Consider the following 56259-nt stretch of genomic DNA (forward strand, 5'->3'; position numbering starts at 1 on the left):
TGAGTGATCTGGTCAGATCAGATCACTCAGAAAGCAACGCACCCGATGCCGAAGCCGGCGGCGATCCGGGCCAGGGTGTCGTGCTCGCGCGGGTACACCAGACCGACAAGCGCCCGTTGGTGCGGCCGGAGCTTGCAGCGGCGGCCACCCTCGCGAGTGACGATGAGCATGGTGACCCACTCGACCAGCGCATGAGGCAGATCGAGCGCGACAGGACAGGGAACCAACGAGGCGTCTGCGCTGATGAGTTGAGACTTCGAACATCTCCCTCGACGGCACGGGTGCCTCGTGCGTTGCGCCCTCGCCGCCGTCACCCCATCGGTGGCCATTCTGAAAATGCTCAGTGAGACGTTGTTGGGTTGCAGCGTGAGAAATCCGTTACTGGGTAATGCCGCTGGGTGTTGTCTGGCGGCGCTCGAACGAGATTCCTTTCCTCCTCGTACTGAAAGGTAGGATTTCGTTCGAGCGCCATGGCAGACATGTTTATTCCGGTGCGTTGCCGGCAGCCGCTACTCGACCACAGTCAGCGGCCCAGTTGTTTCGATTCCTGCCGTCCTTACCGCCGCGCGGCAGAATTCCTCGGGTGGGCAGTACCGGTGCTCGGTGATGTAGTGGATGATCAGATTCGGTGAGGCGTAGAGGGTGCCGTCCTCACCTTCTACCCTGATCTCTGCCGAGCCCAGCCATACCCGGGCTTCCCCGCCCGGACCGTCGGGGATCCAGATCCGGTCGGCATCACAGAATTCGCAGTAGTGGAAGCCGCGCATCTGGTTCTCGTAGGCACCGCTGAGAACCTTCAACGCATCTATTACGCGGTCGTCCACGATGCCTGTGCGGTAGGCATAATCGGGTGCCAACCAGCCGACATTAAGCATCGCTTGGTCCGATGTGTCGTACACGTAGGTGGTCATGTCGGGATAGTGAGGCATAACCACTCCTCAGCGCGGATTGCAGTGTTCTCGACAGAAGGCCATGTGCACGGGTCCCATGTTGGGCTTAAGGATATCGCTGAGCAGCGTGGGTTTGCTGACCGTGATCGACCCCGACATCATCCTTAGATCGGTGCCCGGGAACACGGTGTAGTTCGGTATCTCCTTGCCGGGGCCGAAGATCTCCGTGGGCTTCACTTTCTTACCCTGCTCGACGGCGAGTCCGACAGGCTGCCCGAGCACCTTTCCATCCTCGACGTAGAGGTAGCCCCAGGTGCCACTGGGCATCCGTGTGTCCCCCGTGCCTCGGATGTACGCCCCGTGGCCCGCGATGACGGCTTGGCCGTCTGGCCGTCCGCCAGGGATTCGGACGCGGGCTGGGCCGACGCCCTTACCATGGGTGGGAATGTTGTGTCCGCGCAACTCGGGCGCCACGGCTGCGCGTCGCCACCCTGTCAGTCCCCCGAGCCCGGTGACGGCTATCTGTTGGGTGAGTTCGTCGGCTGCTTCGGCGTAGAGGTCGGCGAGTGCGTCGCAGCCTTGCTGGCGGAGCATGTACTCGGCGCGGTAGAGGCGGTAGGCGGGGCGGACGGGGAGGTACTTGTCGAGGAAGGCGCCGGCGCCGCCGTTCTCGCCGGTGAACGCGTCGTGCGCGTCCCCGAGGACAGTGCCGACTTGGTGAGGTTGCCTGCCGCGTCCGAGGTGTACGTGGTCGTGGCACCGTCGGCCGTCATCGTGGCGGTGCGGCCGTCGTTGTCGTAGGTGTAGCCGATGGTGTTGCCGTCGGAGTACTTGCGGGTGAGCATCTGCCCGGCGGCGTCGTAGGTGTAGGCGAAGCCGCGGGTCTTGGTGAGGTTGCCGACCGCGTTGTAGACGAAGTCCTCGGAGATGTTCGCGTTGGCGCGGGTGGTCATGTGTCCGGCGTCGTCGTATCCGAGGGTGACGTCGGGGGTGGCATCGGAGTAGTCGATCTTGGTGAGCAGGCCGCGGGCGTCGTACGTCTGGGTGGTGGTGCCGCGGGGCGTCGTCGCCTTGACCGGGTTGCTGTCGGCGTCGTAGGCGTAGGTCGTCGCCCGGTTCAGCGGGTCGGTGACTGACGTCAGGCGGTGCGCCGCGTCATAGCCGTAGGTGGTGACGTGGCCGTTGGCATCGGTGCGATGGGTGACGTTGCCGACCGAGTCGTGGCCGTAAGTGGTGGCCGCGCCGCCGGGGGCGGTGACGGTGGTCAGCTGGTCGAGCTTGTCGTAGCCGTAGGTGGTGGCGCGCTGGTCGGCGTCGGTGCTCCGGGTGACGTTGCCGATGGCGTCGTATTCGGTGCGGGTCACGTTGCCGAGCGGGTCGGTGACGGTGGTCGGGTTGCCCGACGGGTCGTAGCCGTAGGTGGTGGTGTACTGGGCGGGGGAGGCGCCGGTGGTGTTGCCGCGGGGGTCGACGGCAGTGGTCTGGCGGCCGTCGTCGTCGTAGGTCCAGGTTTCCTTGTTGCCCAGGGCCGAGGTGCTGCTGAGCAGGTGTCCGTCGGCGTCGTAGGTGTACGTTGTGGTCTTGCTCAGCTGGTTGGTGCTGCTGGTCAGCTGATTGTTCTTGTCGTAGACGGAGAGGGCCGTCTTGCCCGCAGCGTCGGTGACTTTGGTGACGTTGTCGTTGGCGTCGTACGTGTAGGCGGTGGTGTGGCCCAGCGGGTCGGTGTTCACCAGCCGCCGGTTGATCGCATCGTAGGTCGTGGTGGTGAACGCGCCGGTGGGGCCTGTGACCTTGGTGCGGTTGCCGGCGGCGTCGTAGGCGTAGCTCGTGGTGTAGGCGGCCGGGTCAGCACCGGTGACATTGCCGCGCGGTGACACGCTGGTGAGCAGACGGCCCACCTTGTCATAGGTGTACGTGGTCTTGCGGCCGGCGGCGTCCGTCTCGGAGGCGAGGTGTCCGGCGGCGCTGTAGGTGCGGGTGACGAACTTGCCCGCCGCGTCCGTCGTCCGGATCAGATGCCCGGCATCGTCGTAGGAGTAGGCGGTGGTGTCACCCTCGGGGTTCTTCGCAGAGACGAGCTGCTCCGCGCCGTTGTACGTGTAGGCCGTGGTGCGGCCCAACGGGTCGGTGGCCGAGCTGAGCAGCCCTCGCCCGTCGTAGGCGTACGTCGTCGTGTAGGAGGCGGGGTCGGCGCCGCTGACGTTGCCACGCGGGTCCGTCTTGGTCAGGATCCGCCCGGCCTTGTCGTACGTGAACGTCGCCTTCTCACCCAGCGGCGTGGTCACCGACGTTCGGTTCCCGGCCGTGTCGTAGCCATAGGTGGTGACCTTGCCTCGTGGCGTCTTCACCGTCTGGATGGCGCCCAGCGCCGTGTACGTGTAGACGGTGGTGCCGCCGAGGGGGTCGGTGGTCGTCGGCAGCTGGTTCGACGTGTTGTACGCATAGGTCGTCTTGTTGCCGCGGCCGTCGGTGTGGCCGGTGATGTTGCCCGACGTGTCGTACGTCCAGATCTCCGTGTAGCCGAGGCCCGACGGGGAACTGCGGGTGAGCATCCGGCCGGCACTGTCGTACGTCATCGACGTGGTGTTGCCGCGCTGGTCGGTGCGGTGTCCCCTGGTCACGGGCTCTAGCGGCCGCCCACCTGGGGCGGGATTGGCGTGAACACGCCGTCTTGCCCTGGATGCGGTATGTGAACACTCGGGGAGCGGCCGGATAAGACTGGGACGTCACTCGGTGACTGGCGCGGTTGTGGCGAGTGGTAGGGGAGTAGGTGGTGCCCCGATTGCCGACCTCACTCGCTATCCACGTGCGGGAATGGAACGCCGGGCCGACGCTGACCTGTGCTTGTCGGCAGCGGCCTGATGCCGAGTCGGTGCCATGGTCGGCTGTCGGTGCGTTCGTCGTCCCTGCTGCCTGGGAAGGTGACCGCACACAGCGGATCTCCCGAAGCTGACCCGTCGCAGATGTGACGCTCATTTGACGCTCCGGGTACCTCACAGCCCGCCCGTCGGGCCGAGAAACCGTGTCTGACGTGCAAGTTCTCCGACCTCCGTCGATCGTGACGTGATTTCGATGATGCATCATGTGGAGTGTGTTGCGATCCTTGAACCTGTCGCAAAGGGTTCCTGGCCTGGGCTTTTGCTCGCGCGCGTTATGTGCGGTGTGGGCGTTACGGGCGATATCTTGACACTGAAATGACGCTCATTTGACGCTCCTTCTGATGGGGTGTCAGGCGGCTTGTCGGGCAGGTCAGGCTCTGTCGCGGTGGCGAGTGTCGATGGCGTGCTGAGAGTAGGCGACTCTCTGCGGGGAGTGTCGGCAGTGTGCCTATCGGCACTGACGACTCGGGTCCGCTGATGCGCAGCACGGAGGGCGGGTTGGCGTGGCACGCTCGCAGGGGCGTACTCCCGCGCGGGGAGCGCTATTCGGTCAAACCTTGTATGACGCAGGCTGGTTGGGGGCATTGTCACGTTTGTGATCTGGTGGTTCTGCACGTTCACCGTAAAGATGCCCGCCGTACCAATGAACGGGGGCGGGCATGGGGTTCGGTCGGGGGCTGCGCGTTCGGGAGCGCGCCGCTGGGGAGATGGTCGATGGGCCGGCAGTGCCGATTCACACCGGGACGGATCTCTCCGGGTTCGGCCGCTACAGCGAGGTGCAAGCCACTTCGTCCGAGGTGACAAGGCTGCTGTGTCAAGCCGTCTACGTGCGGCCTGACCGGGTCAAAGCCATCAAGGCGTGGTGGCGCAAGATCAGAGGCAAGGACAAGAAGCCGAACAAGCCCCGACGCAGTACGCGCAGACGTATGTACCTGGAAGGCAGTGACGACTGCCCGCCCCTTGGCGAGCCGATGGCGCAGTGGGTCGTGGACCACGTCCTGCACGGGCCGCCACTGCCCGTCCCGTCGTACGGCTTCGATCTCGTACCCGTGACGGCGCACAGTCTGCGCGCCAGACGACGGCGTTGGCTGCGGCGAGTGATGATTCTGCTCCTGGTCGGCGCGGCAGCCTACGTGGTTCCCCGAGCGGCCGTTGTGTGGGGCGCGATGGTCCTGCTCGCTCTCTTGATGCGATGGGCTGCGCTCCGAGCCGTGCGCAAGAACAAGAAGTCACGGCTTGCACCCTCACCCCGTATGGCATACCTCGTGTTGTGTGTGCCGTGGCTGCTTGCGGTGGTGCCGTACGAACCCGTGCGCGGTGAAGTGGTCAACCTGCGGCTCGGACTGCTGCTACTGCCGTTCGCGCTGTTGGTCGGAGCCACATTCGTCTGCCTCGGCGACCGGCTCGCCTCGCGGGCGGCGTTGTCCCGGATCCTCCGAGACGGTGTCGCGGCCGACGGGCTGCCGTGGGTGGCGGCGAGAGGCGGGGGCCGGATGGCGCTCATCGGTGACGAACAGACGCGGCAAGAGTTGCCCTACGGCCATCCGGAGCGTTTTGTCGGGGCCGGGCGGGACGTCTGGGGTGTGGTCGACATCGGGATTCCGCTCAAGCCCAAGGACCTGGAGGAGTCGGTAAAGCACTTCGGAGAGGCGGAACTGCTGCGACGGATGGGCGACGCTCTCCGGGAACTGGGGCGCGGCGCGCGAGAGATCACCGATCCATTGCCCGGCTTCTCCGTCACGGAAGTTCTCGGACTGCCATCCGAGATGTGGCTGCGGCGCACGCGCGCGGCCAAGCTGGAACTGCCGGACCTTCGGGGCAGAGGCCGCCGATCGCCGTCCAATGTGCCGGACCGGCTGTACTTGCGCGCGCAGTGTGTCAGCTGGGACGGCCAGGTCGTCGTCACCGTGTTCGTCCATGCTGCGCTGGAGGCCGGCGAACTGCGGCTCACCGTGCGCCCGCACGTGATGACGCCCCTCTACAACGAAATGAGGGTGGCCGATGGGCCCGTCGCCAAGCGAGGGATCCGCTTGCTCGGCTGGGCGTCGGTGCAGTCGCTGCTGGATGCTGTCGAAGGGCCGCTCGCGCTCTGGCGGTTCGTGACTCGGCTCGGGCTCGGTGGGCAGACGGACGATGGCCGTGCCGAGGAAAAGGATCCGGTCAGCCTGCGCGATCGCTACTCCACCGAGGAAATCCTCGACATGCACCAGAGCGATGACGCCAAGCGGCACGTCGTTCTGATGCAGACCTGCATCTTCCGGACGGTCTCCGAATACCTCGAAGAACTGGGGGTCGACACTGCCCCGTACGAGCGTCAGGTGGCCGCTGTCATCACCAATATCCAGGTCTACGGCGACAACAATGCGCCCATCCAGAACGTCTCTGGCAGCGGCATCAGCAATGTCGGCCAGGACAACAAGGCTCAAGGAGGAAGAAGTTGATGGTCGTGGGACGACGCCGAGGTGAACCGGAACAGGGGCACGGCTCGGGCATCAGCATCGGCGGCAACAACAACGCCCCGAATCAGAACGTCGTGGGGCAGAACATCTCCCATGTGTACCAGTCCGCGTCGGTCCAGGGTGCAGTCGACGTCGAGACCGTACGAGACCTCGTCGCTTCGTTCCGAGCCGACGTGCAGCGCAACGAGGCCGGTCTGGCCAATGCGTCGGTGCTGCGTGCCATGGCGGACTCCGTCGACACCTCGCTGGCTGCCCCCGACGGGCAGGTCGGCGCACTGCGGGGGATTGCTCAGGCACTTCCGGCCCTGGTGGCGGGAACCGTGGTCCAGCAGGGTGGTGATGCGCTCGCTAACGCCCTTGCAGGTTGGCTGAGTTGAGCTGGCGAACCCCGGGCAAGGGTACGGCGGATGCGGGATGAACCGTTCCGGCTGTCGTCCGGCGCTGGGTGGATACAGTGCTGCAACCAGTGGGGGAGACGACACGCGTGGACGAAATGACCTTCGCCGTGACGACAGTGGTCGCGGCTCTGCTTGGTGAGGCATCACAGGACGCCTACGCGAGTGCTCGGGACTGATCCGGCGTCTGTTGCGCCGGGATGACCGATCGGATGCCATAGCCGTCTTGTAGCGCCTCGACCAGGACCGGGCGCTGGTGGCACAGCGTTCCGTGGCGGACCGCGGTGAGGCGGCGCGCAGTGGACCGTCCCCGTGTTGCGCTGTCCGGCCTCGGCCGCGATCTCTCGGAGGGGGACCCCCGCCCAGGGGTCGGCGGGGTGTCCAGCCCTTGTCGGGCGGCTGCGTACCGGGTCGGCCGGGCATGACCGCAGGCACTATCGCGGTGCCGCGGTGTCGATCTCGGCCAGGCGGTTCGCGATCGCGTGGAGCCGGTCAGCGGGGAGCAGGCCGGAGACGAGGGTGGCTATCTGGAGGAGAGAGAGATTGACGGCGCGCTGGCCGAGGGGGCCGTCGAGCAGGGCGGCGAAGTGGGTGCGCAGGACGGCTTCGGCTTCCGGGTGGGTGAGGAGGTCGCGCAGTGGGACGTGCACGCTGAAGGGGCCGGTCGGGAAGTCCTCGGGGCGGGGCGGCGGCTGGAGGGCGGCGTCGGCCTGCGGCTTCTGCGCGCGGGCCAGGAGGTGTACGGGCGTGACGGGGTCCGTTGCCGGCAGGCCGAGTCGCTCGTACTGCTCCAAGGGCGCGTCGGCGGCCCGGAGCTGTTCGGTGAGCAGGGTGGCCATGCGCAGTTCGAGGTCGTCGTCGAGGAGTGGGTGCTCCTGTCCGGGGTCGGTGTGCAGGTCGAAGAGGAGGGTGCCGAAGGTGTGCGGGTTGGTCAGGGCGTGGCCCGGCACCTTCAGCAGGGGGACGTCCTTGGTGAACGAGAAGGGCGGTACGAGTTCGGCGTCCTTGAGCTCGGCCGGGGTGAACCTGCCGCGCATGTGGGTGGGCATGAGGGTGTGTTCGTACAGCGGCTGGTTGTGCGGGTTCGCGCAGGCCCGCATGTACACGTAGCGGCCGTCGGTGACGCTGACGTGTCCGCCGAATCCGCCGAACAGCGCGGCCTCGCGTATCGGGGTGTCGTCGGCCACGGTTCGACGCAGGGGTTCGCCCTGCATGTCGGGGGTGCGGTCGACGCCGAAGTACTCCAGGAGGGTGGGGCCGATGTCGATGGTCTGGACGAGGGCCTGGCGCCGCTCGCCCTGGATACGGCTGCGGGGGTCCCAGACGAACAGCGGGGTGTGGATGGTCTCGTCGTACCAGGGCGGGACGCCCTTGCCCCACCAGTCGTGCTCGCCGAGCAGTAGGCCGTGGTCGGTGTTCACGATGAGCAGCGTGTCGTCCCACAGGGCAAGTTCGTCCATGGCGTCGAGCACGCGGCCCAGGGACTGGTCGCACATGGTCAGCAGGGCCGCGTACTCCAGGCGCGCGTGTTCGGTCTGCTCCTTGGTCTCCTGGACGCGCTTGTAGTCGGGCCAGTCGAAGTGGGGGCCGTCGTAGCCGTGCGGGTAGTGCCGCTTGTGGCGGTCGTAGCTGAAGAAGGGCTCGTGCGGGTCGAAGGTCTCGATCTGGAGGAACCAGTCGTCCGCGGTGTGGTTGGTGCGCAGGAACTCCAGGCCCGCGTCGAAGGTCCGAGTCTGCGGGTGGTCGGCCTCGTCGGTGAGGTGCTGCCGGTTGACCCAGTCCTGGCGCCAGGCGCCGTCGCGACGGCCCCGGATCGCGTCCGGGATCTCGGGGTCGGCGACCTGGCCCTTCCAGGGGTCGCCCTCCTGGCCGCGGAAGAACTCGAAGGAGCGGAAGCGGCCGTGGTAGGTGGCGCCGCCGTCCTCCCAGTAGTGGGGATGGTCGGTGGCCAGGTGGGTGTAGATCCCGTGCTCGCCGAGCAGTTCGGGGACGGAGTCGTCGAACGGCTCCAGGGGGCCCCAGCTGCGGTGCAGGAAGTTGTAGCGCCCGGTGTGCAGCTCTCGACGGGCCGGCATGCAGGGCATGGACCCGGCATAGCAGGTGTCGAAGGTCGCCGTCCGCTCGGCGAGGCGCCGGAAGTTGGGCGCGTGGATCCAGTCGGCCCCGTAGGGCGGCAGGAAGCGGCGGTTGAGCGTGTCGAACATGACCATGATGGCCTTCACGGGGGATGTCCCTTCCCTGGGCCTGCCGGTAATAGCTATGTACGTTAGAACATAGCTATCGGGAGCGGAAGAGCCGATTCCCGGAAGGAGTGGACCGTCATGCGTGAGTACACGCCGTCCCCTGCCCGCTGCTGCGCCCCGTCGGCCGGCCGACCGACGGGGCCGGTCTCCGGGCCGCCTGCAGAGGGAGCCGCTTCCACGGAGGGCATGGTGCTGCTTCCCGGGGGCGAGTTCCTGATGGGGGCCGAGGACACCGAGGGATTTCCCTCCGACGGCGAGGGTCCGGTGCGAGCGGTGCGGCTGAAGCCGTTCCGCATGGACGTCCACGCGGTCACCAACGAACGATTCGCCGTTTTCGCCGAGGCCACCGGACATGTCACCGATGCCGAGCGCTACGGCTGGTCGTACGTGTTCGCCGGCTTCCTTCCCGCCGCCCTGCGCCGCGGAGCCCCGCGCCCGGAGCGAACGCCCTGGTGGTGTGGCGTGGAAGGGGCCACCTGGCGCCTTCCCGAAGGTCCCGGCAGCGACCTCGCCGACCGTGCCGACCACCCCGTGGTCCACGTGTCGTGGAACGACGCCGCGGCCTACGCCGCCTGGGCCGGCAAGCGGCTGCCCACCGAGGCCGAGTGGGAGTACGCGGCCCGCGGTGGCCTGGAGCAGCGGCGCTACCCGTGGGGCGACGAGCTGGACCCCGACGGCGTCCACCGCTGCAACATCTGGCGAGGCACCTTCCCGTCCAAGAACACTGCCACCGACGGCTACCGGGGCACCGCCCCCGTGGACGCCTTCGAACCGAACGGCTACGGCCTGTACAACATGGCGGGCAACGTGTGGGAGTGGTGCGCCGACTGGTGGACCACCGACCACCCCGCCACGCGCCCGCTCGTGGACCCGAGGGGGCCGGCGGCGGGCGCGGAGAGGGTCATCCGCGGTGGCTCGCACATGTGCCACCGCTCCTACTGCAACCGCTACCGTGTCGCCGCGCGCAGCGCGAACTCGCCCGACAGTTCCAGCGGCCACGCGGGTTTCCGCTGCGTTTCCTCCGTGTGACAGGTCTTGACACGCTGCCGAACGGAGGTGAATCTGAGGCCCATAAGTACCTGCGAACATAGGCGGCGTCGGCGATGCTACTCGATTACGTGATCCTCGGGGTGCTCGCGCTGCGCCGCCTTTCGGGATACGACCTGCGCCGCTGGATGGACGGACCCGGCCGCTACATCGGCTACGACGTACAGCTGCCGCAGATCTATCGTCGGCTCGCCAAACTGGTCGAGCGCGGCTGGGTCGCCTTCGAGGTCGATCCGCGTGAAGGACGGCCCGACGCCAAGGTGTACCACCTCACCGACGAGGGCCGCGAAGCCCTCCTGGAGTGGGCCCGCTCACCCTTCGAGCCCTCCTCCCGCCCGAAGGACCCCGACTTCACCCTGCGCTTCATCTTCGCCGGGCAGCTCGACCCCGAGATCGCCCTCGACGTCGTCCGCACGGAGCTGGCCTACCGGCTCGAACACCGACCGGCCGTCCCCGCTCCACCGTTCCCCGACCCGTACGACCCGCAGATCCCCGAGCTCGACGCCGACTGGGCCGGCGAGGTCCACACCCTGGCCCACGAACACGGCTACGCGTACGGCGCCTCGTACATCGCCTGGCTCGAACTCACCAAGGCCCGCCTGGAAGCGCGCCTCGGTCGCCGCTGAGCCCTCCCCCACGCACTTCCCGCTCCGATCCACCTTCCGTGGCGACCGGTCGCCCGGCGTTCTCGCCGAGCCGGACCGGTGATACCCCCTGCCCGAAACCCCCGGAGTCACCATGCGCATCATCTACGTCGACGTGGACACCCTCCGCGCCGACCACACCACCCCCTACGGCTACCACCGCCCCACCACCCCGAACTTGCAGAAACTGGCGGACAAATCCGTCACCTTCGACCGCTACTACTGCTCGGACTCGCCTTGCCTGCCCTCGCGCACCGCCCTGACCAGCGGTCAGTTCGGCATCACCAACGGGGTGATCGGGCACTTCGGACCCGCGGCGCAGTTCCGGCTCGACGCGGGGCACGGACCGGAGCCCGACCGCCCCCTGCTCGGCCAGCGCCTCGGCTGGGGCGGCTACTACACCGCCGCCGTCTCAGTGTTCGCCGAGCGCCACCGCGCCTACTTCTTCCACGCCAACTTCCGCGAGTCCATCCGCGCCACCGACCGTTTCGGCGACGAGGAGGCCCAGGACGTCAACAGCGCGGCCGTCGACTGGATCCGGCGGCACGCGGACGACGACAACTGGTACCTGCACCTCACCTACTGGGACCCGCACACCAACTACACCCAGCCCGTCGAGTGGACCGAGAAGATGGCGGCCTCCGGCCCCGTCCAGGAATGGCCCGACGAGGAGACCATCGCCACCCACGCCGAGATCTACGGACCACGCAGCGCCCTCGACCTGCACTACTCCCTGACCGGCAGCGGACGCTCCCCGGTTCCGCACAACATGCCCGACACCATCCGCTCGCGCGCCGACTTCGAGCATCTCATCAACGGCTACGACGGGGCGGTCCACTACTGGGACCACCACTTCGGCCGACTCATGGCCACCCTGGAGGAACTCGGCATCGCGGAGGAGACCGCGATCATCGTCAGCGCCGACCACGGCGAGTCCTTCGGCGAACAAGGCTCGTACGCGGAACACGGCCTGGCCAACGAGCCCACCCACCGACTGCCGCTCGTCGTGTACTGGCCCGGCGTCACCGACCGCCTCCCCGACCACGCCCGCCACAACGACGCCCTGCTGTACAACATCGACCTCGCCCCCACCCTGTGCGACCTGCTCGGCATGCAGATCCCCGCCGGCTGGCAGGGCGAGTCCTTCGCCCCCGCCGTGCGCGGCGAGACCATCGAGTCCCGCCCCTACCTGGTCCTCGGCCACGGAGCGCACACCTACCAGCGCGCCGTCCGCACCCGGGACCACCTCTACATCCGCACCTACCACCCCGGCTCCTTCCGCGCCGAGTGGGAACAGCTCTTCCACGTCACCGACGACCCGTACCTCACCCGCGACCTGCTCGACGACGAACCGGACCTCGCGGCCACCATGCGCTCCCACCTCGCCGAATGGCTGCACGCGTACGCGGGAAGGCCGGGCTGCCTGCCCGACCCGATGCAGACGACCCTGCAGACCGGGCCGACGTACTACAGCGATCCCGTGCGCTACGCCCGGCACCTTCGGGACACCGGCCGCGCCCACCTGGCCGAGGACCTCGAAGCGCGACTCGCCGTCCTGAACGTGCCGGTGTCCTGGCACGCACCCGACCGCCCGCGCACCGTCGAACTCGCCGCGCGCTGGGTCGCCCTGCTCCAGAGCCGTGACCAGCGGCCGGTCCAGCCGAGCTGACCCCGCCGAGCCCTCAAGGAGTCCTGATGCACTCCGCGCCACCAGCCCCCTCGGAAGGGGCCGCCGCCCCGCCCTCGTCCGGCACCGGAGCCAAGCCCGGCCGCCGACGCCAACTCGGCCTGCTCAGCGCGGCCGTCGGCGCCGACAACGGTGAGCAGAACGTGCTCGTCGTGATGTTCCCCGCCATGCGGGCCGCTCTCGGCCTGCCCTTGTCGGCGCTCGGCACCCTGGGCGCCACGGCCAAGCTCGCCGGGGTGTTCTTCGGACCGCTCTGGGTGAGCATCGCCCAACGCGTTCCGCGGACATACGTCCTTGCCGTCTGCTCCGGCCTGTGGGGCGTGTGGACCATCGCGACCGGGTTCGCGCAGAACTACACGCAGCTCGTGGTGATGACCACCGTCGTCGCCGCGGGCGCCGCCGGCTGCGGCCCCCTGGTCGCCGGGATCGTCGGCGACCTCTTCGACGACACGTCACGTGGGCGGGCCACCGGATTCCTCTTCGCCGGCGTCGCGCTGTACTCCGGAGTCCTCGGTCCGCTGCTCGGACAGCTGTCCTCGTTCTCGGACGGATGGCGGTACGGGTTCTTCGCCGTCGGCGCCCTCCAGATCCTGACCGGACTCGCCCTGCTGCGCTTCCTCAGGGACCCGGGCATCGGCGCGGCCGAACCCCAGCTCGCCGCACTTGATCCCACGGACCGAGCCCAGCGCGACCGCGCGTTCGACCGCGAGAGCGTACGACGCCTGATGAGTATCCGCACCTTCCCGCTGCTCTGCGTCCATCGCCTGCTCGGGTCGCAGTTCGTGCTGCTGGCGTTCGGCGTCGTGTTCCTGGTCGAAGTCCGCGGGTTCAGCAACGCCGCGGCCTCACTGGTGACCCTGCCCACCGCCGTGTCGTACCTCGTCGGCACCCTGGCGGGCGGTGTGCTGGCGGACCGCATGCAACGGCGCTTCCCGCGCGCCGGACGTATCGCCCTGTTGCAGACGACCTACTTCCTGTACGCGGCCCTCGCCTTCGTCACCACCCAGATCGCCTGGTCGTCGCTGCCCGTGTACGCCGCCCTCTTCTCCGTCCTCGGCGCCCTCCAGGGCGTCCAGCCGAGCGTGAACCGGCCGCTGCTGATGTCCGTGGTCCCGCCCGAACTGCGCAGCTCCGCCTTCGCGTTGTTCCTCGCTGTCGAGAGCCTCGGCTGGGCCGCTGTCACCTTCCTCGTCGGGCAGCTCGGCGACAGCATCGGTCTGGAGGGTGCGCTGCTGTGGAGCCTCGTCGTCATCATCCTCGTCGGCGCACTGTTCGCGAGCCTGCTCTACCGCCCCTACACCCGTGACGCCGTCGCCCTCCAGCACGAACTGGACCGCCGCGCGAACCACGCTCAGAAGTCCCCGCAAGCAGCACCACAAGAAGGGTGATCCATGTCCTCCCGGCCCAACTTCGTGATCTTCATGCCGGACCAGCTGCGCGCCGACGCGATCGGTGCCTTCGGCAACCCGCACGTCAGCACCCCGCACATCGACGCCCTCGCGGCCCGTGGCACCCGCTTCACCAACGCGTACGTCCAGCACCCCGTGTGCTCGCCCAGCCGCGCGTCCATTCTGACCGGCTGGTACCCGCACACCGCCGGCCACCGCACTCTCACCCACCTGCTCAAGGAGCACGAGCCGAACCTGCTGCGGATCCTCAAGGACGCCGGCTACCACGTGACCTGGGCCGGCGCCCGCGGTGACACCTTCGCCCCGGGTGTCACCGAGCTGAGCGTCCACGAGTACGGCTTCTCGACCCGGCCGACCGTGGGCTACGGCGGGGAGTTCCCCGACGGCGTCTGGTCCCGCCTGTTCTACCGGGGCCTGGTGCCCGACGACGGGCGGATCGACCCCGACGAGGCCGCGGTCCGCAGCGCCGAGCAGTGGCTGGCCGCGCCCCCCGAGCAGCCCTGGGTGCTGTTCGTCCCGCTGGTGGCGCCGCACTGCCCGTTCCAGGTCGAGGAGCCCTGGTTCTCCCGGTTCGACCGGGATGCGGTCCCCGACCCCGCAGCCGTGGGCGATCCGGCCCGCGAGCCCCGGTACATGCGGGCCATCCGCGAGCGGTACGGCATCTCAGAGGTCACACCGGAACAGTGGCGCGAGGTCGTGGCCACCTACTACGGCATGATCGCCCGCCTCGACGACCAGCTCGGCCGGGTGATGAACGCGGTCACCGACGCGGGCGCCGCCGAGGACACCGTGACCCTGTTCTTCGCCGACCACGGCGAATATCTCGGCGACTACGGACTGATCGAGAAGTGGCCTTCGGCCATGCACGACTGCATCACCCGCGATCCCCTGATCATCAGCGCGGGCAGCGGTCTCGGCCTCGGCCAGGGCCGGGAATGCGACGCCATGGTGGAGATGATCGACGTGCTCCCCACCGTCCTGGAACTGGCCGGCGTCGAGGCCCCTCACCGCCACTTCGGCCGCAGCCTGACCCGGCTGCTGACCGACCCGGCCGCGCCGCACCGCGCGTACGCCTTCACCGAAGGCGGCTTCACCGAGGAGGAAGAGCCCAAGATGGAGCTTCCCGCCTTCCCGTACGACCTCAAGGGCGCCCTCCAGCACGAGGACCCCACCCTGGTGGGCAAGGCGGTCGCCGTACGCGACCAGGAGTGGACGTACGTCTGGCGGCTCTACGAGGCCCCCGAGCTCTACCACCGGGCGAAGGACCCGCAGGAGCGGACCAACCTCGCCGGCCTCGGCGAGTACGCCGCCGTCGAGCAGCGGCTGCGCGACGCTCTGCTGCGCTGGTTCGTGGAGACCGCCGACGTCATCCCGGCCGATGCGGACCCGCGCCTTCCCCAGGTGGACCTGCCCGCCCCCGGAGCCGTCGCACGGTAGCCACGATGGCTGCCCCGAAGACCTCCCGGCTCCGGGGCCCGGCCCGGACACCTGCGGCGACGGCCTCATGCCCGGCTGTCGAGGACGGCTTCCTGCGGGGCCGACGGGCACCCGCAGGAAGCCGGCGAGACGCGGAGTGCACAGCTTGACCCGGTGCGGTGGCGAGGGTGATGACGACGCCGTGGGCGATGACGAGGGTGCGCGATGCGGAGGCCGGGGGTGCCGCTGGTGGTTCGGCCGTGCGCTTCCCGTCTCCGAGGTCCGGCTCGGCGCGGAACCGCTCAGGAGCCACGGCGGCCGGTCGCCCGGCGCACTGCGCCAGGCGACCGGCCGCCGTGGACCGGGGGTTCGGCCGCGCCGGTCAGGAGGCCGTCTCGGCGGCGGCGGCGCGGCCGGCCCGACGGCCGGTGAAGAGACAGCCGCCGAGGAAGGTGCCTTCCAGGGCGTTGTAGCCGTGGGCGCCTCCGCCGCCGAAGCCCGCCACCTCGCCGGCCGCGTACAGCCCTGCCACGGGTCGGCCGTCGTGGCCGAGGGCACGGGAGTCGAGGTCGGTCTGGATGCCGCCGAGGGTCTTGCGGGTGAGGACGTGGAGCTTCACGCCGATGAGGGGCCCGGCGGCGGGGTCGAGGACGCGGTGCGGTGCGGCGGCGCGGCCGAGGCGGTCACCGAGGTAGCGGCGGGCGTTGCGGATGCCCTGGACCTGGGCGTCCTTGGAGAAGGGGTTGGCGATCTGGAGGTCGCGTGCCTCGATCTGCCGGCGGATGGCCGCGGGGTCGAGCAGCGGTTCGTCGGTGAGGCGGTTCATCCGGGCGACGAGTTCGTCGAGCGTGTTCGCCACGACGAAATCCTCACCGTGCTCCTTGAACGCCTCCACGGGAGCCGGAGCCCCCTTGCCGAGCAGCCGGGTGCGCAGGAAGGCGGCGCGGTCCTTGCCGGTGATGTCGGGGTTCTGCTCCGACCCGGACAGCGCGAACTCCTTCTCGATGATCTTCTGCGTGAGGATGAACCAGGAGTGGTCGTGGCCCGTGAGCTCCGGTGCGGTGCGCAGATGGCGCAGGGTGCCCAGAGTGTCGTAACCGGGCAGGTAAGGCTGCGGAAGGCGCCTGCCGAGGGCATCGAACCACATGGGGGACGGGCCGGGCAGGATCCGGATGCCGTGGCCGGGCCAGATCGGATCCCAGTTGCGCAGGCCCTCGGTGTAGTGCCACATGCGGTCGCGGTTGACCAGCCGCACTCCGGCCGCCGCGCTGATGTCGAGCATGCGCCCGTCGACGTAGGCGGGGACACCGGTCACCATGTGGGCGGGCGGGGTGCCCAGGCGCTCGGGCCAGTGACGGCGTACGAGCTCGTGGCTGGCGCCGATGCCGCCGGTGGTGAGGATGACGGCCTGCGCGGTGAGCTCGAACTCCCCGATCACATCGCGGTTGGTGGCGACCCCGCGCGGGGAGTCGTCGGCGGCCAGCAGCGCTCCTCGTACGCCCTTGACGGTGCCGCCCTCGACGATGAGTTCGTCGACGCGGTGGCGATGGTGGAACGTGAGATCGCCGTCGGCCGCCGCGCCCTGGGCGTGGCGCGCGAAGGGTTCGACGACGCCGGGGCCGGTGCCCCAGGTGACGTGGAAACGGGGTACGGAGTTGCCGTGTCCGTCGGCGCGGAGGTCTCCGCGTTCCGCCCAGCCGACGGTGGGGAGGAAGGACAGGCCGTGGCCGACCAGCCAGGAGCGCTTCTCGCCGGCTGCGAACTCGACGTAGGCGCGGGCCCAGCGGGCCGCCCAGCTGTCCTCGTCGTCGAGGCGGTCGAAGCGGGCGCTGCCCTGCCAGTCGTGCCAGGCGAGGTCGAGGGAGTCCCTGACTCCCATGCGGCGCTGTTCCGGGGAGTCGACGAGGAAGAGCCCGCCGAACGACCAGTGAGCCTGCCCGCCGAGGTCGGCCGGGCCTTCCTGGTCGACGAGCGCGACCCGTCGTCCCCGTGAGGTGAGTTCATGTGCGGCGACCAGGCCGGCGAGGCCGGCTCCGACGACGATGACGTCGGCGTCCATGGAACGTGTCTCCTAGCAGAAAGGGGTGCTGTGGGACCGGTTGTCAGGTCCCGGTCCCACAGCGGTCGGTGGGGCGGTCAGCCGGTGATCCGCAGCTCGGTGGAGAGCGTGGGCGTGACCGCGTCGTGCGCGGCGTGGACGGTGTAGCGGCCGGGGATCGTGGTCCAGGCGCAGGAGGCGGTGTCCCAGACCTGGAACGCCCGCTCGGGCAGGGGGATCTCCACGTCGGCGGTCTGTCCCGGGTCCGCGGTGACGGAGGCGAAGCCGGCCAGCCACCGGTCGGGGCGCGGCGGGCCGCCGGCGGTGGTCCGGTCTGCGGGGCTGACGTAGACCTGGACGACGGTGCGGCCGTGGCGATGGCCGGTGTTGCGGATCCGGACGCGTACGGTGCGGGTGTCGACGGCCTCGATGTGCTCGTGCTCCCAGTCGGTGTAGCCGAGTCCGAACCCGAAGGGGTAGGCCGGTTCGGCGTCGTGGCGCTGCCATGCCCGGTAGCCGATGAACCCCTCCTCGTCGTACCGGAGCACACCGTCCCTGGGGGTGACCCGGTGGACCGGCGTCTCGTCGAGGCGTCCGGGCCAGGTGGTGGGGAGCCTGCCCGCGGGTTCGGCATGGCCGAGGAGGACGTCGGCGAGTGCTGCGCCGCCCTGCTCGCCGGGGAACCAGGTCAGCAGGATTGCGGCGACGTCCTCGCGCCAGGGCATCTCGACGGGCGCGCCGGCGTTGACGACGACGACGGTGCGGGGGTTGGCGGCGGCGACTCGGGCGACGAGTTCGTCCTGGCGTCCGGGCAGCCGTAGGCCGGCGCGGTCGAATCCCTCGCTCTCGACGGTCTCCGTGGTGGCGACGACGACGATCGCGGTGTCGGCGGCCGTCGCGGCGGCGACCGCCTCCTCGATCAACTCGTCGTCCCCGCTGATGGGTTCGCGGTGGGCGAGGCCGAAGGTGACACCGCGCAGCGAGCCGTAGACGGTCTTCGGGTCCGAGGCCAGCAGGCTGACCTCGACGGACTCGTCTGCGGTGAGGTCCACGGAGCCGCGCGACACCGGGGGGCCGGTGATGGCGGCCAGGGGATCGGCGTCGGCGGGGCGGTGGACGCCGTCGTAGAGCGTCGTGCCGTCGACGGTGAGGCGGAATGCTCCCAGGCCGCGGGTGCCGAACTCGTGCGGTCCGCCGGTCCGGGGGACGAACGTGCCGACGAGTTCGACGGTCGCCAGCGCGTCGAAGTCGGCGCCGCCCGGCAGGGTCTCGGCCAGCCACCGGATGCGCCCGTCGGGCAGGGGCCGCTCGGCGAGCACGGCGCCGTGCGCGTCCCGGAGGACGGCGCGCAGGGTGAAGCCGTCGGAAGCCGGGGACAGGCCGTCGCTCAGGTCGGCGCCCCGGACCCAGGTGAGCGGGGTGCCCTCGGGCAGGGCGGCACGCAGGCCCTCCAGCGGCGAGACGACGGAGCGGGGGAAGACGGTGGCCGAGCCTCCCCCGAGGATGCGGGCGTGGCGGGCGGCGTGGCCGATGAGGGCGATGCCGCCGATACCGGCCGGGTTCAGCGATGGGGTGCCGCCGAGGCGGGCCGGGTCCAGGGGCAGGATCCGCCGCTCGTTGCGGAGCAGCACGAAGGAGCGGGTGGCGATCTCCCGAGCGCAGGCGGTCCCGTCGTCGGGCGCGGGTCGCCGGGGGGAGGGGACGGCCGGTGCGGCCCCGGCAAGGAGCCCGAGCCGGGCGGCGAGCAGCAGCACACGGCGTACGGCGGCGTCGACCCTCTCCTCCGCCACCTCGCCCTTGCGTACGGCGGCGGCGAGCGCCGGGCCGAAGACGGTGTGCGGGCCGGGCATGGCCACGTCCAGGCCGCCCTCGATGGCCCGTACGGTGTCGCGGGCGGCGAGCCAGTCGGAGACGACGACGCCGTCGTAGCCCCATTCCTCGCGCAGCACGCCGACCTGGAGCGGGCGGTGCTCGGTCATGGTGGAACCGTTGACCGAGTTGTACGCGGACATCGTCAGCCACGGGTTCGCGGCGGCGATGATCTCTTCGAAGGGGGCCAGGTACAGCTCCCTCAGCGTGCGCTCGTCGACGTGGTTGTCGACGGTGAAGCGGTCGGTCTCGGCGTCGTTGGCGACGAAGTGCTTCAGCGTGGCGGCGACACCGCTCTCCTGTACGCCGGTGACGTAACCGGCACCGATCCTGGCGGTGAGCAGCGGCTCCTCGGAGTACGCCTCGAAATGCCGGCCGCCCAGCGGGGAGCGGTGCAGGTTGATCGTCGGGGCGAGCAGGACGTGGACACCCTTGCGGTGGGCCTCCTGGGCCAGGACCCGGCCGGCCCGCCGGGCCAGCCCCGGGTCCCAGCTCGCGGCGAGCGCGGTCGGGCTCGGCAGGGTCAGCGACGGGTCATCCGGCGTCCAGCCGGAGCCGCGCACGCCGACCGGGCCGTCGGACATGACCAGGGAGGCCAGCCCGATCTCGGGCAGGGCGGGCAGGGACCACAGGTCCTGGCCGGCCAGGAGGCGGGTCTTGGCGTCCAGGTCGAGGCGGGCGAGCGCCGCCTCGATCACCTGCGTGGTGGCGGGGGCGGTGGTCGTGTCGGTGGATTGGGTCATGAGGGTATTCCTCCTCGTCTGGGCCGGGGCCCTGCGTACGGGATGAAGGCCGTGAAACGGCCGAGGCGAAGGCGCAAGGAGGTCACCGGACCGATCTGATGCGCTGGTTGCACACGGCTCCGATGAGGCCGATGACCGCTCCGGCGAGGAAGAAGGCCGCGTAGTTGTCCCCGCCGCCGATGGCGAGGAAGAGCGGAGCGACCGCGGGGGCCAGCGACTGGGGAAGCACCTGGGCCAGGTGGAACACGCTCATGTCCTTGCCCGTGTCGGCGCGCGACGGCAGCACTCCGGTCACCAGGGCCAGGTCGACGGCCAGGAAGCAGCCGGAGGCGACGCCCGCGACCGCGCTCGCCGCGAGGTACCAGCCGAAGGACGGAGCGAACGCGGCCATCACGTGGGCGAGGGCGAGCACGACCGCCGAGAGCAGGACAAAGGGTTTACGCCGGCGCAGACGGTCCGACAGCGCTCCGAACACCAAGCTGGCCACGACCATGCACACGGCGCTGACCAGCAGGACCTTGAACACGACGCCGCCGATCGCGTCCTCGTCGTATCCGAAGCGGTCCATGAGGAAGTACGTCTGGTAGCTGCTGAGGGTCACGTTTCCGAACCCGACCAGGAAGCGCGAGAGCCACGCCCACGCGAAGTCGGGAGCCCGGCGGGGGCTGATCCAGTACGCGCTCAGCCAGGTCCGCCAGGTCATCGGCGGGACGTCGGCGCGGTCGAGGCGCCGGTCCGGCAGGATCCGCAGCAGGATCGCGCAACCCACCAGACACAGCAGCGCGGGGACCAGGAGCGCGATGGTCAGGTCGGGCAGCAGTGCCTGGACGAGGAAGGCGCCGCCGGCCACGCCCAGTTGGGTGGTCATCCCCGCAAGGGCGGTGACCCGGCCGAGCTGGGCCGGCGGGACCTGGTCGGCGACGACGGGGTTGAGCCCGGCCAGCAGGATGTTGAACGTCAGCTGGGTGAGCGCCCAGGCGATGACCAGCAGCGCCGTGTTCGCCGCGGTGGCGAGCAGGACGAGGCTCGCGGCTCCGGACACGGAGCCGAGGGCGATCCAGGGCCGCCGCATGCCGAAGCGACTGGTCGTCCGGTCGGAGAGCAGCCCGAAGACGTTCTGGCCGAGCAGCGCGACGACGGCGCCCACGCTGAGGACCAGGGAGAGCACCGCGGCCTTGTCGTCGGGCGCGATCTGCTGGACCCGCAGCGCGAGCGTGATCTGGGCCGCGGGCAGCAGCGCCAGCCACGTACCGAAGTAGGCACCGGTCAGCGCGGTGATGAATCCCGGGCCGACCCGGGAGGGCTCCGGAGCCGGCCCGGGTGCCGATGGTGTGGGGATGCCGCTGGGGGCGGGTGCCGCAGGAGCGTCGATGCCTCCGGGGGCGGGCGTCGCGGGATCGACTGTGTCCATGGGGGACACCTCCGTGGGTTCGGGGTAGGGGCGCGAACAGGCGGTGACCGCGAAAGGCATGAGGTCGGGGCACCTGGCCGAAAGCGCGTGCGCAACGCGCCCATCGCGTAGTGGACACGTGTCCACCCGGTGTGGCGCAACCCTGACATGGCTGTGGAGGGCGAAACAAGAGCGTCAGGTGAGATTCTTTTCCGCGCCCCGTAGGATGACGGAAACGCAATGGACACGTGCCCATCGCTCGATCGAGGAGCCGACCCGACGTGAGCCCCGCCCAGCGCCGCCCGACGAGCGCCGACGTCGCCCGCCTTGCCGGGGTCTCCCGCACCACCGTGTCCTCGGTCCTGAACGACGACCGGGACCGGCCCATCAGCGACGAGGCGCGGCGCCGGGTGCTGGCCGCCGTACGCGAACTCGGATACACCCCGCACGCCTCCGCGCGGATGCTTCGGGCGGGCCGCAGCAACATCGTGCTGTACCCCATGCCGCGCCTGCCGCTCGCCCTCGCCCGCACCGCCTACCTGGAGCACCTCGACCGAGAACTGACCGCACGCGGACTCACCCTGCTCATCCACGGCGATCGCGACGCGAGCGGAGTCTCCGGAGCGCGGCGGTGGGCCGAGCACCGCCCTGCCGCCGTGCTCGTCGCGGCCGACCGGTGCCCCGAAGAGGCGGTGGGACTCCTGCGCCGGGCAGGTGTCGACCACGTCCTCCTCGAAGCCCGCCGCCCCGTGCCGTACGCGCCGACCGTCATCGTGGACAGCGTCTCGGTCGCGGACCTGGCCGCCCGGTACCTCCTGGACCGCGGGCACCGCCGCCTCGCCTGCCTCGTCCCCGGCGGCGACATCGCCGAGCTCGCCCGCGACCGCTTCGACGCCGTGACGACGGTCGCGGGGAAGGCCGGCGTCCCCGTCCAGAGGGTCGACTGCGCCCTGACGACCGAGAGCCTCGCCCCGGCCGTCGAACTCTGGCGCGACCCGCGGCGCCGGCCGGACGCCGTCTACACGTACAACGACGAGTTCGGGCTCGTTCTCCTCCAGGCCCTCGCCGACGCCGGTCTACGCGTACCGGAGGACATCGCCGTCGTCGGCACCGACAACCACCCGCTCGGCGCCGCCCTCCGTCCTGCCCTCACCACGACCTACCTGGACCCGGTCGAAGGCGCGGCGGCGGTCGCCTCCTCCATCGAGCGGCTCTTGCGCGACGAGGAACTCGCCCCCGACCTCGCAGAGATCGCCCGTCCAAGGATCATCACGCGCGTCTCCGCCTGACGCGAAGGCTGCCGGGACCATGGGTAGCCAGGTCCGCCCCGATGCCGGGCTACATGGCACCAGCCTCCGTAGAGCTCCTTCGTCTCGGGGATCTTTCCCGACCTGCGTGCCGCGGTGATGCGGGACGGCCAGTTCACGGAGCCCGGACCGCCGCTCTTGACGATCCGGCCGCCGGCCTCCGCGAGCTCTTGCAGAGGCTGCTCCGTGAACGTCACGCGATCCTGTGTAGGAGGGTTTGGCTTTCGCGCGGTGGTCGGAGATTCCTGTGCTCCGATGGATGGGGGGTGCGGCGCGCCAGTCCGGCTCTTCCGCGGGCGCGACCCACGGGGAGGGTATGTGCAGATTGCTGCACGAGCCGGGCTGATCTGCGAATTTGCTCGTTTCCGGGGCTTTCGCAGTGACGCCGTCCTACGCGGTCGATTCTCCCCAGCCGCTCCCCGGGGCGGCTTCATTCTCCCCAGCCGCGGCCCGTCCCTGGCCGTGTTTCCGCTGGTGAGGCGGCCCTTCGTTGGGTTGGTGTGTGGTTACGCACCGTTTCGGGGGGTGTCTCGGGGCGAGTGTGCCGGCCTCGCGGCCTTGCGCGTTCGCGCCTGTGACACTGCGCGGCTCTGGTCCTTGACCGGTTGTGCGCGGTCGTGCCAACTCCTGGGCGCCGGAGGACAACACGGTCGGTCTGGTCGCTCGTAGCTTGAAGAAGTGCCGGGCCGCGGACGCGGCGGGCACGTTACCGATTGCTTCGAGAGGACCCCTCATGTTCGACGTCAGCAAGGTGCAGGCCGCCCCGAGCAAGGATCTGCTCACGCCTGACAACTCCGTCATGCTCTTCGTGGACCACCAGCCGCAGATGTTCTTCGGCACCGGGAGCGGCGACCGGGCCGCGATCATCAACAGCACCGTGGGTCTCGCCAAGGCGGCTCAGGCGTTCGATGTGCCGGCCGTTCTGACCACGGTGGCCGCCGAGTCGTTCTCCGGGCCCCTGCTGCCGCAGCTCGCCGAGGTGTTCCCCAAGCACGAGGTCATCGACCGCACGACCATGAACGCCTGGGAGGACGAGGCGCTCGTGGCGGCGGTCAAGGCGACCGGCCGCAAGAAGATCATTCTCTCCGGTCTGTGGACTGAGGTCTGCCTGGTGCTGCCCGCGCTGTCGGCGCTTGAGCAGGGTTACGAGGTGTACGTCGTCTCCGACGCCTCCGGTGGCGTCAGCCCGGCCGCCCACGAGCACGCGCTCCAGCGGATGATCGCCGCCGGCGCGGTGCCGGTGACCTGGGTGCAGGTGCTCCTGGAGCTGCAGCGCGACTGGGCGCGTCAGGAGACGTACGGCGCGGTCATGGAGATCGTCAAGGCCCACGCGGGCGCGTACGGCCTGGGTGTCGTGTACGCGCAGTCGGTCATCGGCGCGCACGCGGCCGGCTGACCCCTGTGGACACCGGCATTCTGATCCTGCGTCTGCTGGTGGGACTGCTCGTGGCCGGCCACGGGGTGCAGAAGGTCAGTCGCCACCTGGGCGGCAGGGGACTGCGGGGCGGCACCGAGGAGTTCCGTGGCGACGGCTTCCGCGGCGGTGTCCTCACCGCCCTGGCGGCGGGCGGCGGTCAGATCGGATCCGGTCTGCTGCTCGCCACCGGCTTCCTGACTCCGCTCGCCGCGACCGGGGCCATCGGGGTCATGACGGTCGCCCTCACCGTGAAGTGGCACAACGGGCTCTGGGTGCAGAACGACGGCTACGAGTACCCGCTCGTCCTCATCGGCACCGCCGCCGCCCTCGCCGCCACCGGTCCCGGCGCCTGGTCCCTCGACGCGGCCCTCGGCCTCACGGCGTACCCGCTGTGGTGGGCGGCCCTCGCGCTCGTCGCCGGTCTCGGCAGCGGGCTCCTCACCCGGCTCGTCCTGCACCGGACCCCCGCCGCCCCGGCGATCGCCGAGCGCTGAGCGCGGGCCGCGCAGACCGGGTCCGGTCGCCCGCGTACCCCGACCGGGCGACCGGGCCCACTCACCCACCTCTCCCTGTACAGGAGTACTCGATGGACACCCTCACCACCTCACACGGCGGCGGCCAGCCGTTGCTGCATCAGAAGGGCGCCGAGACCCAGGCGTTCGGCACGCTCAAGCAGCTGCCGATCGGCCTCGGCCACGACACCCGCATGTACGCCTGCCAGCGGCTGAACCGCGTACTCGCCGACACCCAGATCCTGTACTCCCTCTACAAGAAGCACCACTGGCTCATGCGCGGAGCGACCTTCTACTCGCTCCACCTCATGCTGGACAAGCACGCGGAGGCCCAACTGGCCATCGTGGACGCGCTGGCCGAGCGCGTCCAGAGCCTCGGCGGCGTCGCCGTCGGGGACCCGCGCCACGTCGCCGAGCTGACCGCGATCCCCCGGCCTCCGGACGGTGTGGAGCCGGTTCCCGTCATGCTGTCGCGGCTCCTCGACGCGCACGAGCGGATCCTGATCGACGCCCGGGACGCCGCCGCCCGGATCTCGGCCGAGGGCGACGAGGGCAGCACCGACCTGCTCGTCTCCGACGTCATCCGTACCGGCGAGGCGCAGGTGTGGTTCCTGGCCGAGCACCTCGTGGACACCCCTCTGGTGCACGGCTGATGGACACGTACGACGTCGTCGTGGTCGGCGGCGGGCCGGCCGGCGAGGTCGTCGCCGGCCGCGCCGTCAGGTCGGGGCTGACCGCCGTCGTCGTCGAGGCCGACGCGGTCGGCGGCGAGTGCTCCTACCGCGCCTGCGTGCCGAGCAAGGCCATGCTTCGTCCCAGCGCCGCCCGAGCGGAGGCCCGCTCGGTCGACGGGGCCCGGCAGGCGGTCACGGCGGCACTCGACCCCGCGCGGGTGCTGGCCCGACGAGACCGCTTCACCGGGCGCGGTGACGACACCGGCCAGGCCGACTGGCTCGACGGGGCGGGCATCGCGCTCGTACGGGGGCACGGACGGCTCGCCGGTGAGCGCCGGGTGGAGGTGACCCGGGCCGACGGCATGGTCCGTACCCTGCGGGCCCGGCGCGCGGTCGTGGTCTGCACCGGCACGGAACCCGCCCTTCCACCGGTCGAAGGGCTCGACCGGATCGGTGTGTGGACCAACCGGCAGGCCACCACCGCCGACGCGGTGCCCGCGCGGCTCGTGGTCATCGGCGGGGGAGTGGTGGCCTGCGAGATGGCCACCGCGTGGCGCTCGCTCGGCGCCTCTGTCACGCTCCTCGTCCGCGACCAGGCCCTGCTCACAGGCTGGGAGCCGTGCGCCGGCGAAGAGGTCACCCGGGGGCTGAGCGATCTGGGCGTCAGGATCCGCTTCGGGGTGTCGGCCGTCCGGGCCGCCCGTGACGAGACCACTCGTACCGTGACCGTGGAGACCGACGACGGCACCGCCCTCGTCTGCGACGAGGTCCTTGCCGCCGTGGGCCGTCGCCCGCGCACGGCCGACCTCGGTCTCGACTCCGTCGGACTGCAGGCGGGCGGCTGGCTTCCGGTCGACGACACCTGTCGGGTCACCGCGGTCGAGGGCGACTGGCTCTACGCCGTCGGCGACGTCAACCGCCGGGCGCCGCTGACCCACATGGCCAAGTACGAGGCCCGCGCCTGCGCCGCCGCGATCGCTGAGCGTGCCGCGGGCCGACCGGCCGGCACCGGAGGCCGGCAGGCGTGGAGTGCGCGGGCCGGCCAAGCAGCCGTCCCCCAGGCCGTCTTCACCCGTCCGGAGGTCGCGAGCGTCGGTCTCACCGAACGCGCCGCACGCGAAGCGGGCATCGCCGTACGCGCGGTGGAGTACCGCATCGACGACGTCGCCGGAGCCGCGCTCCACGCGGACGACTACCGCGGCCACGCCAAGCTCGTCGTCGACGAGACCCGAGGGGTCGTCGTCGGCTGCACGCTCACCGGTCCGATGGCGACCGAGCTCATCCACACGGCCACCGTCGCCATCGTGGGCGAGGTCCCCCTGGAGCGCCTGTGGCACGCCGTGCCCGCCTTCCCGACGGTGAGCGAGGTCTGGCTCCGGCTCCTGGAGGCGTACGGCCTTTGAGGCCTGGTCCACTTCTCCCGTGCCGGGGCCCGTCCGCCCAGCCGGCGCACCCCCTCCGCCCGAGCGGCGCACCGCCTCCCGCTCGATCGAGCACACCCGAACGCTTCCCCACCCGACAAGGAAACACCCACCCATGCATCTCACGAGGCGCACCCTCGCCCTCGCCATGCCCGCGACCTTGGCCGCCCTGATCGGCGCCGCACCCGCCGCACCCGCGAGCCGCCCGGCCGCCGCCGGCACCGACCGGCACGACCCCAAGCCCACGATCGTCCTGGTCCACGGAGCGTTCGCGGACGCCTCCAGCTGGAGCGGCACGATCCGGCGGCTGCAGCACGCCGGCTACCCCGTCCTGGCCCCGGCAAACCCGCTGCGCGGTCTTGCCGCGGACACCGCCTACCTGCGCAGCGTGCTGGCCGCCGTCGACGGGCCGGTCGTCCTGGTCGGCCACTCCTACGGCGGCGCCGTCATCAGTGGCGCCGCGGTGGGCGACAGCCGTGTGAAGGCCCTCGTCTACATCGCCGCGTTCACCCCGGACAAGGGCGAGAGCGCGGCCGAGCTTGCCGCCAAGTTCCCGGGTTCCACCCTCGGCGACACCGTGAACCCGCAGTCGTACCCGCTGCCCGGCGGTGGCACCGGCACCGAACTCTTCATCGAACGGGCCAAGTTCCACGGGCAGTTCGCCGCCGATGTCCCCACCGCCGAAGCGGTGGTCATGGCCGCGACCCAGCGCCCGGTCGCCACCGCCGCGCTGGAGGAGAAGGCCGGGGAGGCGGCCTGGAAGACGATCCCGTCCTGGGCGCTGATCGCCACCGCCGACAAGAACATTCCGCCGGCCGCCGAACGGTGGATGGCCCAGCGTGCCGGCTCGCACATCACCGAAGTGGACGCGTCGCACGCCGTGGCCGTCTCCCGCCCGGCCGTGGTTACCCACGTGATCCTCGCCGCCGTGCGGGCGACCCGCTGACGCTCCGACCCGCCCCGTACATCCCCAGAAGGAGAACCTCTCATGAAGAACCGTCCGGTCCTCGAACCGGCCGCCCAGGCCTTCGCCGACGCCACCGCCCAGCCGCCGTACCTCTACCAGATCCCCGTGGCCGACGGCCGCAAGGCCGTGGACGACGTCCAGAGCGGTGAGGGCGTCCCGCTGCTGGACGTCGACGAGGAGTGGATCACCGTCCACGGCGGCTCGACCGGCGACGTCCGCGCCCGGATCGTCCGCCCGAGCGGCGCGACCGGCCCGCTCCCCGTCGTCCTCTACATCCACGGCGCGGGCTGGGTCTTCGGCAACGCCCACACCCACGACCGGCTCGTCCGCGAACTCGCCGTCGGCACCGGGGCGGCCGTCGTCTTCCCCGAGTACGACCTCTCGCCCGAGGCCCGCTACCCCGTCGCCATCGAGCAGAACTACAGCGTCGCCCAGTGGGTCGCTCGCGAGGGCCACCACAAGGACCTCGACGGCGCCCGGATCGCCGTCGCGGGCGACTCCGTCGGCGGGAACATGACCGCCGCCCTCACCCTCATGGCCAAGCAGCGCGGCGACGTCCGCATCGCCCACCAGGTCCTCTTCTACCCGGTCACCGACGCGAGCTTCGACACCGACTCGTACCACGACTTCGCCGAGGGCTACTTCCTGCGCCGCGACGCCATGAAGTGGTTCTGGGACCAGTACACGACCGACGAGGCCGAGCGCGCCCAGATCACCGCCTCGCCGCTGCGCGCCACCATCGAGCAGCTCACCGGCCTGCCGCCCGCCCTGGTCGTCACGGCCGAGGCCGACGTCCTGCGCGACGAGGGCGAGGCGTACGCGGCGAAGCTCCGCGCCGCCGGGGTCCCCGTCACCGCCCTGCGCGTCCAGGGCACCATCCACGACTTCGTGATGCTGAACGCGCTGCGCGACACGTGGGCCGCGGACCTTGCCATCGGCCTCGCGGCCGACGTCCTGCGCGAGGCCCTGGCATGACCCGGCCCTCGACGAGCATGCCGGTGGCGGGCCTCGTCCCCGCCCAGCGCCGGGAACCCGCGCAGGCCGACCTCCTCGTCCGCAACGCGAAGGTGTTCACCGGCGACCCCGACCGCCCCGAGGCCCGCGCCGTCGCGATCCACGACGGCCGGATCGCGGCCCTCGGCGACGACCACGACCTCGCCCACCTCGTCGGCCCGGCCACGAAGGTCGTCGACGCCCTGGGCCGCCGGGTGATCCCCGGACTCAACGACTCCCACCTGCACGTCATCCGAGGCGGCCTCAACTACGTCCTGGAGCTCCGCTGGGACGGGGTGCGCAGCCTGCGCCACGCCCTCGCGATGCTGCGCGAGCAGGCCGGCCGCACCCCGAAGGGGCAGTGGATCCGGGTCGTGGGCGGCTGGACCGCCGAGCAGTTCGCCGAGCGCAGGATGCCGACCGTCGCCGAACTGAACGCCGCCGCCCCCGACACCCCGGTCTTCGTCCTGCACCTGTACCAGTCGGCCCTGATGAACCGGGCCGCGGTGCGGGCCGCCGGCTTCACCCGCGACACCCCCGATCCTCGGGGCGGCCAGATCGTACGGGGCAGGGACGGCGAACCCAACGGAGTGCTCCTCGCCGCTCCGAGCGCGCTCATCCTGTACTCGACCCTGGCCAAGGCGCCGGCCCTCGACGAGACCGACAAGCGGACGTCGACACGGCATTTCCTGCGCGAGCTGAACCGCTTCGGCCTGACGTCCGCGGTCGACGCGGCCGGCGGGTTCCAGAACTTCCCCGACAACTACGCCACGGTCACCGACCTCGCCAGGTCGGGTGAGCTGACCCTGCGGATCGCCTACCACCTCTTCCCGCAGACGGCTGGCCAGGAGCTCGCCGACCTCAAGCGCTGGACCGAGATGGTGAAGCCCGGGGACGGCGACGAGTGGCTCCGGCTGAACGGCGCGGGCGAGAACCTGACCTGGGCCGCCGCGGACTTCGAGAACTTCTCCGAGCCCCGGCCCGAGCTCGCCGCCGGGTACGAGGCCGAGTTCGAGCAGGCCGTCCGGCTCCTCCTGGAGAACGGCTGGGGCTTCCGGCTCCACGCGACCTACGACGAGACGATCCGCCGCGACCTGGCCGTCTTCGAGAAGCTCGCGGCGGAAGGACTGTTCCCCGGCGGTAACCGCTGGCTCTTCGACCACGCCGAGACCGTCTCGGCCGACAGCCTGGACCGGATCGCCGCCCTCGGCGGTGCCCTGTCCGTCCAGAACCGCATGTCCTTCCAGGGCACCGCCTTCCGCGACCGCTACGGCGCCGAGGCCGCCGCCCACACCCCGCCGGTCCGCGCCATGCTCGACCGGGGCCTGACCGTCGCCGCCGGAACCGACGCCACCCGCGTCTCCTCCTACAACCCGTGGGTCGCACTCCACTGGCTGGTGACCGGGCGCACCGTCGGCGGCACCGCGCTCTATCCGGCGGGGAACCTGCTCGACCGGGAGACCGCCCTCGGCCTCTACACCCGGGGCGGAGCGCAGCTCACCGGCGAGCAGGACGTCAAGGGAACCCTGCGAGAAGGTTCGTACGCCGACCTCGCGATCCTCTCCGACGACTACCTCACCGTGCCCGAGGACGTCATCCCCGACATCGAGTCCGTCCTCACCGTCGTCGGCGGCCGCATCGTCCACGCCGCCGCGGAGTACGAGGGTCTCGACGAGGCCGTCCCGCCGGTGAGCCCCGAGTGGAGCCCCGTGGCCCACTTCGGCGGCTACCAGAGCGGTGCCCGACAGGCCACGCTCGTGGCCGACGCCGTCGCCGAGTCCGAGCAGCACCGCCGCTGGCGCGTCGCGCGCGGCTCCATCCCCGATGTACAGCCGTCGTTCGTCGACCCCTGCTTCGATCACTGAAAGAGAGACATCCGATGACTGACGCCCCGCCGGACGCTCCCCCGGGACGCCGTTTCGAGCCGGACCTCCGGTCGATGACACGGATCAACCTGCGCCCCATCGCCTCACCCATGCCGCTCGGCTTCTTCACGATCGCCATCGCGTCCGTGATGACGGGCTGCCTCCAGCTCGGGATCCTCGGCGAGGAGGCCCGCACCGCCGTCGCCTTCACCGTGCTGCCGGCCTTCGTGCTTCAACTCCTGGTCAGTTTCCTGGCCTTCGGCGCCCGCGATGTGATCGCGGCGACCCTGATGGCGGTGTTCGCCGGCAGCTGGCTGCCCTACTCGCTCATCATGCTCAGCGGCGCGGCCGACGGCCTGAAGGTCCTCGGCGTCTTCAACCTGGCACTCCTCTGCTTCGGCGCGCTGATGACCGCCGTGACCGGGCCCAAGCGGGCGCTGTGGTTCGTCCTCGCGGTCTCCCTGCCCCGCTGGGCGACCACCGGCCTCGCGGGCCTCACCGGCGCCGAATGGCTGACGCGCACGTCCGGGGCGCTCGGCTTGCTGGTGGCGGTCGTCGCGATGTACACGGCGTTCGCCCTCATGCTCGAGGACATGCGCAGTGAGCAGGTCCTGCCCATCGGCCGCAGCGGCCCCGCCCACCTCGCCGTCGAAGGCGACCTCGCCGTCCAGCTCCGCAACCTGGAACGCCAGGCGGGCGTGCGCCGCACCCTCTGAGCGCGGCCGCCCCCGTCACACCACGACCGCACAGGAGCACCCATGGAACCCCGAGTGACCGACCGGCCCGAGAAGTCCCGGTACGAGATCCTCGCCGGCGACGACGGCACCGAGACCGCCGGCTTCGCCGAGTACCACCTCTCGGACGGCGAGATCGCCTTCATCCACACCGAGATCGATCCCCGCTTCGGCAGCCAGGGTCTGGGCGGGATGCTCGCCCGCGGCGCCCTCGACGACGCCCGGGTCCGCGGGCTGCGCGTCCTGCCGTACTGCCCCTTCATCCGGGGCTGGATCGGCAAGCACCCCGAGTACGCCGACCTGGTGCCCGAGGCGCACCGCGCCCGCTTCGGCCTCTGAACCACCCCACCACCGCCTTCCACGTCCACTCTCTGAGGAGTTCCCGCATGGCCCGACACGCCCGCCCCACCGTCGTCCTGGTCCACGGCGCCTTCGCCGACGCCTCCGGCTTCGCCCGTGTCATCCCCGAACTGACCGCCGCCGGTCTGGAGGTGATAGCCCCGGCGGTGCCCAACCGGAGCCTCGTCGACGACGCCGCGTACATCGCCTCGGTGGTCCGTGCCGTCGAAGGCCCCGTGATCCTGGTGGGGCACTCCTACGGCGGCGCCGTCATCACCCTCGCCGGTACGGAGGACAACGTCCGCGCCCTGGTGTACCTCGCGGGATATGCGCTCGAGGAGGGCGAGAGCCTGGGCGAACTGCAGGGCGGCTTCCCCGACTCCGGTCTCGCCGACGCGCTCGTCCACACCCCGTTCCCGGTGGCCGGCTCCCACGAGACCGGCACCGACGTCTCGGTGGCGATCGACCGGTTCCCCGACCTGTTCGCGGCGGACGTCGCCCCCGACCTCGCCGCGGTGCTCGCGGTCTCCCAGCGCCCCCTGGCCGCGCGGGCCTTTTCGGAGGCGGCGCCGGTCGCGGCGTGGAAGACCAAGCCCTCGTGGGGCCTGGTGGCCTCCGCCGACCGCACGATCAATCCCGATGTGGAGCGATTCGGCTACCGGCGCGCCGGCATGACCACCGTCGAGGTCGACTCCTCGCACCTGGTCATGCTCGCCCAGCCCAAGGCCGTGGCGGAGCTGATCATGGACGCGGCCCGGTCCACCGGGCACTGATCCTGTTGATCCGACGCTTGAACATCGAACGATTGGTCTATCTCGTTCGAACGCTGTAGCTTTCCGAAACGCCCGCCGAGAACATGCGGCGGGCGATCGGAGGAAGCACACCCATGAGGTACGGCGCGAGGCTCGCGCTCGCCGTCATCACCCTCGCCGTCACCGCCACCGCCTGCGGCGCCCCGCAGGACAGCGGTTCGCGCTCGCACACCACCGCGGACTGCGCACCGTACGCCCGGTACGGCAAGCACCCCGGCACCAAGGTCACCGTCTACGCGGAGAACCGGGACCGGGAGGCCGATCTGTTCGAAGAGACCTGGGCGGACTTCGCGGACTGCACGGGAATCGACGTCGAGTACGAGGGGGACGGGGAGTTCGAGGCGCAGATCCAGGTCCGGGTCGACGGCGGGAACGCGCCCGACGTGGCGTTCTTCCCCCAGCCCGGTCTCTTGGAGCGCTTCGCGCGGGCAGGGAAGCTGAAGCCCGTGAGCGCCGGGGTCGCGGCCCTCGCCAAGCAGGGCTGGTCGGCGGACTGGAACCGATACGCGACCGTGGACGGCACCCTCTACGGCACGCCACTCGTCGCGAACGTGAAGTCGTTCGTCTGGTACTCCCCGAAGTTCTTCCGCGACAGGGGACTGAGCGTTCCCCGCACGTGGACCGAGCTGATGGCCGTCACGGAGAAGGTCGCGGCATCGGGCGTCAAGCCGTGGTGCGCGGGCATCGAGTCCGCCGAGGCGACCGGCTGGCCCGTGACGGACTGGATCGAGGACGTCCTCCTTCGCCAGCAGGGCACGCACGTCTACGACCAATGGGTCGCCCACGAGATCCCGTTCGACGACCCCCGTGTGATCAAGGCCATGAACACCGTCGGGTCCATCCTCAAGAACGACCGGTACGCCAACGGCGGTTTCGGTCCGGCCCGGTCGATGGCGTCGATCTCCTTCCAGGAGGCCGGTACACCGATCCTCTCCGGCGACTGCGCGATGCACCGCCAGGCCTCGTTCTACGCCGGCATGTGGCCGAAGGGCACCGAGATCGGACCCGACAAGGACGTCTACACCTTTCTCCTGCCGGGGGCCGACCCGGCGAGCCGCCCCGTACTGGGCGGTGGGGTGTTCACCGCGGCGTTCGCCGACCGTCCCGAGGTGCGGGCGTTCCAGGAGTACCTGGCCTCCGCAGACTTCGCGAACGCGCGGATGAAGAAGGGCCCGTTCGTCTCGGCGAACAGGGGCGTGGATCCGGCGAACGCCGCGACCCCCGTCGACCGGCTCTCGATCCAGCTGCTCCAGGACCCCAGGACACAGTTCAGGTTCGACGGTTCGGACCTGATGCCGGCGTCGGTCGGCGCCGGGACGTTCTGGAAGGGAGCCGTCGACTGGATCGGCGGAGCGAGCACCCGGCAGGTCGCCGAATCCGTCGAACGGTCCTGGCCGAGCCACTGATGTCGTTCGACGCCGTCGCCCAGCAGCCCAAGCTGCTGTACCTGCTCCAGGGTGTCGCCGCCTTCGGGGCGGTGGTCGCCCTGATCCTGCTCGCACTGCACCGGGGGCCGGTACGGAGGAGGGCCGCGGCCCTGATCCTGCTGGCCCCCGCGCTGCTGCTGCTCGCGGTCGGTCTCGTCCTGCCCGGTCTGCGCACTCTGGCGCTGTCGTTCACCGACGGCGGGGGCGGCACATGGGCCGGCTTGGACAACTACGTGTGGATGTTCACCGACCACCGGGCGCTGGTGGCGCTGCGCAACACCCTGGCGTGGGTGGTCCTCGTGCCGCTGACGTCGACCGCGGTCGGTCTGCTCTACGCGGCGGCCGTCGCACGGTGGCGGTTCAGAGCGTTCGCGCTGTCCCTCGTCCTGACGCCGATGGCGATCTCCTTCGTCGGCGCGGGCGTCGTCTGGAAGTTCGTCTACGCCTACCGTCCCGCGGAAGCCGGGCAGATCGGGCTGCTGAACCAGCTCGTCGTTGCGTTCGGCGGCGAACCGAGGCAGTGGCTCGTGGACTCTCCTTGGAACGTCCTGTTCCTCATCGTGGCGACGGTGTGGACGCAGGCGGGCTTCGCGGCCGTCCTGCTGGCCGGCGCGATCAGGGCCGTACCCACGGAGCTGACCGAGGCGGCCCTGCTCGACGGCGCGTCCCCCCGGCAGATCTTCCGGCGGATCACGCTGCCGTCGATCAAGCCCACGCTGCTCGTCGTGCTCCTCGCCCAGGCGATCGGCACCCTCAAGGCCTTCGACATCGTCAAGACCATGACCGGCGGACAGTTCGACACGGGCGTCATCGCCCAAGAGATGTACGACCAGGCCTTCCGCTACGGCGAGACGGGCCGAGGCGCGGCGCTCGCCGTGCTCCTCTTCCTCCTCGTCACCCCCTTCGTCGCCCACCAGGTCAGGGCGCAGCGGAGGACGGGGTGAACGGCGTCCGGGAGCGTCTGACCTCCCGCTCCTTCACGGGGGTCGCCGTGGTGATCGCGGTCCTCTGGACGACACCGACCCTCGGTCTCCTGCTCTCCTCGTTGCGCCCCGAGGAGGAGATCAAGACGACGGGCTGGTGGACCCTGTTCGGTACGCCGCACCTCACGCTCGACAACTACGGCCAGGTGCTCTCCGGCGGCGGGAACGGGGCGGGGCGGCTCGCGGAGTACTTCGTCAACTCCGTCGTCATCACCGTTCCCTCGGTGCTGTTCCCCCTCGTCCTGGCCTTCCTCGCGGCGTACGCCCTGGCCTGGATCGACTTCAGGGGGCGCGACGCGCTCGTCGTCGGCATCTTCGCGCTCCAGGTCGTGCCGCTCCAGATGGCGCTCGTCCCGCTCCTGAAGCTCTTCTCCCAGGGCTGGCTGTTCCTGCCCGCGTGGCACCTCACCGGTCCCGCGCGGTTCGGCCAGGTCTGGTTCGCCCACACGGCCTTCGCGCTGCCGTTCGCGGTGTTCCTCCTGCACAACTTCCTGGCCGGGCTGCCCCGGGACCTGATCGAGGCAGCTCGCGTCGACGGCGCGTCACACGGGACGCTGCTGCTCCGGATCGTGCTGCCGCTGGCCCGCCCGGCCCTGGTCGGCTTCGCCGTCATCCAGTTCATCTGGGTATGGAACGACCTCCTCGTGGCCCTGACCCTGTCGGGCGGAACGGCCGAGACCGCGCCGATGACGGTCCGACTGGCCAGCATGGCCGGGACCTACGGCAACGAGTGGCAGCGGCTCACCGCGGGAGCCTTCGTGGTGGCGTTCGTCCCGCTGCTCGTCTTCTTCTCCCTCCGGCGGCACTTCGCACGGGGACTGCTCGCCGGATCGGTCAAGGGATGAGCTCCGACCGGCCCGAGGAACAAGGCGCGGCGACGGGGCTGAGCAGGCCCGGGCTGCGAGGCCGCGAAGCCGAGCTGGAGCGGCTGCGCGCCCTGGTCGAGACGGTGCGCGACGGCGAGGGAGGAGCGATCGCGCTGCTCCTGGGCGAGCCCGGGATCGGGAAGACCTCGCTGCTGCGGGAGGCCGTCTCGCTCGCACGGGCCCACGGATTCCTCGTCAGCCATGGACGCGCCGAGGAACTGCACGAACTGGCACCGCTCGCCTCACTGGCCTCGGGCCTCCTGCACGGCGACCCGCCACTGCTCGCCGGCACGGACTTCGCGGACCTCGCCGGCCACCACGACCAGCGCATCTGGCTCGTGGAACGACTGGCACAGCTGATCGAGGAACGCTCGGCGGGCACGCCCGTACTGATCGCGGTCGACGACGTCCAATGGGCCGACCCGCTCAGCCGTTTCGCCCTGAGCGTTATGCCGGCACGGCTGCTCAGCTCCCCGGTCCTCTGGCTGCTCACGGGCCGGGAGGACCCGGAACTGTACGGGCAGGGGCCGCGGCCGACGACCCTCCCGCTGCGGCCGTTGTCCGACACGGCCGTGGCCGAGCTGGCACGCGACGTCCTCGGCGGGGACGTGCCGACGCGGGTCGATGAGCTCCTCGACGGGGCGGGCGGCAACCCCTTCCTCGCGGCCGAGATGCTCGCAGGCATCGCGGCGTCGGGCGCGGACGGGCCGGAACCGCCCGAGCGGCTGGTCCTCGGCGTACGCGACCGGCTGGCCGACCTCCGGCCGGACACCCTCCACTTCCTGCGGATCGGCTCGGTCCTCGGCCGCGCGTTCTCGCTAGCGGACGCCGCCGCCCTGTGCGGCCGGCCCGCCTCCGGACTCAGCGCCGAAGTGGACGAGGCGATCGCGGCCACCCTCCTCCACGACGACGGCGACCGCCTCCTGTTCCGCCACGACCTGCTCCGCCAGGCGGTGTACGCCGATCTCGCTCCCTCCGTACGCCGGGCGCTCCACCGTGAGGCCGCGAGCCGGCTCGTCGCAGCGGGCCGGAGCTCCACCGACGCGGTCCCGCATCTGCTGAAGAGCGCCGAACCCGGCGATCAGGAGGCGATCGGGCTGCTCGGCACGGCCGCCACGGACGTGATCGCCGTGATGCCCGACCTCGCCGCCGACCTGGCCGTACGCGCCCTGGAACTCGTACCGGCCCGTGCGCCCATGGCGTACGACGTGGGAGAACGGGCCATCGTGGCGCTGACCCGCGCGGGCCGGTACACGGAGGCACGGGACACCGGCGACGCGCTGCTCGCCCGGCAGCCGCCCCTGGACGTCTTCGCCCGTCTGCAGTGCGTACTCGGCGACACGCTCTGGCACCTCGACGACGTCCACGAGCTGACCCGCCGCACGACGACGGCGCTGGCAGCCGTCACCGACCCCGTGATCCGGGCCCGGCTGACCGCCCGGCAGGCCCTCGCCCGGTCCCGCGGGCGCGACCTCGCGGCCGCGCGCGAGACCGGCGAACGGGCGCTCGCCGAGGCGGAGCGGGCCGGTGACCGGGAGGCCCGCGTCCTCGCTCTGTGGGGTCTCGGCGAGATCGCGCTCAACGCGGGCGACTGCGCCGCCGCCGTCGAACACCACACGGCCCTGAGCGTGTTCGACACGGCCTTCCTCCCGGAAGAGGCCGTCGCCCGGATCCACATGGACGACTTCGACACCGCACGGCGACTGCTCCGGACGGCGGGCGATGCTCCCTTGCGCCCCGCCATGCTGACCTGGGCCCAGGGAACCCTGAACACGGGGCTCGGCCGCCTCGACGACGCGGACGCCGACCTCGTCACCGCCGAGCGGCTCGAAGCGGACCTCCACCTGCCCGGCAACCTGGTCAACATCCGCGTCAACCGCGGCCTCCTCGCGATGCTGCGCGGCGACCGCGAAGCCGCGCGGGAACACCTGGACGTCGTGCGGGCGGCCGTGGCCGACCGGCCGAACACGGGCAACCACGCCACGCACCAGTACTTCGAGGCCGTCGTCGCCGACGCCGACGGCGACCACGCGGCAGCGGCCGAACTCGTCCGGTCCGTGCAGCGGGACCACCCCTTCCTCCGGTGGCGGCTCCTGCGCCCGCATGTCGTCCAGGCCGTGCACATCGCCCTGCGCGGCGGGGACCGGAAGCTGGCCGAGGACCTCGCGGCCCAGGCCGCCGAACACGCCACCCGCAACCCCACCGTGCCGACCGCCCAGGGGACGGCCGCCCACACGTCCGCCCTCGTGAACACCGACCACGAACTCCTGGAGCGGGCGGTGGACATCCTCCTCACCGGCCCCCGGCCGCTGGCGCTCGCCGCCGCGTCCGCCGACCTCGGGCGGGCGCTGCTGACCTCGGGCGCCGCCGCCGCGACACCTGCCCTGACCAGGGCGCACGACCTCTACGCCCAGGCCGGGGCCGATGCCGAGGCCGACCAGGTCCGGGTCGATCTGGAACGGGCCGCACGCCGCCCAGGCCGGCGCACCGGACGCCTCCGGCCGCGCACCGACCAGGGCTGGGACGCGCTCACGTCCTCGGAACGCAAGGTGGCCAGGCTGATCGCCGCGGGTCACACCAACCGGTCGGCCGCGGAGGCCCTCGTCGTCTCTCCGCACACGGTCAACACCCATCTGGCGTCGATCTTCCGCAAGCTCGCGGTGCGCTCACGGGTCCACCTGGCCCGGATCGTCCTCGCGGAGGACGACGCCGGAACGGCCACCGGCGACTGAGCGACCTCTGCGCCCCCGTGCAAGGTGCGGTGCGCGGTACGGCAACAGGAGGCATGGGATCGGTCCTAGCGTGACGGGCACACCGCGCCGCTCCGACGCGCGGACCAGTCCACCGGAAACGAGGGAACACCCATGCCGTACATCACCGTGGGCCAGGAGAACACCACCCCCATCGAGCTGTACTTCGAGGACCAGGGCGCCGGCCGGCCGGTCGTCCTCATCCACGGCTTCCCGCTCGACGGCCACTCCTGGGAGCGCCAGAGCGCCGCGCTGCTCGACGCCGGCTACCGCGTGATCACGTACGACCGCCGCGGCTTCGGCCAGTCCTCGCAGCCGACCACCGGCTACGACTACGACACCTTCGCCGCCGACCTGAACACGGTGATGGAGACCCTCGACCTGAGGGACGCCGTCCTCGTCGGCTTCTCCATGGGCACCGGTGAGGTCGCCCGCTATGTCTCGACGTACGGCTCCGGCCGCGTCGCCAAGGTCGCCTTCCTGGCCTCCCTGGAGCCCTGCCTGCTCAAGAGCGACGACAACCCGGACGGCGTCGCCCCGAAGGAGTTCTTCGACGGCGTCGTCGCCGCCGTCAAGGCCGACCGGTACGCCTACTACACCGCCTTCTTCAACGACTTCTACAACCTCGACGAGAACCTCGGCACCCGCATCAGCGAGGAGGCCGTCCGCAACAGCTGGGACACCGCGGCCCGCGGCGGCTCCTTCGCCGCCTCCGCCGCGCCGGCGACCTGGTACACCGACTTCCGCGCCGACATCCCGTCCGTCGACGTGCCGGCGCTGATCCTGCACGGCACCGCCGACCGCATCCTTCCGGCCGAGGGCACGGCGCGCCCCTTCCACAAGGCGCTTCCGGCGGCCGACTACGTCGAGATCGAGGGCGCCCCGCACGGTCTGCTGTGGACCCACGCCGAAGAGGTCAACACCGCCCTCCTCGCCTTCCTGGCGAAGTGACACCGCACCGTTGACCCGCCGGTTGACGCCGGAGCCCCGGCGTCACCCCGGCCCCCGGTTCCCCCCGCGGGAACCGGACGAGCTCAGGAGAGCAGACACCCCCATGCAGTTCGGCATCTTCACCGTCGGGGACGTGACCCCCGACCCCACCACCGGCCGCACTCCGACCGAACGCGAGCGCATCAAGGCGATGGTCGCCATCGCGCTCAAGGCCGAGGAGGTCGGCCTGGACGTCTTCGCGACCGGCGAGCACCACAACCCGCCGTTCGTCCCGTCGTCGCCGACCACCATGCTCGGCTACATCGCCGCCCGCACCGAGAAGCTGATCCTGTCCACCGCCACGACTCTGATCACCACCAACGACCCGGTGAAGATCGCGGAGGACTACGCGATGCTCCAGCACCTGGCCGACGGCCGGGTCGACCTCATGCTGGGCCGCGGCAACACCGGTCCCGTCTACCCGTGGTTCGGGCAGGACATCCGCCAGGGCATCAACCTCGCCAAGGAGAACTACGCGCTGCTGCGCCGGCTGTGGCGCGAGGACGTCGTGGACTGGGAGGGCACGTTCCGTACGCCGCTCCAGGCCTTCACCTCGACACCGCGGCCCCTGGACGGCGTCCCGCCCTTCGTCTGGCACGGGTCCATCCGGTCTCCTGAGATCGCGGAGCAGGCCGCCTTCTACGGCGACGGCTTCTTCCACAACAACATCTTCTGGCCGGCCGACCACACACGGCGCATGGTGCAGCTGTACCGGCGCCGGTTCGCGCACCACGGTCACGGCCGGCCGGAGGACGCGATCGTCGGCCTGGGCGGACAGGTCTTCATGCGCAAGAACTCCCAGGACGCCGTAAGGGAGTTCCGGCCCTACTTCGACAACGCGCCGGTGTACGGCCACGGCCCGTCGCTCGAGGACTTCACCGAGCAGACCCCGCTGACCGTGGGCTCTCCCCAGCAGGTCATCGAGCGGACGTTGTCGTTCCGGGAGGCCGTCGGCGACTACCAGCGCCAGCTGTTCCTGATGGACCACGCGGGCCTGCCCCTGAAGACCGTCCTCGAACAGCTCGACATTCTCGGCGAGGAGGTCGTGCCCGTACTGCGGCGGGAATTCGCCAAGGGGCGTCCGGCCGACGTGCCGGAGGCCCCCACACACGCGTCCCTCCGAGCCGCCCGGGAGGTGTCCGCCGCGTGAAGCTGACCGTCGTCTCCGCGGGCCTCAGCACCCCCTCCTCCACCCGCCTGCTCGCGGACCGGCTGGCCGAATCCGCCCGCGACGAACTCACCGGCCGGGGGCAGGCGCCGTCGACCGAGGTCGTGGAGCTGCGCGAACTCGCCGGCGACATCGCCAACCACCTCGTGACCGGATTCCCACCGACGCGACTGAGCTCCGCGATCGACGCGGTGACGGCGGCCGACGGCCTGATCGTCGTCACTCCCGTGTTCGCGGCGTCCTACAGCGGTCTCTTCAAGTCCTTCTTCGACGTGATCGACCCGGACGCCCTCACGGGGAAGCCGGTCCTGACCGCCGCGACGGGCGGCACCGCCCGCCACTCCCTCGTCCTGGAGCACGCCGTGCGCCCGCTCTTCGCCTACCTCCGCGCCGTCGTCGTCCCCACCGCCGTGTTCGCGGCCTCCGAGGACTGGGGCTCGGGGGGAGACGAGTACACCGACGGCCTGCCCGGCCGCGTCCGCCGCGCGGGCGCCGAGCTCGCCGCGCTCATGGCGGCGCGCCCGGTCGGGGAGGAGCCCGAGGACGACGTCACCGTCCTCGAACGCCAACTCGCGGACCTGCGCTTCGACTGAGCCGGGCCCCCGGGCCGGGCGAGGGCGGGGTGGTTCACATGGTTCATACTGTTCCGCCGTATGAGCGTGAACCGAGTGACGACAAGGACCGCGCCCGAGGGGCTCGACGGCGTACGGACACCTCTCCGGGGCAGGGACGCCGAACTGGCGTTCATCGAGGAGCGGCTCGACGCGCTCGGCCGGGGCGAAGGCGGGATCGTCCGCGTCGAGGGCCCCGCCGGCATCGGCAGGTCCAGGATCCTCGCCGAGGCCGCGGCGGCCGCGAGGCGGCGCGGGACGCGGGTGTTCGAGGGGGCGGCGGACCCCGACGAACAGTTCGTACCGCTCGGCCCGCTCCTCGAAGGCGTGCTCTCCGGCGAGGAACCGCTGTCGGGCGCCCAACGCCTCCGGGACCTCGCCGCCACACCCGGCCAGCGGTTCTGGCTGCTTCAGGAGCTGGGGGACCGCCTGCGGGAGGCGGCTCGGAACGGACCCCTGCTCGTCGTCCTCGACGACCTCCAGTGGTGCGACGACCTGACCCTTCTCACCTTCCACACCCTCGCGGCGGGCCTCTCGTCGCACCGGATCCTGTGGCTGGTCGCCGTGCGCGCCGGCAGCGTGCCGTCCGGGGTGCGCACCACCCTGGACAGGATCCGTCAGGCGGGCGCACACGGGCTGGTCCTCGGAGCCCTGGGGGACCGGGCGGTCGCACGGATCACCGAGGACGTCCTGGGCGCCCCTCCCGATCCGGACGTCCTCCGTCTCGCCAAGCGCGCCGAGGGGTTGCCCCAGCTGCTGGTCGAACTGCTCGGCTCGCTGCGAGAGGAGGCGGTGACGATCGAGAACGGCATGGCCAGGCTGTCGGCAGGACACCCCGCCCCACGGGAACTCCCCTCTGTCGTGCGCCGTCTCGACCAGCTGTCCGACGAGGCGCGGGAGCTGGTGCAGACGGCGGCCGCCATGGGCGGCACGGTCACTGTCGCGCTGCTCGCCGAACTGCTCGGCAGGTCCTCGGCGGCGCTCATCACAGCCGTGCGGGAATCCCTCGACGCCGATCTGCTCGCCGAGAGCGGCGATCGCCTCGCCTTCCGCCACGACCTGATCCGCGAGGCGGTGGAAGCCGGCCTCCCCCTGCCCCTGCGTCAGGCCCTGAGCCGTCAGGCCGCCGGGCTGCCGCCGGGGAGAGCACCGGCTGATGCCGCGGAGGCCGAGAGGGCGGCGCCGGGGGACGCCGCGGAGGCCGACCGGCTGCGCACCGAAGCGGCGGAACTCGCGGCCACCGCTCCTGGACCCGCCGCGGAGCGCAGCCTCAAGGCCCTGGAGCTCACCGCGGCGGACGCTCCGGAGCGTCCGCGGGTCATCGCCGAGACGATCCCGCTGCTCTGGCAGACGGGCCGGGCCGCCCAGGCGCGTGAACTGGGAGCCACCGCCCTGGCGGCCGGCGGTCTCGGACCCGAGGGCGAGGCGCTCATACGCCTCGCCCTGGCACGCCTCGCCGTACAGTTCGACTTCTCCGAGGCGGTCCGGCAGGCCCGCGCCGGGGCGGCACTGCCCGGGATCTCCCTGACCGCGAGGGGGCGACTGCTCGCCATGCTCGCCGTCGGCCTGTCGATGTCGGGCGAACACGCGGCGGCCGAGCAGGTCGCCGCGGAGGCCTGGGAGACCGCGGCGGCAGCGGGGGACCGCACCGCCGAGGCCACGCTGACGACGGTCCGCTCGGCCGTGAGCTTCCACCGCATGGACCTGGCCGAGGCGTTCCGGCAGGCCGAGCGGTCCGCCGCGCTGGCCGAAGCCCTGGGCGTCAGCACCTCGCTGTGGGTGCCGGAGGCCTTGTGGCACGCCCTCCTGTCGAACACCACCGGACGCACCGCGGAGGCGCTCGCCGTCGCGGAGGAAGGCATCCGGGTCACCGGGGAGCAGGGCCGGACGGCCGCCACCCGCATGTGGCTCATGACCCGCACCCGCATCCTTCTGGAGACCGGACGGCTGTCGGACGCCCGGGCCGACGCCGAAGCCGCGTCTCCGGCGACCGACGATCCCGGCCCGGGCAACCTCGCCGACGTCACGCTCCGGTACGTGATGCTCCGCGTCGCCCTCCACACCGGCGACCGGCAGACCGCAGAAGCGTACGCGGCGGAGGCGAGGCGCATGCGGAGTGACGGCGCACCCGTCGTCCGGCACTTCGGCACCTGGATGCTGGCGCTGATGGCCGACTTCGAGGGCCTGCCCGACCGCGCCATGGCCGAACTCGACGCGGTGATGACGTCGCCCGCCGCGGACCGCCCCGCCTACGCCGGCCTGATCGACCCGGCCGACGCCCCGGTGCTCGTCCGTATGGCGCTGCGCGCAGGCAGGCACGAACGGGCCGTGCAGGCGGTCGCCATGGCCGAGAAGCGAGCCGTGCTCAATCCCGGCCTCCCGTTCCTCGCCGCCACCGCCGCTCACGCACGGGGGCTCCTCGACAACGACCTCGCCCCTCTCGTACGCGCCGTCCGGCTGTACGAGGACTGCCCTCGGGTACTGGCCCGGGCGTCGGCGCTGGAGGACGCCGGACGCAAGGTGGCGGCCACCCGTAAGCCGGAAGCGGTCTCCTACTTCGAGACGGCCCTCGCGCTCTATGCGCGAGCGGGCGCCGAAAGGGACGTCGCGCGGGTGCGCCGGCGCCTGCGGGCCGCCGGTGTCCGCCGCCGGCCCTCGAAGACCGGACTCTCCGATGCATGGCCCGAGTTGACGGCCGCGGAGCTACGGGTGGTACGGCTCGTGGCCCGAGGGCTGACCAACCAGCAGGCGGCCGAACACCTCTCCCTCTCACCGCACACGGTGAGCTCGCACCTGCGCCGGGCCTTCACCAAGCTGGACGTCTCCTCGCGCGCCGAGCTGACCCTGCTGGTGAAGCATCGTGACAACGGAGAGTAGTCGCTTCGTATCCCACGTGGGTATCGTGGCAATGGACGATTCATGCGATGTGCCGAGGTCGTCGTTTCCTCAGACTGATCAAGAACCGCGGAATGCAGAAGTCCGCGGGAGCAGTTGATCGAGAGAGGAACAGCGCATGACCGTAAGGCTCCAGCGAGCCCGTCCCGGCAGCCCCGAGCTCCAGGCACTCGTCGACGAGCTCGCCGAGCGGCTCGGCCGGTCCGTCGCCGTTGACGGCCCCTCGCCCTCCTCCCGCTCGGGGTGGCTGGTCCAGATGCTTTCCGAGATCCCGGAGACGAACGACCGGAACCACGTCTATCTCGGCGTCCATGTCCGTGGGCCCGTCACCGTCGTCCACGAGCGTGCCAAGACTCCGTTGGAGCCGAACGACCTGGTCTTCTGCGACCCTGCCCGACGGCACCTGCTGCGGTTCGGCGAGGACTGCCAGATGATCTTCTTCCGGGTGCCCCGGTGCTATCTGGGCGTCACGGAGTCGGAACTGGACCAGGTGCTCGGCGTACCCGTGCGCGGCCGGGAGGGGATCGGGGCGCTGGCGTCCGACTTCCTGACCGCGCTCGCCGCCAAGGCGGAGTTCCGCCGGTCCACGATCGGGGACCGGCGTGCCCGGACGGCCGTGCACCTCCTCTCCGTCCTGGTCATGGAGCTCCTCGAAGCGGACACGACGGACGAGGCCGCCGACGCGTCCGGGGCCGTCAACGCGATGCTGTCCCGTATCCACGGCTACATCGAAGAGCATTTGATGGATCCGGACCTCTCACCGGAGTCGATCGCACGCGCCCACCACATCTCCGTCCGGTACCTGCAAAAGCTCTTCCAGAACGACGGCAGCACGGTGAGCCAGTGGGTGCGGCGGCGCAGGCTCGAGCTCTGCCGGCTCGAACTGGGCCGCTCCAGCCGGAGGATCACCATGACCGCGGTGGCACACCGCTGGGGCTTCAGCAGTCCCTCGCACTTCAGCCGCACGTTCCGCGGGGCCTACGGCATGAGCCCCAGCGAATGGCAGGCGCTGGCGACCTCGGCCCTGGCGACGACGACTGCCGGCGCCCAGGACGAGCGAAGGCGCTGAGACGCCTGTGCGCCATCGTGTCAGCGCGGATGCGCGCACGTACAAGAGGTGCCGCTTCCACGGCCCTACCGTGAGCCGTCGCACGGACCTCTTGCCGAATTCCGGGCCGCGCCCTGGCCGTCGTGACGACGCCCCCACGTGGCCCGACACCGAGAAGAGAACTTGCATGACCAACCCCACCGTCGTCCTCGTGCACGGTGCCTTCGCCGACGCGACAGGCTGGATAGGCGTCATCGCGGAACTGCGGAGCAGCGGTATTCCGGTGATCGCTCCGTCGAACCCGCTGCGGGGCCTGACGTCGGACGCCGCCTACCTCGCCTCCGTCCTGGCCCAGGTCGACGGTCCTACCGTACTCGTCGGCCACTCGTACGGCGGTGCGCTGATCACCGTGGCCGGCGCCGCGGAGAACGTCGTGGGGCTCGTATACGTGGCCGCCTACGTGCCCCTTGAGGGCGAGAGCCTCGGCCAGCTCCAAGGGAGCTTCCCCGAGTCCCCGCTGACGGGCAGCCTGAAGGAGTGGACCTACCCGCTCCTCGACGGCGACGCCGACGGTGACGGCACCACCTGGCTGGAACCGGTGACCGACGAGCAGTACGCCGCAGCGCTCGCCACCGTCACCCGCTGAGGGCGAGCACGAGGACGGTCGGCTCCACGTCGTGGGAACCAGTTCCGCCCTGAAGAGGCGGAATGAACGCGGACCATCGAACTTCATGACGTGGGCCGCACCACGCTGATCCGGCCCCGTCGGCAGGCGTCTCCTGGGGGCCGAGCACGTCGCCGGGCGCAGGCAGGTGATCGTGCGTCAAACGCCGTTGTCAGTGCCTGCCCATAGAGTTCAAGCATTACTCGGGGAGCCTCGGAGAAGGAGCAGAAACGTGTCCGCCAACAAGATCCAGCACAAGGTGAATCACGTCGCGCTGGTAGTGGACTGTTCGGGTTCCATGCGTCAGCACCAGAGTCAACTCATCCGTGTCGTGGACGAGTTCGTAGCGGGCCTGAAGGCCGAGTCGGACAGCCTCGGCCATGAGACCCGGATCAGCCTCTACTCCTTCGACCACAAGGTGGAGAACCTGGTCTGGGACATGGACGTGAAGCATCTGCCGTCCATGCGGGGCCTGTACAAGGTCAACAATGGCGCTACGGCCCTTATCGAGGCTTCTCTGAAGTCCCTGGACGACCTGGGCCATATCTGGGAGGAATACGGCGAGCACAGCTTCCTCCAGATCGTGGTGACGGACGGCGAGGAGAACGCCTCCGGTGGCGACAGGCGGCACGACGGCGACATGGCCATCCTCGGCCCCTGGCTCGACAAGATCGCGGCGAAGATGGGCGGACTTCCGGGCCACTGGACGTCCGCGATCCTCGTCCCGAACTCCCTGGCGAAGCGCACCGCCCAGAATTACGGTTTCCCGGCCGGGAACATCGCCATCTGGGATGCGGATTCCCAGGAGGGTGTCGAGGAGGCGATCGGCACCGTGCGTGCTGCCGCCACCAGCTTCCTCCGGGGCCGCGAGCAGGGCGTGCGTGGCACGAAGAACCTGTTCGCCGTCGGCCAGGACATATCGGTTGACGAGGTGCGGGCGAACCTCGAACCGATTCCGGCCGACAAGTATCGACTCCTCAAGGTCGACAAGGAGATCGAGATTCGACCCTTCGTCAATTCGCATCCGGGCGTGACGTACGAACGCGGTTCGTGTTACTACCAGCTGGGCACCCGGGCTCAGGTTCAGCCCAACAAGGAAGTCATCGTGGTCGAGAAGGACACCGATCGCGCCTATACGGGCGACGCGGCACGCAGCCTTCTGTTCGGTACGGGTATCCAGGGGACCGTCTCCGTGAAGGCGGGGAACAATCCCAAGTTGGAGGTGTACGTGCAGAGTCGTTCGGTGAATAGAAAGCTCAAGCCGCAGACACGTCTGCTCATCATGCTCTGAAATCCAAGAAAAGTGTGAAGACGCCCCGACAGCCACGATGCGGCCATCGCGCTTGAACGCTTGCAGATTGCCGGCGCTGGTCATGACGGCGACGCCTCCGCCGGTGTGTCCCGTCCCTCCAATTGCTCGACCAGAATCGCTTGGACCGGGCAGGCCGCCGCGGCGCGCAGCACTTGGTCGCGTGGGGCGTCGTCCGCGTTCGGGTCGTACATCAGCCAATCGCGGCGCCTGGGAAACTCCCGATGCCGAGAAGGATTTGCTGGAGCTGATTCCTTACGGGCGCGTCGGTGATCCGGAGAACATCGCCCACGCGGTCGTCGGGCTCGCCTCGGACCTCATGGACTACGTGGTGGGCACCACCCTCTACGTGGATGTCGGTATGACCCTCTTTCCTGGGTTCGCCACCGGCGGCTGAACCGCCACGCGACCTCGGGCGACAGCCGGGACGGCGGTTCTCAGTCACGCTGCTGGTCGAGGGCGTCGTCCAGGGTGGTGGCGGCCATGATCAGCGACAGATGCGTGAAAGCCTGCGGGAAGTTGCCCAACTGCTCGCCACTGGGGCCGATCTCCTCGGCGAACAGGCCGACGTGGTTGGCGTAGGTCTGCATCTTCTCGAAGGCATAGCGTGCCGGACGAATCCGTCCGGCACGAGCAAGAGCGTCCACATAGAGGAAGGTGCAGAGGCTGAAGGTGCCTTCGGAGCCCTGCAGACCGTCCGGGGAGGCCGCAGGGTCGTAGCGGTAGACGAGGCTGTCCGATACCAGCGTGCGCTCCATCGCGTCCAAGGTCGACAGCCAGCTCACCGTCTTGGGCGCCAGGAACCCGACGCGCGGAATGAGCAGCAGCGAAGCGTCGAGGACATCGCTTCCGTAGTGCTGGACGAGGGCCTGCTCCTTCTCGTTCCAGCCCTGCTCCATCACCTGTTCGAGGATCGTGTCGCGAGCCGCGGTCCAACGAGGAGCGTCGGCCGGGCGGCTGTGCTTTCTCGCCAGGCGCAGCCCCCGGTCGAAGGCCACCCACGCCATCACCCGGCTGAAGGTGAAGTCCTGGCGCCCACCGCGGGTCTCCCAGATGCCCTCGTCGGGGCGATCCCAGGAATCGGCCAGCCAGTCCAGCGTCCGCGCGAGATTCTTCCAGCCGTGGTAGCTGCCTCTCGCCGCGATCTCACGCCCCTCCGACAAGGCGTAGAGCGCCTCCCCATAGATGTCCAGCTGCAGCTGATCGGCCGCCGCGTTCCCCGCCCGCACCGGAAACGAACCCCGATAGCCCTCGAAGTGCGAGAGAACCTCTTCTGGCAGCTCGGGGTCCCCGTCGACGCGGTACATGATCTGCAGCGGCTCGCCATCGGCGCCCTCCCGGGCCTGGAGGCGGTCGCTCAGCCAGCGTGTGAACTGCGCCGCCTCCTCGGCGAACCCCAGGTCGAGCAGGGCGCGCACGGACAGGGAGGCATCGCGGACCCAGGTGTAGCGGTAGTCCCAGTTGCGTTCACCCCCGATCTGCTCGGGCAGGCCCATGGTGGCGGCGGCGACGGGAGCACCTGTGGGCGCGTAGATGAGCAGCTTGAGCGTGATGGCCGAGCGATGCACCACACCCGGCCACCGGCCGCGGTACCGGGAGGAGCGCACCCAGCGCTGCCAGAATTCCACCACGTCCCAGAACCCCTCCATCGCCCGGTCCGGGGTGACCGGCGGCGGGGGGTCGTCATCGGGTCCGCCGACGGTGAATACCGCCGCGGCCACCTCACCCACCCTCAAGGTCACCGCTCCCCGCACGTCCGTGCCGTCCTGTTGCAGGGGGAAGGTGCTTTGCAGATGGGCGGTGACGTTCGGTGCCCGGAAAGTGGCGTTACCGTCCTGCACGTCGAGACGATGGGTGGCCCGGCCGTAGTCGAAGCGCGGACGGCACTCCAATGTGAAGTGCACCGTTCCGCGCACCGCCCGCACACCGCGCATCAGCACGTGCCTGTCAGTTGGGGTGCCGGTGCGATCCGGCGGCATGCAGTCGAAGACCTCGCCGACCCCATCAGGCGACATGAACCGCGTAACCAGGACTGCGGTGTCGGGGTAGTAGAGCTGCTTGCAGGTGGTGTTCCGGCTTTCCGGCGCGAACAGGAAGTAGCCGCCGCGGTCGTGGTCGAGCAGGGCAGCGAAGACACTGGGCGAGTCGAACCGGGGAGCCGCGAACCAGTCGATGACCCCCTGGGACGACACCAGGGCAGCGGTCTGCAAGTCGCCGACGAGGCCGTGGTCGGCAATGGGCGGGTAACGGTCCATGATCATCTCGCTTCGCTGACGCCCCTGGTTCCACTGTCCGCGGTGCCCCTGTTTCCACTGTCCGCCCTGTGCGACGAGGCTGCCACGGGATGTGGCACGAGGGGCGAGGAGATGCGACGGCTGCGGTCAGGAGGTGAGCGTCTGCGGTCAGTGGTTCAGCGGCTGCCTCGCCCGGCCGGCCGTGTGCGATCTGAAAGCGCCGGCTCCCCCGATGCAGGCAGCAGGCTCATCGCTGCGCGGAGTGTGACTCTGATGGACGACCCCACGGATCCGGTGGGCTTCGGCGCCGCACGCTTCGACGCTGAGGGTCTGGCGACGCGTCGAAACCTCCTCATCGACCGCGGTCGCGCGTCTGCACGACGCCACGAGCGGTCGGCGTGCGGGCGTGGCCTCGAATGGATCGGCCATGCGAGCCGGGTGCATGAGCTTGCCGAGAGCCGGAGTTCGGGCGCTGGCTTCGTCCATGACCCGCCGGACAGAACCTGGCGGTGAGGCGCTCGAAAACCAGTGGAGCAGCGCCGCTGTGCGCCATTACCGTGCTGCTGATCCAAGTCGTCTAGTCAAGGACATTCCGTTGTACACCCTGTGAGACCTCCCGAGTGCTGATTCGTCGCGCGTCGCGCTTGTTGCGCCGCGCTGCTTTTTGCTGCGGACTTCTCACTGAAACCGGTGTACTTCTGTGCTCACCAACTGGGTGGTCGCGCCCACCTGCCTGCCGCTTGTTCTCCGCCGTTGCCACACGTGCGCGTCCGAGCGCTTCCGGGCCAGCGGTAAATTTCGCGTCAACGCAAACCACAAGCTCATCGACGCCTGGCTCCTCGTGCTCTGTACCGCTTGCGGGGAAACTGCAAAGCTCACGGTCCTGGAGCGGGTGAATGTGCGTTCCGTACGACCTGAGCTTCTGAACCGGCTGCATGACAACGACCTCGGCCTGACAGCTGAGCTGCTCCAGGATCCGGTCGTGCGGCGCCGTAATCGCATCGCCCTCGACTGGGACAACGCCTGGCGCCTCGACACCGGCGCATCGGATCACCTGGACCGCGAGGTGATCGATGTCTCGGTCCGCTTTGCGGCGCGGATTCCTGTCCGGCCGGTGCGACTGATCGCTGAAGGTTGCGGTCTTTCGCGGGCCGAGGTCGAGAGACTGATCACGGAGGGGAAACTCGTTTCGGCAGTCCGGCTGAGTGGCAAGCTCTCTGGCGACTTCACCTTCACGCTCAAGCGCTGAGCCCTCCTCGGGACCAGGGGCCTGTCCGGCAAGATCCGCCGGACGGGCCCGTCGGTCGCGCCGCCGGGATACCCGAAGACTCCGTGGTCCACGGCCTCTGCCCGAGCGACCGTCGCGTGAAGTGACAGCACCGGCCTCCGTCACCGGAACGCTGTCGGCGCGTTTCCGTCGACACGGCACGCACCACCCCCTGTCGGCCCGACCCCCGCACGTCGGCGAGCTGGACGCGGTCGTAGCCTTCGCCCCATGAGTGACGCCACCCCTGGACCTCCCCTCACTTCCCGCGGCCTGGATTCCGAGGCCCCGGCACCTTGCCCCGGCACCGCACCGACGGCGAACAGCTGATGGAACATCCGCCCCCGCGGCCTCAGGCCGACCTGACCGTCGACGGTACCGGCCTGCTCTGCGTCACCCTCCTGCTCCGCCTGCGCAAGCAGATCGACGGCGAACCGCCGGGTACCGTCGTCCACGTCGTCGCCACCGACCCCGCCGCGCCGCTCGACCTCCCCGCCTGGTGCCACATGACAGGCCACACCTACCTCGGCTCCGTCCCCGGTGAGCGGCCGGTGTACGCCCTGAAGCTCACCGCCGACGCCCGCCCCGTCCGCTCGGACGCGCCCTGGCACCCACTCCGGAACAACTCGGAGAAGCCTCAGGACCAGTGAGGGGTCGTGCCCCGTCGGCAGCGGTCCCGTCGTCTCACGCGGCAGATCCAAGGCGCACTGGGCGGCCTGGCGCCGCAGGCGAGACGGGCGGCGCAGCCTGGTGACACCGGCGGCGGGCGATACTGGGCGGGCTGCGAAGCCGTGGACCGTCAGGGCGTGTGGAAGCCTCGGAAGGTCACCGCTTGCGGGTCTTGAAGCCGCGGCGCTCGTACAGCGCGATCGCGCCCGTGTTCGTCTCGGCCACATGCAGGAAGGGACGTTCGCCGCGCGCCACGATGCGTGCGGCGAGCACACTGACCAGTCGGGCGGCGTGGCCTCGCCCGCGTGCGGCGGGAGCGGTACAGACGGCGCTGATCTCGGTCCAGCCCGGAGGTCGCAGGCGCCCCCCGCCATCGCCACCAAGGTGCCGTTGACCCGGACACCGAGGTAGGTGCCGACGGCCGGCATGACGCCGGTCACACGGTTCGCGTCATTGGCATGGTCATGGGGCGGGGAGACCTGACGCATGCGGAGTGGCCAGGCTGAAGCCGTTTCTGCCCAAGTCGGGCCAGTGGGCCGAGCGTTGGGCCAGTCAGGGTGGTCAACGGGATCCTGTTCCATGAGCGGACCGGGGTGCCGTGGCGGGATCTGCCTGTGCATTTCGGGCCCTGGAAGACCGTGTACGAGCGGTATGGGCGATCAACGGACGGCACATGTGACGGGATCTTCGGCGGCTGTCTTGCCGGCCATCGTGAACTGCACCACGTAGGTGCCGCCGGCCTTGGTGCCGAAGGTATGGGCGACGGTTCCCGCGGTGCAGGCGCCGTTGAGGTCCAGCGACTGCCCGCCCTCGGCGGCCAGCCGCCTCCGGGAGTTGCAAACCCATGGCTTATGGGGCGTTTTCCGCCCTCCGGCCCGCGCGGTACGCCGGCCGGTGGAACGGTCAGGCGGCGTAGCAGAGCACCCTTGGGTCGGCCGGGGTCGAGGCGTGGGCCACGGTCGCGTGCGCGGGGCGGACGGTGGCCGCGGCCTGCGAGCGGTTCCGCGCGAAGACGACCAGGCGCAGCACCGCGAACCGCGCGACACCAGCGAGTGCGGAGGCGGACAGGTAGACGACCTGCTCGAGCAGCGCACCGGGCGCCGCCGCCAGCTGCTGCAGGACAAGCATCGCCACGCAGGTCACCGCGTACGCGGCCGACTGCACATGCTGGCGCCAACTCGCGACGCTCGTTTGACGCAGGGTGGTTGTTCCCGCACCCAGGAAACCGGACAGAACGGTCACCGGCAGGCGGTCGTGTTGCGTCGCGGGTTCAGCCCTCGGGGCGGATGAGGCCGCGCTCATACGCCTTCACCAGCCGCTGGGGGACCTGGTGGACGGAGCCGTTGACGGTGACCGGTACGAGCTGGGGGGTGGTCGCCCCCCACTGAGCGCGGCGGTGACGGGTGTTGCTGCGGGACATCTTCCGCTTGGGAACGGCCATCGGGAACTCCTCGGTGGTGCTGACTGCGAGCTCGCTATCTGAAAACGGATTCCATTATCAAAAAGACCGGGCGCCGCCGGCGGCGGCGCCCGGTCGGATCCGCTATGGGGTCGACGTCTGCGCTACCAGGACGACTTGGTCACTCCGGGCAGGAATCCCGCATGCGCCTGCTGCCGTGCGCGCACCCGGGAGAGTCCGAACTTGCGCAGGTAGCCGCGGGGGCGGCCATCCACGCTGTCGCGGTTGCGCACTCGGGTGGCGCTGGCGTCGCGCGGCTGGCGGCGCAGCTCCGCGAGGGCGGCGTCCCGTTCGGCCGGGGTGGAGGACGGGTGGCGGATGGTCGCCTTGAGCTCCGCCCGGCGGGCCGCGTACCGCTCGGCGATCGCCTTGCGCTTCTCGTTCTGCGCGATCTTGCTCTTCTTTGCCATCAGGCCTTCCCTCCTCGTGCGTGGATCCTGGCCACGGCGGCCTCGATGCCGATGGCGTCCACCGTCTTGATCGCTTTGGCGCTCAGTGTCAGGCGGACGTGCCGCCCCTCGCTGGGCAGCCAGTAGCGCTTGCGCTGGATGTTCGGATCGAAGCGGCGCGACGTGCGCCGGTGCGAGTGGGAGATGGCGTTGCCGAATCCCGGCTTGGCGCCGGTCAGTTGGCAGTGAGCGGACATGGGTGGCGTTACCTCTCTCGATGAGCCTGTGTATCGGTAATGAAAACCATTGCCATATACTAGCCTCATGGCACGCAACGAGATCCGCCCGGTCATCAAGCTCCGCTCCACCGCGGGAACCGGGTTCACCTATGTGACGCGCAAGAACCGGCGCAACGACCCGGACCGGCTGGTGCTGCGCAAGTACGACCCCGTCGTCGGCCGGCACGTCGACTTCCGCGAAGAACGCTGACCCCGCCCGCCCGACCGCTCCCCGAAAGGTCCCTGCCATGAAGCCTGGAATCCACCCCGCCTACGGGCCCGTCGTCTTCCGTGACTCCGCCTCCGGCACCGCTTTCCTCACCCGCTCCACGATGACCAGCGACAAGACCGTCGAATGGGAGGACAGCAACACCTACCCGGTCGTCGACGTGGAGATCTCCTCCGCGAGCCACCCCTTCTACACGGGCACCGCGCGCGTTCTCGACACCGCCGGCCGTGTCGAACGCTTCGAGCGCCGCTACGGAGCCCGTTGATGAAGCACGAGCACCAGACTCCCGTCGTGATCGTCGCCGGGCTGCACGCCGACGCCCGCAAGGAGGTCGTCGAACGTCTCCTGCGGACCGTGCCGGGGAGCGTGGCGCTGCACCACGACCTGGCCGGAGCGTCGGCCGGCACCGTGCTCCGCGTCGTCCGCGACGCCTCCGGCTCCGTCTCCCGCGGTGAGACACCGTTGGTCAACGACTGCGCGTGCTGCGCACTGCGCGAGGACCTCGTCCCGGAACTGGAACGGATGGCGGACAGCGGCCTGACCCGCCTCGCCGTCGTCGAGCTGTGGGACTCCGTCGAACCCAAGGCCATGGCGGAGGTCATCGCCGGTCACGGCGGAGACCGTCTGACCCTCACGAGCGTGATCACCGCCGTAGATCCCGCGCTCGTCCTGCCCTACCTGGCCAACGGCGACGACCTCGCCGAAGCCGGCCTCGCAGCGGCCCCCACCGACCGGCGCACCATCGGGGATACCTGGGCCCGCCAGCTGGAATACGCGCCCGTCCTCGCTGTCGTCGACAGCGACGACGCCGACGACGAAGACCACGCCCTCCTCGCCCAACTGCACCCCACCGCACGGCGAGTACGGGCCGATTCCGTCGAACTCGCCCGGGCCGCGTTCGCCGGCTTCGATGTCGAGGCCGCCGCGGCCGCCCAGCACCCCGCGTGTGCGCTCCTGCCCCAGGACGCGGACGAGGCCGGCGTCACCACGTTGGTCTGGCATCGCCGACGACCGTTCCACCCCGAACGCCTTTATCAGGCACTCGAGGACCTGTGCTGCGCCGCCGCCCGTAGCCGCGGCCGGTTCTGGCTCGCCGACCGCCCCGACACGCTGCTCGCGTGGGACGCGGCCGGCGGAGCACTGTGCGTGGAGAACGCCGGTCCGTGGCTGGCGTCGCTGCCGGACGCGGCCTGGGAGATGGTCCCGCCCATGCGCCGGGCAGCCGCCGCACTCGACTGGCACCCCGACCACGGCGACTGCTGCCAGCACCTCGTCTTCACGTCGCCCGGTCTCGACCGGGACGGGCTGGAACGACTCCTCGACTCCTGCCTGCTGACGGACGCGGAGTACGGGTCGGGGCGCGAAGCCTGGAAGCGACTGCCCGCGGCCTTCGACTCGCTCCTCGACGCGGCCTGACCGCCCACAACCCAAACGATCACGCAAGGAGAAGCCGCATGGCCCGACGCCTCGACCCCCGCAAGCCCGTCAAGTCCCGACCCAGCCCGCTCGACGCGGCCGGGATCACCTCCATCGACTACAAGGACACCGACCTGCTCCGGAAGTTCATCTCCGACCGCGGAAAGATCCGCAGTCGCCGCGTCACCCGAGTGACGGCCCAGCAGCAGCGGGCCCTTGCCGCGGCCGTCAAGAACGCCCGCGACATGGCCCTGCTGCCGTACGCCAGCCGCTGACCGAACGGGACGGCAACTCCTGGCCGACCGGGAGGGCGGGAATTCGCCACGACCGGCCTGAGGGTGCGGCACATCGCACATGGTGAGCGTTGCGGGTTCGCCCGCAACGAGGCACCCCAACCCCGGACACGACTATTGCGCGGGTCTGTCGCCAGGAGCGTTGGCTCGGCGCGGGGCGCTGCCTCGTACCCTGAGCTACCCCAGCAGGGGCTCGCCGATCCAGCCGCCGGGTGCGCAGCCGGGTGGTACGGCGAAGACGGCGGAGCCGATCGGGGTGGTCCACTGGTTGAGGAGGTCGGAGGCGGCGAGATTGCGCTGGATGGGCAGGAACTGTTCGCCGATGTCACAGCAGTAGTCGGACCGCATCGACGGGAAGTTCCTGGGCGTGCACGACGAATTCCGGGGAACTTCCCGGAGGCCGGAGCCGACGTACTGGTATGTGAAGCGACGATTCCTCTCCCGTCCGGCCGCCATGCCGGTCCTCACGGCACTGCTGCCGGCCACCATGTGCCTTGTCTTGTCCTCGCCGCCGGCGTGGGCGCATGCGCAACTGCTCGGTTCCAGCCCGGCCACCGACTCCGTGGTGGCCAAAACGCCTGCCACGGTCACGCTGAGCTTTGACAGCCCGGTGAGGCAGGGGTACACGACGGTCGTGGTGGCCGGCCCCGATGGGACGTCCTACAGCGACGGTGCCCCGACGGTGGTGCATGGCGACGTACGGCAGAAGGTCAGCCCCCTGCCGAGGGGCAGGATCCAGGTGACCTGGCGAACCGTCGCAGCCGACGGAGCGCCGCTCCAGGGCCGATACACCTTCACCAACACCGACAAGACCACGGCCGCTCAGTCCTCGCCCGTGCGGACGGCGCAGTCCGCACCCGCGGCACGGGCTTCGTCCCCGCCCGCACGATCGGTGACATCTACGGGTTCGCCCGATGCCGGAGACCGGCCCTGGTGGGTAGCAGCGGGTGCGCTGGTGGCCGCCACGATGGCACTCCTGGCCGTCGGGGTCCGCCGATCCGCCGCTCCCCGACCACCACGCCGAGAGGCCCTTGGTCACCTCCGCCAGCGCTGTTTGGGTGCTGACGGCCGTTCGGCCTCCGGTGGCGACGGCAGCTCGGAAACCTGATGTGCGTCACGCGCCGCATGGGTGGTGGCAGTTGTGGACGGCGGGAACTCGCGCACCGT

49 protein-coding genes and 5 pseudogenes are annotated in these 56259 nt (G+C 70.5%); 39 read left to right on the plus strand and 15 right to left on the minus strand.

The genetic code is table 11. The features are described 5' to 3' along the window. Nucleotides 1-44: 44 nt before the first annotated feature. From AB0915_RS04385 to AB0915_RS04400, 4 genes and pseudogenes are all read right to left on the minus strand, one after another. A pseudogene (locus AB0915_RS04385) lies at nucleotides 45-227 on the minus strand (IS5/IS1182 family transposase); the annotation flags it as partial. Between the two features lie 282 nt (nucleotides 228-509). After that, nucleotides 510-911 carry a hypothetical protein gene (locus tag AB0915_RS04390; protein ID WP_366689644.1) on the minus strand — a complete coding sequence of 134 codons (402 nt, stop codon included), beginning with the start codon at nucleotides 909-911 and terminating at the stop codon, nucleotides 510-512. Between the two features lie 27 nt (nucleotides 912-938). Beyond that, a complete protein-coding gene (locus tag AB0915_RS04395; protein ID WP_366689645.1) occupies nucleotides 939-1484 on the minus strand; it encodes a putative adhesin in 546 nt (181 codons plus the stop codon). Then, a complete protein-coding gene (locus tag AB0915_RS04400) occupies nucleotides 1409-3511 on the minus strand; it encodes a hypothetical protein (protein ID WP_366689646.1) in 2103 nt (700 codons plus the stop codon). Before AB0915_RS04400 ends, AB0915_RS04395 begins: the two co-directional genes overlap by 76 nt. Before the next feature lie 1511 nt (nucleotides 3512-5022). On the opposite strand from AB0915_RS04400, the gene AB0915_RS04405 reads away from it, so the two are divergent. After that, the gene (locus tag AB0915_RS04405) at nucleotides 5023-6210 is read left to right on the plus strand and encodes a hypothetical protein (RefSeq protein WP_366689647.1); all 1188 of its coding nucleotides are present in this window, start codon (nucleotides 5023-5025) and stop codon (nucleotides 6208-6210) included. Further along, the gene (locus AB0915_RS04410; protein ID WP_366689648.1) at nucleotides 6210-6605 is read left to right on the plus strand and encodes a hypothetical protein; all 396 of its coding nucleotides are present in this window, start codon (nucleotides 6210-6212) and stop codon (nucleotides 6603-6605) included. Before AB0915_RS04405 ends, AB0915_RS04410 begins: the two co-directional genes overlap by 1 nt. A 452-nt stretch (nucleotides 6606-7057) precedes the next feature. On the opposite strand, the gene AB0915_RS04415 is transcribed toward AB0915_RS04410, so the two are convergent. After that, complete coding sequence (locus AB0915_RS04415; protein ID WP_366689649.1) at nucleotides 7058-8845, minus strand: sulfatase; 1788 nt, start codon at nucleotides 8843-8845, stop codon at nucleotides 7058-7060. 99 nt (nucleotides 8846-8944) lie between these two features. Here AB0915_RS04415 and AB0915_RS04420 point away from each other — a divergent pair, with 99 nt between their 5' ends. The 5 genes from AB0915_RS04420 (at nucleotide 8945) to AB0915_RS04440 (ending at nucleotide 15090) form a co-directional block, all read left to right on the plus strand. After that, on the plus strand, nucleotides 8945-9895 hold the full coding sequence (locus AB0915_RS04420; protein ID WP_366689650.1) for a formylglycine-generating enzyme family protein: 951 nt from the start codon (nucleotides 8945-8947) through the stop codon (nucleotides 9893-9895). Nucleotides 9896-9969: 74 nt separating this feature from the next. Continuing rightward, on the plus strand, nucleotides 9970-10539 hold the full coding sequence (locus tag AB0915_RS04425) for a PadR family transcriptional regulator (protein WP_366689651.1): 570 nt from the start codon (nucleotides 9970-9972) through the stop codon (nucleotides 10537-10539). A 112-nt stretch (nucleotides 10540-10651) separates the two neighbouring features. Continuing rightward, nucleotides 10652-12226 (plus strand): sulfatase, encoded by a 1575-nt coding sequence (locus AB0915_RS04430; RefSeq protein WP_366689652.1) that lies wholly within the window; start codon nucleotides 10652-10654, stop codon nucleotides 12224-12226. Between the two features lie 26 nt (nucleotides 12227-12252). Further along, nucleotides 12253-13632, plus strand: a complete 1380-nt coding sequence (locus AB0915_RS04435) for an MFS transporter (protein ID WP_366689653.1) — start codon at nucleotides 12253-12255, stop codon at nucleotides 13630-13632. A gap of 3 nt (nucleotides 13633-13635) precedes the next feature. Continuing rightward, a complete protein-coding gene (locus AB0915_RS04440; protein ID WP_366689654.1) occupies nucleotides 13636-15090 on the plus strand; it encodes a sulfatase-like hydrolase/transferase in 1455 nt (484 codons plus the stop codon). A 361-nt stretch (nucleotides 15091-15451) separates the two neighbouring features. Here the strand turns inward: AB0915_RS04440 and AB0915_RS04445 are convergent, their stop codons facing one another. The 3 genes from AB0915_RS04445 to AB0915_RS04455 form a co-directional block, all read right to left on the minus strand. Continuing rightward, entirely contained in the window at nucleotides 15452-17128 is a 1677-nt protein-coding gene (locus AB0915_RS04445; RefSeq protein WP_366689655.1) for an FAD-binding dehydrogenase, read from the minus strand. Nucleotides 17129-17205: 77 nt separating this feature from the next. Next, on the minus strand, nucleotides 17206-19719 hold the full coding sequence (locus AB0915_RS04450; RefSeq protein WP_366689656.1) for a glycoside hydrolase family 3 C-terminal domain-containing protein: 2514 nt from the start codon (nucleotides 19717-19719) through the stop codon (nucleotides 17206-17208). Between the two features lie 82 nt (nucleotides 19720-19801). Then, nucleotides 19802-21130, minus strand: coding sequence for an MFS transporter (locus AB0915_RS04455; RefSeq protein ID WP_366689657.1), 1329 nt, complete (start codon nucleotides 21128-21130; stop codon nucleotides 19802-19804). 260 nt (nucleotides 21131-21390) lie between these two features. Here AB0915_RS04455 and AB0915_RS04460 point away from each other — a divergent pair, with 260 nt between their 5' ends. The 23 genes and pseudogenes from AB0915_RS04460 to AB0915_RS04570 form a co-directional block, all read left to right on the plus strand. Then, entirely contained in the window at nucleotides 21391-22398 is a 1008-nt protein-coding gene (locus tag AB0915_RS04460; RefSeq protein WP_366689658.1) for a LacI family DNA-binding transcriptional regulator, read from the plus strand. A 751-nt stretch (nucleotides 22399-23149) separates the two neighbouring features. Beyond that, the gene (locus tag AB0915_RS04465) at nucleotides 23150-23812 is read left to right on the plus strand and encodes a hydrolase (protein ID WP_366689659.1); all 663 of its coding nucleotides are present in this window, start codon (nucleotides 23150-23152) and stop codon (nucleotides 23810-23812) included. A 5-nt stretch (nucleotides 23813-23817) separates the two neighbouring features. Continuing rightward, nucleotides 23818-24327: a DoxX family protein gene (locus AB0915_RS04470; protein WP_366689660.1), complete on the plus strand. Its 510-nt coding sequence runs from the start codon at nucleotides 23818-23820 to the stop codon at nucleotides 24325-24327. A gap of 92 nt (nucleotides 24328-24419) precedes the next feature. Further along, nucleotides 24420-24998 (plus strand): DNA starvation/stationary phase protection protein, encoded by a 579-nt coding sequence (locus tag AB0915_RS04475; protein WP_366689661.1) that lies wholly within the window; start codon nucleotides 24420-24422, stop codon nucleotides 24996-24998. Further along, nucleotides 24998-26422 (plus strand): NAD(P)/FAD-dependent oxidoreductase, encoded by a 1425-nt coding sequence (locus AB0915_RS04480; RefSeq protein WP_366689662.1) that lies wholly within the window; start codon nucleotides 24998-25000, stop codon nucleotides 26420-26422. The genes AB0915_RS04475 and AB0915_RS04480 overlap by 1 nt, the downstream gene beginning before the upstream one ends. 133 nt (nucleotides 26423-26555) lie before the next feature. Further along, nucleotides 26556-27386, plus strand: a complete 831-nt coding sequence (locus AB0915_RS04485; protein WP_366689663.1) for an alpha/beta hydrolase — start codon at nucleotides 26556-26558, stop codon at nucleotides 27384-27386. Between the two features lie 42 nt (nucleotides 27387-27428). After that, on the plus strand, nucleotides 27429-28382 hold the full coding sequence (locus AB0915_RS04490; RefSeq protein ID WP_366689664.1) for an alpha/beta hydrolase: 954 nt from the start codon (nucleotides 27429-27431) through the stop codon (nucleotides 28380-28382). Then, nucleotides 28379-30265, plus strand: coding sequence for an amidohydrolase (locus AB0915_RS04495; RefSeq protein ID WP_366689665.1), 1887 nt, complete (start codon nucleotides 28379-28381; stop codon nucleotides 30263-30265). Before AB0915_RS04490 ends, AB0915_RS04495 begins: the two co-directional genes overlap by 4 nt. 14 nt (nucleotides 30266-30279) lie before the next feature. Then, complete coding sequence (locus tag AB0915_RS04500) at nucleotides 30280-30981, plus strand: GPR1/FUN34/YaaH family transporter (RefSeq protein ID WP_366689666.1); 702 nt, start codon at nucleotides 30280-30282, stop codon at nucleotides 30979-30981. A 42-nt stretch (nucleotides 30982-31023) separates the two neighbouring features. Then, nucleotides 31024-31338, plus strand: coding sequence for a GNAT family N-acetyltransferase (locus AB0915_RS04505; RefSeq protein ID WP_366689667.1), 315 nt, complete (start codon nucleotides 31024-31026; stop codon nucleotides 31336-31338). Between the two features lie 47 nt (nucleotides 31339-31385). Next, the gene (locus tag AB0915_RS04510) at nucleotides 31386-32111 is read left to right on the plus strand and encodes an alpha/beta hydrolase (RefSeq protein ID WP_366689668.1); all 726 of its coding nucleotides are present in this window, start codon (nucleotides 31386-31388) and stop codon (nucleotides 32109-32111) included. A gap of 113 nt (nucleotides 32112-32224) precedes the next feature. Then, on the plus strand, nucleotides 32225-33556 hold the full coding sequence (locus AB0915_RS04515) for an extracellular solute-binding protein (protein WP_366689669.1): 1332 nt from the start codon (nucleotides 32225-32227) through the stop codon (nucleotides 33554-33556). Continuing rightward, nucleotides 33556-34521 (plus strand): sugar ABC transporter permease, encoded by a 966-nt coding sequence (locus AB0915_RS04520; protein WP_366689670.1) that lies wholly within the window; start codon nucleotides 33556-33558, stop codon nucleotides 34519-34521. Before AB0915_RS04515 ends, AB0915_RS04520 begins: the two co-directional genes overlap by 1 nt. Next, entirely contained in the window at nucleotides 34518-35405 is an 888-nt protein-coding gene (locus tag AB0915_RS04525) for a carbohydrate ABC transporter permease (RefSeq protein WP_366689671.1), read from the plus strand. Before AB0915_RS04520 ends, AB0915_RS04525 begins: the two co-directional genes overlap by 4 nt. Next, nucleotides 35402-38158 carry an AAA family ATPase gene (locus AB0915_RS04530; RefSeq protein WP_366689672.1) on the plus strand — a complete coding sequence of 919 codons (2757 nt, stop codon included), beginning with the start codon at nucleotides 35402-35404 and terminating at the stop codon, nucleotides 38156-38158. Before AB0915_RS04525 ends, AB0915_RS04530 begins: the two co-directional genes overlap by 4 nt. Before the next feature lie 132 nt (nucleotides 38159-38290). After that, nucleotides 38291-39127 carry an alpha/beta hydrolase gene (locus tag AB0915_RS04535; RefSeq protein ID WP_366689673.1) on the plus strand — a complete coding sequence of 279 codons (837 nt, stop codon included), beginning with the start codon at nucleotides 38291-38293 and terminating at the stop codon, nucleotides 39125-39127. A gap of 103 nt (nucleotides 39128-39230) precedes the next feature. After that, the gene (locus AB0915_RS04540; protein WP_366689674.1) at nucleotides 39231-40316 is read left to right on the plus strand and encodes an LLM class flavin-dependent oxidoreductase; all 1086 of its coding nucleotides are present in this window, start codon (nucleotides 39231-39233) and stop codon (nucleotides 40314-40316) included. Further along, nucleotides 40313-40927, plus strand: a complete 615-nt coding sequence (locus tag AB0915_RS04545; RefSeq protein ID WP_366689675.1) for an FMN reductase — start codon at nucleotides 40313-40315, stop codon at nucleotides 40925-40927. Before AB0915_RS04540 ends, AB0915_RS04545 begins: the two co-directional genes overlap by 4 nt. A gap of 60 nt (nucleotides 40928-40987) precedes the next feature. After that, nucleotides 40988-43822, plus strand: coding sequence for an AAA family ATPase (locus tag AB0915_RS04550; protein WP_366689676.1), 2835 nt, complete (start codon nucleotides 40988-40990; stop codon nucleotides 43820-43822). 136 nt (nucleotides 43823-43958) lie between these two features. Continuing rightward, entirely contained in the window at nucleotides 43959-44909 is a 951-nt protein-coding gene (locus AB0915_RS04555; protein WP_366689677.1) for a helix-turn-helix domain-containing protein, read from the plus strand. A gap of 166 nt (nucleotides 44910-45075) precedes the next feature. Then, on the plus strand, nucleotides 45076-45534 hold the full coding sequence (locus AB0915_RS04560) for an alpha/beta hydrolase (protein ID WP_366689678.1): 459 nt from the start codon (nucleotides 45076-45078) through the stop codon (nucleotides 45532-45534). Between the two features lie 250 nt (nucleotides 45535-45784). Then, a complete protein-coding gene (locus AB0915_RS04565) occupies nucleotides 45785-46843 on the plus strand; it encodes a vWA domain-containing protein (protein ID WP_366689679.1) in 1059 nt (352 codons plus the stop codon). A 217-nt stretch (nucleotides 46844-47060) separates the two neighbouring features. Continuing rightward, nucleotides 47061-47258 (plus strand): annotated as a pseudogene (locus AB0915_RS04570) (SDR family oxidoreductase); the annotation flags it as partial. 40 nt (nucleotides 47259-47298) lie between these two features. On the opposite strand, the gene AB0915_RS04575 reads toward AB0915_RS04570, so the two are convergent. Continuing rightward, complete coding sequence (locus tag AB0915_RS04575) at nucleotides 47299-49116, minus strand: glycoside hydrolase family 15 protein (RefSeq protein ID WP_366689680.1); 1818 nt, start codon at nucleotides 49114-49116, stop codon at nucleotides 47299-47301. A gap of 111 nt (nucleotides 49117-49227) precedes the next feature. On the opposite strand from AB0915_RS04575, the gene AB0915_RS04580 reads away from it, so the two are divergent. The 3 genes from AB0915_RS04580 (at nucleotide 49228) to AB0915_RS04590 (ending at nucleotide 51009) form a co-directional block, all read left to right on the plus strand. Further along, nucleotides 49228-49608, plus strand: a complete 381-nt coding sequence (locus AB0915_RS04580; protein WP_366689681.1) for a metallopeptidase TldD-related protein — start codon at nucleotides 49228-49230, stop codon at nucleotides 49606-49608. A gap of 187 nt (nucleotides 49609-49795) precedes the next feature. Continuing rightward, the gene (locus tag AB0915_RS04585) at nucleotides 49796-50344 is read left to right on the plus strand and encodes a DUF1062 domain-containing protein (RefSeq protein ID WP_366689682.1); all 549 of its coding nucleotides are present in this window, start codon (nucleotides 49796-49798) and stop codon (nucleotides 50342-50344) included. 344 nt (nucleotides 50345-50688) lie between these two features. Continuing rightward, the gene (locus AB0915_RS04590) at nucleotides 50689-51009 is read left to right on the plus strand and encodes a sulfurtransferase TusA family protein (RefSeq protein WP_366689683.1); all 321 of its coding nucleotides are present in this window, start codon (nucleotides 50689-50691) and stop codon (nucleotides 51007-51009) included. A gap of 149 nt (nucleotides 51010-51158) precedes the next feature. Here AB0915_RS04590 and AB0915_RS04595 read toward each other — a convergent pair. Next, nucleotides 51159-51447: pseudogene (locus AB0915_RS04595) on the minus strand (GNAT family N-acetyltransferase); the annotation flags it as partial. A gap of 141 nt (nucleotides 51448-51588) precedes the next feature. Between AB0915_RS04595 and AB0915_RS04600 the strand changes: the two are divergent. Then, nucleotides 51589-51681 (plus strand): annotated as a pseudogene (locus AB0915_RS04600) (transposase); the annotation flags it as partial. 250 nt (nucleotides 51682-51931) lie between these two features. On the opposite strand, the pseudogene AB0915_RS04605 reads toward AB0915_RS04600, so the two are convergent. The 4 genes and pseudogenes from AB0915_RS04605 to rpmB all read right to left on the minus strand — a co-directional run. After that, a pseudogene (locus AB0915_RS04605) lies at nucleotides 51932-52210 on the minus strand (hypothetical protein); the annotation flags it as partial. An 88-nt stretch (nucleotides 52211-52298) separates the two neighbouring features. After that, nucleotides 52299-52469, minus strand: a complete 171-nt coding sequence (gene rpmF, locus AB0915_RS04610; protein WP_366689684.1) for a 50S ribosomal protein L32 — start codon at nucleotides 52467-52469, stop codon at nucleotides 52299-52301. A 122-nt stretch (nucleotides 52470-52591) separates the two neighbouring features. Beyond that, complete coding sequence (rpsN, locus tag AB0915_RS04615) at nucleotides 52592-52897, minus strand: 30S ribosomal protein S14 (protein ID WP_366689685.1); 306 nt, start codon at nucleotides 52895-52897, stop codon at nucleotides 52592-52594. Next, nucleotides 52897-53133, minus strand: coding sequence for a 50S ribosomal protein L28 (gene rpmB, locus AB0915_RS04620; protein ID WP_366689686.1), 237 nt, complete (start codon nucleotides 53131-53133; stop codon nucleotides 52897-52899). Before rpmB ends, rpsN begins: the two co-directional genes overlap by 1 nt. A gap of 67 nt (nucleotides 53134-53200) precedes the next feature. On the opposite strand from rpmB, the gene rpmG reads away from it, so the two are divergent. The 4 genes from rpmG to rpsR are packed head-to-tail and all read left to right on the plus strand — an operon-like array spanning nucleotide 53201 to nucleotide 55074. Further along, the gene (gene rpmG / locus AB0915_RS04625) at nucleotides 53201-53365 is read left to right on the plus strand and encodes a 50S ribosomal protein L33 (RefSeq protein WP_099198435.1); all 165 of its coding nucleotides are present in this window, start codon (nucleotides 53201-53203) and stop codon (nucleotides 53363-53365) included. A gap of 37 nt (nucleotides 53366-53402) precedes the next feature. Next, the gene (locus AB0915_RS04630; RefSeq protein ID WP_366689687.1) at nucleotides 53403-53648 is read left to right on the plus strand and encodes a type B 50S ribosomal protein L31; all 246 of its coding nucleotides are present in this window, start codon (nucleotides 53403-53405) and stop codon (nucleotides 53646-53648) included. Then, nucleotides 53648-54799, plus strand: coding sequence for a GTP-binding protein (locus AB0915_RS04635; protein WP_366689688.1), 1152 nt, complete (start codon nucleotides 53648-53650; stop codon nucleotides 54797-54799). The genes AB0915_RS04630 and AB0915_RS04635 overlap by 1 nt, the downstream gene beginning before the upstream one ends. Before the next feature lie 38 nt (nucleotides 54800-54837). Beyond that, the gene (gene rpsR, locus AB0915_RS04640; protein WP_366689689.1) at nucleotides 54838-55074 is read left to right on the plus strand and encodes a 30S ribosomal protein S18; all 237 of its coding nucleotides are present in this window, start codon (nucleotides 54838-54840) and stop codon (nucleotides 55072-55074) included. Between the two features lie 195 nt (nucleotides 55075-55269). Here the strand turns inward: rpsR and AB0915_RS04645 are convergent, their stop codons facing one another. Next, nucleotides 55270-55440: a hypothetical protein gene (locus tag AB0915_RS04645; protein WP_366689690.1), complete on the minus strand. Its 171-nt coding sequence runs from the start codon at nucleotides 55438-55440 to the stop codon at nucleotides 55270-55272. A 139-nt stretch (nucleotides 55441-55579) separates the two neighbouring features. On the opposite strand from AB0915_RS04645, the gene AB0915_RS04650 reads away from it, so the two are divergent. After that, a complete protein-coding gene (locus AB0915_RS04650) occupies nucleotides 55580-56200 on the plus strand; it encodes a copper resistance CopC family protein (protein ID WP_366689736.1) in 621 nt (206 codons plus the stop codon). Nucleotides 56201-56259 lie beyond the last annotated feature (59 nt).

The organism is Streptomyces sp. NPDC048411, assembly GCF_040704695.1.
Lineage (GTDB): Bacteria > Actinomycetota > Actinomycetes > Streptomycetales > Streptomycetaceae > Streptomyces.

What these genes read in the sequence shown, in the direction of transcription:
- AB0915_RS04410 (WP_366689648.1), top strand. Translation starts at nt 6,210, where the DNA reads ATGGTCGTGGGACGACGCCGAGGTGAACCGGAACAGGGGCACGGCTCG.
- AB0915_RS04650 (WP_366689736.1), top strand. Translation starts at nt 55,580, where the DNA reads ATGTGCCTTGTCTTGTCCTCGCCGCCGGCGTGGGCGCATGCGCAACTG.
- AB0915_RS04395 (WP_366689645.1), bottom strand. Translation starts at nt 1,484, where the DNA reads ATGCTCCGCCAGCAAGGCTGCGACGCACTCGCCGACCTCTACGCCGAA.
- AB0915_RS04580 (WP_366689681.1), top strand. Translation starts at nt 49,228, where the DNA reads ATGCGACGGCTGCGGTCAGGAGGTGAGCGTCTGCGGTCAGTGGTTCAG.
- AB0915_RS04485 (WP_366689663.1), top strand. Translation starts at nt 26,556, where the DNA reads ATGCATCTCACGAGGCGCACCCTCGCCCTCGCCATGCCCGCGACCTTG.
- AB0915_RS04530 (WP_366689672.1), top strand. Translation starts at nt 35,402, where the DNA reads ATGAGCTCCGACCGGCCCGAGGAACAAGGCGCGGCGACGGGGCTGAGC.
- AB0915_RS04450 (WP_366689656.1), bottom strand. Translation starts at nt 19,719, where the DNA reads ATGACCCAATCCACCGACACGACCACCGCCCCCGCCACCACGCAGGTG.
- AB0915_RS04590 (WP_366689683.1), top strand. Translation starts at nt 50,689, where the DNA reads ATGGAACATCCGCCCCCGCGGCCTCAGGCCGACCTGACCGTCGACGGT.
- AB0915_RS04405 (WP_366689647.1), top strand. Translation starts at nt 5,023, where the DNA reads ATGGCATACCTCGTGTTGTGTGTGCCGTGGCTGCTTGCGGTGGTGCCG.
- AB0915_RS04540 (WP_366689674.1), top strand. Translation starts at nt 39,231, where the DNA reads ATGCAGTTCGGCATCTTCACCGTCGGGGACGTGACCCCCGACCCCACC.
- AB0915_RS04500 (WP_366689666.1), top strand. Translation starts at nt 30,280, where the DNA reads ATGACTGACGCCCCGCCGGACGCTCCCCCGGGACGCCGTTTCGAGCCG.
- AB0915_RS04505 (WP_366689667.1), top strand. Translation starts at nt 31,024, where the DNA reads ATGGAACCCCGAGTGACCGACCGGCCCGAGAAGTCCCGGTACGAGATC.
- AB0915_RS04425 (WP_366689651.1), top strand. Translation starts at nt 9,970, where the DNA reads ATGCTACTCGATTACGTGATCCTCGGGGTGCTCGCGCTGCGCCGCCTT.
- AB0915_RS04480 (WP_366689662.1), top strand. Translation starts at nt 24,998, where the DNA reads ATGGACACGTACGACGTCGTCGTGGTCGGCGGCGGGCCGGCCGGCGAG.
- AB0915_RS04630 (WP_366689687.1), top strand. Translation starts at nt 53,403, where the DNA reads ATGAAGCCTGGAATCCACCCCGCCTACGGGCCCGTCGTCTTCCGTGAC.
- AB0915_RS04490 (WP_366689664.1), top strand. Translation starts at nt 27,429, where the DNA reads ATGAAGAACCGTCCGGTCCTCGAACCGGCCGCCCAGGCCTTCGCCGAC.
- rpmF (WP_366689684.1), bottom strand. Translation starts at nt 52,469, where the DNA reads ATGGCCGTTCCCAAGCGGAAGATGTCCCGCAGCAACACCCGTCACCGC.
- AB0915_RS04510 (WP_366689668.1), top strand. Translation starts at nt 31,386, where the DNA reads ATGGCCCGACACGCCCGCCCCACCGTCGTCCTGGTCCACGGCGCCTTC.
- AB0915_RS04420 (WP_366689650.1), top strand. Translation starts at nt 8,945, where the DNA reads ATGCGTGAGTACACGCCGTCCCCTGCCCGCTGCTGCGCCCCGTCGGCC.
- AB0915_RS04390 (WP_366689644.1), bottom strand. Translation starts at nt 911, where the DNA reads ATGACCACCTACGTGTACGACACATCGGACCAAGCGATGCTTAATGTC.
- AB0915_RS04445 (WP_366689655.1), bottom strand. Translation starts at nt 17,128, where the DNA reads ATGGACGCCGACGTCATCGTCGTCGGAGCCGGCCTCGCCGGCCTGGTC.
- AB0915_RS04560 (WP_366689678.1), top strand. Translation starts at nt 45,076, where the DNA reads ATGACCAACCCCACCGTCGTCCTCGTGCACGGTGCCTTCGCCGACGCG.
- AB0915_RS04555 (WP_366689677.1), top strand. Translation starts at nt 43,959, where the DNA reads ATGACCGTAAGGCTCCAGCGAGCCCGTCCCGGCAGCCCCGAGCTCCAG.
- AB0915_RS04645 (WP_366689690.1), bottom strand. Translation starts at nt 55,440, where the DNA reads ATGCGGTCCGACTACTGCTGTGACATCGGCGAACAGTTCCTGCCCATC.
- AB0915_RS04455 (WP_366689657.1), bottom strand. Translation starts at nt 21,130, where the DNA reads ATGGACACAGTCGATCCCGCGACGCCCGCCCCCGGAGGCATCGACGCT.
- AB0915_RS04635 (WP_366689688.1), top strand. Translation starts at nt 53,648, where the DNA reads ATGAAGCACGAGCACCAGACTCCCGTCGTGATCGTCGCCGGGCTGCAC.
- AB0915_RS04550 (WP_366689676.1), top strand. Translation starts at nt 40,988, where the DNA reads ATGAGCGTGAACCGAGTGACGACAAGGACCGCGCCCGAGGGGCTCGAC.
- AB0915_RS04520 (WP_366689670.1), top strand. Translation starts at nt 33,556, where the DNA reads ATGTCGTTCGACGCCGTCGCCCAGCAGCCCAAGCTGCTGTACCTGCTC.
- rpsN (WP_366689685.1), bottom strand. Translation starts at nt 52,897, where the DNA reads ATGGCAAAGAAGAGCAAGATCGCGCAGAACGAGAAGCGCAAGGCGATC.
- AB0915_RS04495 (WP_366689665.1), top strand. Translation starts at nt 28,379, where the DNA reads ATGACCCGGCCCTCGACGAGCATGCCGGTGGCGGGCCTCGTCCCCGCC.
- AB0915_RS04475 (WP_366689661.1), top strand. Translation starts at nt 24,420, where the DNA reads ATGGACACCCTCACCACCTCACACGGCGGCGGCCAGCCGTTGCTGCAT.
- AB0915_RS04535 (WP_366689673.1), top strand. Translation starts at nt 38,291, where the DNA reads ATGCCGTACATCACCGTGGGCCAGGAGAACACCACCCCCATCGAGCTG.
- AB0915_RS04440 (WP_366689654.1), top strand. Translation starts at nt 13,636, where the DNA reads ATGTCCTCCCGGCCCAACTTCGTGATCTTCATGCCGGACCAGCTGCGC.
- rpmG (WP_099198435.1), top strand. Translation starts at nt 53,201, where the DNA reads ATGGCACGCAACGAGATCCGCCCGGTCATCAAGCTCCGCTCCACCGCG.
- AB0915_RS04575 (WP_366689680.1), bottom strand. Translation starts at nt 49,116, where the DNA reads ATGGACCGTTACCCGCCCATTGCCGACCACGGCCTCGTCGGCGACTTG.
- AB0915_RS04515 (WP_366689669.1), top strand. Translation starts at nt 32,225, where the DNA reads ATGAGGTACGGCGCGAGGCTCGCGCTCGCCGTCATCACCCTCGCCGTC.
- rpsR (WP_366689689.1), top strand. Translation starts at nt 54,838, where the DNA reads ATGGCCCGACGCCTCGACCCCCGCAAGCCCGTCAAGTCCCGACCCAGC.
- AB0915_RS04465 (WP_366689659.1), top strand. Translation starts at nt 23,150, where the DNA reads ATGTTCGACGTCAGCAAGGTGCAGGCCGCCCCGAGCAAGGATCTGCTC.
- AB0915_RS04430 (WP_366689652.1), top strand. Translation starts at nt 10,652, where the DNA reads ATGCGCATCATCTACGTCGACGTGGACACCCTCCGCGCCGACCACACC.
- rpmB (WP_366689686.1), bottom strand. Translation starts at nt 53,133, where the DNA reads ATGTCCGCTCACTGCCAACTGACCGGCGCCAAGCCGGGATTCGGCAAC.
- AB0915_RS04435 (WP_366689653.1), top strand. Translation starts at nt 12,253, where the DNA reads ATGCACTCCGCGCCACCAGCCCCCTCGGAAGGGGCCGCCGCCCCGCCC.